Raw genomic sequence first — 57,671 nt, 5'->3', positions numbered from 1 at the left:
CGCCGCGACGGAAAACCCGACCCTTGTGCAGGCTTTCGGCATCAATGTGCCTGTTCTGTTGACGCTCACCTACGCGCTCGGCGCCGGCCTTGCGGGTTTCACCGGCGTTCTCGCCGCCCCCATCTATCAGGTCTCGCCGCTGATGGGCACAAACCTCATCATCGTCGTCTTTGCGGTGGTGGTCGTTGGCGGCATGGGCTCGATCATGGGCGCCATCGTCACCGGCTACATGCTCGGTATCGCCGAGGGCCTCACCAAGGTGTTCTACCCTGAGGCCTCCAATATCGTCATCTTCGTCATCATGGCCTTTGTGCTGCTCATCCGCCCCGCCGGACTTTTCGGAAAGGACGCCTGATATGTCCAAAGCCACCCATAGCCCGACAGCCGGCGCAATGCCGCGGACGGAAGTATCGACGACGGCAGCAACCATCAAGACGGTGCTCATTCTGGCCGGGCTTGCCATTCTCATCGCCGCGCCGATGTTCGTTTATCCGATCTTCCTGATGAAGCTTCTCTGCTTTGCGCTCTTTGCCTGCGCCTTCAATCTGCTGATCGGTTATACCGGGCTGCTTTCCTTCGGCCATGCGGCGTTCTTTGGCGGCGCCGCCTATTTCACCGCCTATTCCGTGAAGGAATGGGGTGTCACACCGGAAATTGGTCTGGTCATCGGCATGGCCGGTGCCGCTCTCCTCGGCCTTGTCATCGGCTTTTTCGCCATTCGCCGACAGGGCATCTATTTCGCCATGATCACGCTCGCCTTGTCGCAGATGTTCTATTTCTTCTGCCTGCAAGCACCGTTCACTCGTGGAGAGGACGGCCTGCAGGGCGTGCCGCGCGGCCATCTCTTCGGTATTCTCGATCTCAATGGTCCGCTCAATATCTATTACACGGTGCTTGCCGCCTTCGTGTTGGCGCTGCTGGTCATCTGGCGTTTCGTCAATTCGCCGTTCGGCATGATCCTGAAGTCGATCCGTGAAAACGAGCAACGCGCCATTTCACTCGGCTATAGCGTGCAGCGCTACAAGCTCGGCGCCTTCGTCATGTCGGCGGCGCTCGCCGGGCTTGCTGGCGGGCTGAAGGCGCTGGTATTCCAGTTCGCGACGCTGACCGACGTCACATGGCAGATGTCCGGTGAGGTGATCCTGATGACGCTGCTCGGCGGCATCGGCACCATGATCGGCCCGATTTTCGGCGCGGGCCTTGTCGTGACCCTGCAGAACTATCTCGCGACCTCGGACTTCCCGGTCACCATCATCACCGGCCTCGTCTTCATGGCCTGCGTTCTGGTGTTCCGTCGCGGTCTGATCGGTGAATTTTATGCTTCCCGGCTGGGGCGGAAACTCGGCTTTCAGCACCGCAGCTAGCCAATTTTGAAAACACCTGAAAAGCCTCCCCGCGTTCGAGACGACGCGGCAAGGATGGCGTGTGGAGAAGAGAATGGGCGAATATGACTATATCGTCATCGGAGCGGGGAGCGCCGGATGCGTTCTCGCCAACCGCCTTTCGAAAGACCCGAACAACCGCGTGCTGCTTCTGGAAGCGGGCGGCAACGATAACTACCACTGGATCCATATTCCGGTCGGTTATCTCTATTGCATCAACAATCCACGCACGGACTGGTGTTTCAAGACGGCGGAAGAGCCTGGCCTGAATGGACGCGCGCTGATCTATCCGCGCGGCAAGGTGCTGGGCGGCTGCTCCTCCATCAACGGCATGATCTATATGCGCGGGCAGGCGCGGGACTATGACGTCTGGCGGCAGCTTGGCTGCGAAGGCTGGGGCTGGAACGACATCCTGCCCTATTTCCTGAAGTCTGAAGATTTTTATCGCGGCAAGAGTGACCTGCATTCCAGCGGGGGCGAGTGGCGTGTGGAAAAGGCCCGCGTGCGCTGGGATGTGCTTGATGCCTTCCAGAAGGCGGCAGGAGAAGCGGGTATTCCCGCGACTGACGATTTCAACCGCGGAGACAATGAAGGGGCCGGTTATTTCGATGTCAACCAGCGGGCGGGCTGGCGCTGGAACACGGCGAAAGCATTCCTGAAACCGGTGCTTGGCCGCAAGAACCTCACCGTTTTGACCAAGGCCCATGTCAAAAGGCTCATCATCGAAGAAGACCGGGTGACGGGTGTCGAATTCCATCATGACGGCGTCCTGAAAAAAATGCGGGCGCGGCGCGAAACCGTGCTGTCCGCCGGCGCAATCGGCTCGCCGCATGTTCTGGAGCTTTCCGGGGTCGGCCGTGGGGATGTGTTGCAGGCTGCGGGTATCGATACGGTGGCGGAGGTTCAGGGTGTGGGCGAGAACCTGCAGGACCATCTGCAACTGCGCATGGTCTACAAGGTCTCCGGTGTTCTGACGCTCAATGAGCGGGCCTCGACGCTCTTCGGCAAGGCGCGGATCGGCCTGGAATATGCGCTGACGCGCTCCGGGCCGATGTCCATGGCGCCGAGCCAGCTCGGTGTCTTCACCCGCTCTTCGCCGGAAAAGGAAACCGCTGATCTGGAATATCATGTGCAGCCGGTTTCGCTCGACAAGTTCGGGGATCCGGTTCACACTTTTCCCGCCATAACGGCAAGCGTCTGCAATCTGCGGCCGGAAAGCCGTGGCTCAGTGCATGTGAAAGGACCGGATTTCGCCATGCAACCGGAAATCCGCCCGAACTATCTTTCCACCGAAGGCGACCGGAAGGTGGCCATAGATGCCATGCGGCTGACGCGCCGCATCGTCGCCCAGCCGGCCTTTTCCCGCTTCAGGCCGGAGGAATACCGGCCCGGCCCCTCCTTCGAAAACGACAATGATCTTGCCAAGGCGGCAGGTGATATCGGCACCACCATCTTCCACCCTGTCGGCACGCTGCGCATGGGGTCGGATATGGAAAGTGTCGTTGATGCGCGCCTGAAGTTCCGCCGCCTCGCCGGGCTGCGCGTCGCCGATGCCTCGGTGATGCCGCGCATTACATCCGGAAATACCAATTCGCCGACGATCATGATTGCCGAAAAGGCCGCCGACATGATCCTTGCGGATAATCGCTGAAAGGAACCTACCGATGAAGACCATCGCTTTTCTGGGGCTGGGACATATGGGCCTGCCGATGGCCGCCAATCTCGTCAAGGCGGGATATGCCGTCAGGGGATACGATCTTGCCGAAGCCTGCCGTGCAGCGGCAAAGGAGGCGGGCATTCCGGTTGCCGCGAATTCTGCCGAAGCAGTCAACGCGGCTGATGTGGTCATCACCATGCTGCCCAAGGGCGAACATGTCGTTTCGGCCTATGGCGATCTGATTGGTAAAATCTCTGCCGGAACGCTCCTTATCGACTGCTCGACCGTGGATATGGCAAGCGCATTGAAGGCGCATGAACTGGCCGCTTCCGCCGGCTGCCCTTCGGTCGACGCCCCCGTTTCCGGCGGCACGGGCGGTGCGGCCGCCGGCACCCTGACCTTCATGTGCGGTGGTGAGGCGGAGGCTTTTTCGGCGGCGAAGCCGCTGCTGGAAGCCATGGGCAAAAAGATCGTGCATTGCGGCAAGGGCGGCAACGGGCAGGCGGCCAAGATCTGCAACAACATGATCCTCGGCATTTCCATGATCGCGGTTTCCGAGGCTTTTGTGCTCGGCGAAAAACTCGGGCTTTCGCACCAGGCGCTGTTCGATGTCGCCTCCACCTCTTCCGGGCAATGCTGGTCGCTCACCACCTATTGCCCGGTGCCGGGTCCGGTGCCGACATCACCCGCCAACAAGGATTACCAGCCCGGATTCGCCGCAGCCTTGATGCTCAAGGACCTGAAGCTTTCTCAGGAGGCGGCCAATGGTGCTGACGCCTCCACGCCGCTCGGTGCTGCTGCGGCAGCGCTTTATGAGAGCTTCGTCGACGACGGGCAGGGCGGGCGTGATTTTTCCGCCATCGTTGAGATGCTGCGCGGGAGCAGAGCATGACAGCCGCCGCGCCATCTGACATTCTGTGGGTGCCGCCGGAAGAGAGGGTGAAGCGCTCGGCGCTTTTCGCCTTCGCGACAAGAACCGCAAAGATACACGGGCAGGCCGCCGATGATTATGCCGGCCTGCTGCGCTGGTCCATCGACGCGCCGGAAGAGTTTTACGATGCGCTGTGGGACGAGCTCGGCATTATCGGCACGCGCGGCGACGTTGCGTTCAAGCCGGGCGCGACGATCCGGGAGGCTGAGTTCTATCCGGGCGCGAGGTTGAATTACGCCGAAAACCTTCTGCGCGATGCCGATGAGCGGTTGGCCATCATCGCTCATCGTGACGATGGTACAAGGCGCGAGATAAGCCGCAAGGGGCTTTACAACGCAGTGTCCCGCATGGTGCAGGCGCTCGTGCATGCCGGGGTGCAGGAAGGTGATCGCGTCGGGGCGATCGTCACCCATGATATAGAGGCGATCGTGGGATATCTGGCCGTGAGCGCCATCGGTGCCATCTGGTCGTCCTGCTCTCCGGATTTCGGCCCGGCAGGCGCCTCTGACCGCCTGTCTCAGATCGGCCCGAAAATCATCATCGCCGTGCCGGAATATGGTTATGCCGGTAAACGGATCGACGTCGGCCCGACCATCCGCGCCGTGGCGGAAAGTGCGGCCCCTGAAAAGATCGTTCTGATCGGTGAAACCGTTCCCGAAAGCCTTACTGATCTCGGCTGCGTCACGCTTGCGGCTTTCGTTGCGCCTTATGCGGCGGGCGAGATTGTCTTCAACCGTCTGCCCGTCAAGGCGCCGCTGGTGATCCTTTATTCCTCCGGCACGACAGGCAAGCCGAAATGCATCACCCATTCCGGCGGCGGCCTGCTTCTTCAGCACATGAAGGAGCTGAAACTGCAATGCGATATCAAGGAGGGTGAGCGCTTTTTCTATTTCACCACCTGCGGCTGGATGATGTGGAACTGGCAGGTCTCCGGTCTCGCGCTCGGTACCACCCTCGTCACCTATGATGGCAATCCCGGCTATCCGACGCCCGGCCGGCTGATCGATCTCATCAACGCCGAAGGGATCGCCACGTTCGGCACGTCTGCGAAATTTATCGATGCATGCCTGAAGGCGGGACTGAAACCGCGGGAAAGCCATGATCTTTCATCGCTGCGAACAATTCTCTCCACTGGTTCACCGCTCATCCCGCAATCCTTCGATTATATCTATCGCGACTGGAAGGCGGATGTGCATCTCGCCTCCATTTCCGGCGGCACCGACATCTGCGCCTGTTTCCTCGGCGGCAATCCCCTACAGCCGGTTCATCGCGGTGAATTGCAGGGCGCGATGCTCGGCATGGATATCGATACGCTTGACGATGAGGGCCGTTCCGTTCGCGGCGTCCCCGGTGAACTCGTCTGCCGGAATGCGCATCTGTCCATGCCGGTGAAATTCTGGGGCGATGAGGATGGTTCGCGCTATCAGGCCGCCTACTTCGATCGTTTCCCCGGCATCTGGGCGCATGGCGATTTCGCCGAACTGCGGCCCTCCGGCGGTTATGTGATCCATGGACGCTCGGACACGACGCTTAATCCAGGTGGGGTGCGCATCGGGACTGCGGAAATCTACCGGCAGGTGGAAACCGTGCCCGAAGTAGAGGAGGCCATTGCCGTTGGGCAGGATATCGACGGGGACCAGCGGGTCATCCTCTTCCTGCGCATGAAGGGTGGTGCTGCCTTGACGGAAGAGCTGGAAAAGACCATCCGCAGCCGCATCCGTTCGGGGGCGACGCCGCGGCATGTGCCGGCAAGGATCATTGCTGTCAGCGCTATCCCACGCACACGCTCCGGCAAGATTTCCGAAATCGCGGTGCGCGACACCATCCATGGTCGGCCGGTGAAGAATGCCGATGCGCTCGCCAATCCCGAAGCGCTCGAACTTTTCCGCAACCTGCCGCAGCTGAAGGACTAGGCCCATGGAGGATCAACCGAAAACCGTGCTTGTCACCGGTTCCACCAGCGGCATCGGACTTGCCATCGCCAGGCGTTTCGCCGAGGCGGGCTATCTGGTCGCTGTGCATGGCATAGAAACGGTGGAGGAGGCGACGCAGGCGCTGGAGGCTGTAGGGAAAGTGGCGCGGCAAAGACCGGCCTATTTCTCCGCCAACCTCGCGAACTATGAAGAAAGCGCGCATCTGCCTGAAAAGGTCATTGCGGAATTCGGCCATGTCGATGTCCTCGTCAACAATGCCGGCATTCAGAAGGTCGCGCCGATCGATGAGTTCGACTTCGCGGATTTTTCCCGCATCGTTGCCATTTCTCTCGACAGCGCCTTTCACACCATCCGCGCTGCTTTGCCGGGCATGAAGGAAAGAGGCTGGGGCCGCATCGTCAACATCGCTTCCGCGCATGGTTTGCGCGCGTCTCCCTTCAAGGCGCCCTATGTGGCAACCAAACATGCGGTGGTGGGACTGACGAAAAGCGTTGCGCTGGAGGTTGCCGAACTCGGCATCACCTGTAACGCCATCTGCCCCGGCTATGTCTGGACCCCGCTTGTGGCCGCGCAGGTCGCGGATCAGGCGAGGGTACACGGCATGAGTGAGGAAGATGTGGTGAAAAAGGTGATGCTTGCGCCGCAGCCGACAAGACGCTTCATCCAGCCGGAGGAAATCGCCGAAATGGCACTTTATCTCGCTGGCGATATGGCCCGTTCCATCACCGGCACCACCATTTCCATCGATGGCGGCTGGACCGCGAAATAACCGAGAGGCCCGGACGCCCTCTTCCGGTAAGAGCCAGATTGCGCCATGTCGAATGCGCCGGCCCCTCGCGGGAACAAAACCTCTCCCTGTGGATTAGATTGACAGAGTTTAGGGAGTGAAAGACATGGCCAGAGAAAATACCAGCTATCTCGACGGTCGGGATGCTCCGAAAAAGGAGACGGCCACACGGGCACGGCAAGGATCGACAGGACGTCCGGTTCTTGTCATTCTGATCGTCAGCGTGTTGTTAGCGCTGGTGGTCTGGGCTGTTGTGGAATACGCGGTTTTCGAACCGGACGAGAACCTGCCGCAAAATCCGCAGACGGAGAACGCTCCCGTCCCGCAGCAGCCGTCGGGCTCTGAAAGCTTCGACAACAATCCCGCAAACGGCCGTGCTTCGCCGCCGGCTTCAACGGAGCGAAACCCTTCCCCGCAGGACTCCACGGGGGCGCCACAGAACCCGTGACGCAGATGCCATGAATTTTCGTGGCGTTTGAATGGAACCATATTGCTCCCGATTTCATTTCACACAAAGTGACAGGAATCGGGGGTTTCATTCATGGCAGTCACCGTCACTGCAGTTTTTCTCACGCTCATCGGCCTCGCGCTGTTCGGTTTCGGCTCCCAGCTTGTGATGCTTGGGGGCAGTTTTTATTATGTGCTTTCCGGACTGGCCTTTCTGTTGACGGCCGTTCTGCTCTTCAAGCGCAATCGCGCAGCACTTCACGTCTATGCCGTCTTCATTGTCGCAACACTTGCGTGGGCCGTCTGGGAAGTCGGTTTTGACTGGTGGCAGCTTGGCCCGCGCGGCGGTTTTATCATTGTGATAGGCCTCTGGCTCCTGGTGCCCTGGGTGAGGAAGCCACTCGGTTTTGCAAGCCCGACGGGGCTGAGCTATGGGCCGAATGCCTGGCCGCTGGCGCTTTCCGTTCTCGCTTCCATCGCGGTTGCCGGATATTCGATGGCACAGGACCCGCATGATCAGCCAGGGTCCTTGCCGCAGGAAACGGCATCCGCGACGCCCGCCTATGGCGGCAATGTGCCTGACGGTGACTGGCATCAATATGGCCGCACGCCCTATGGGCAGCGTTATTCCCCACTGACCCAGGTCAATGTCGACAATGTTTCGCAATTGAAGGAAGCGTGGCGTTACCAGACCGGCGACGTGAAGCTGCCGGACGATGTGGGCGAAACCACCTATCAGGTGACGCCGCTCAAGATCGGCAATACGCTTTTCATCTGCACGCCGCATAATTGGGCCATCGCCATCGATGCCGCGACAGGCAAGGAAAAATGGAAATACGATCCGAATGTCGGCCTCAATCCGGATCGCCAGCACCAGACGTGCCGCGGCGTGTCCTATTATGCCGAACCGGGTGCCGCGCCGGGAACGGCCTGCGCCGAGCGGGTCTATCTGCCCACGTCGGATGCACGGTTGATCGCGCTCGATGCCGCCACCGGCCAGGTTTGCACCTCCTTTGCCGATCAGGGTGTGCTGCATCTCGAGCAGGGCATGAAATATAATCCCGCCGGCTATTATTATTCGACATCGCCGCCCGTGATTGCTGCGGGCAAGATCATCATCGGCGGCGCGGTGAATGACAATTACTCCACGCAGGAACAGTCCGGCGTGATCCGCGCTTTCGATGTGAACAGCGGTGCGCTCATCTGGAACTGGGATTCCGGGAACCCGCAAAAGACCGAGCCGATTGCGGCCGGTGAGACCTACACGACCAACTCGCCGAACAGCTGGTCCGTCTTCAGTTATGACGAAGGCCTCGGGCTCGTTTATGTCCCGCTCGGTAATCAGGTCCCGGACCAGCTCGGCATGGGCCGCAGCGAGAATGTGGAGAAATATTCTTCCTCCATCGTCGCGCTCGATATCAATACGGGCAAGGATCGCTGGGTGCGCCAGACGGTTCATCACGATCTCTGGGACATGGATGTGCCGGCCCAGCCGGTGTTGCTCGACATAACCAAGGATGGTCAGACCGTTCCTGCGCTCGTCGGGCCAACGAAGCAGGGGGATATCTACGTTCTCGACCGGCGCACCGGCGAGCCGCTTCTGCCGATCACGGAGGAGCCAGCCCCGGGCGGTGCGATCCCCGAGGACTTTACCTCGCCGACGCAGCCGACAACGGCCCTCTCGTTCAAGCCGGAGCCATTGCAGGAAAAGGACATGTGGGGCGTCTCCATGTTCGACCAGCTCGCCTGCCGCATCCGCTTCCATCAGCTGAACTACAAGGGCCGCTACACCCCGCCGTCACTGACCGGCTCGATCATCTATCCCGGCAATTTCGGCACTTTCAACTGGGGCAGTGTGGCTGTGGATCCTGAAAGGCAGGTCATGTTCGGTATGCCGACCTATCTCGCCTTCACCTCCCAGCTCGTCCCGCGCGATCAGATTCCGCCGAAGGGTCAGGACGAAAAGGGCAGCGAGCAGGGTCTGAACCGTAATGACGGTGCGCCCTATGGCGTTTTCATGGGACCGTTCCTCGGCCCGCTGCAGATTCCCTGCCAGGCGCCGCCGTGGGGTTATGTCGCCGGCGCGGACCTGCGCACCGGGGATGTGGCCTACAAGCACAAGAACGGTACGGTCTATGACATGACCCCGCTGCCGCTCCCCTTCAAGGTGGGCGTGCCGGGAATTGGCGGACCGATGATCACCAAGGGCGGCGTAGCCTTCCTGGGTGCCGCAGTGGATAATTATCTGCGGGCTTATGACCTCACCACCGGCAAGCAGCTCTGGGAAGCGCGCCTGCCCGCCGGCGGTCAGGCAACGCCGATGACCTATGCACTGGAAGACGGCAAGCAATATGTGGTGATGGTTGCGGGCGGTCACGGTTCCGTCGGGACCAAACCGGGCGACTACGTCATCGCCTACACCCTGCCGTAACCTTCAGGCTACGACGACAATAAAAAACCGGAATGGCTGACCATTCCGGTTTTTCTTTGAGCCGATGCGGATGGCGTCAGGCGGCCTTCTTCTCGGCCGCGGCGTTCACCGAAGTCTTGGCAAGCGCGGTCAGCGCGTCGTCTGTCTTCGACTCTTCCTTAAGAGTGGCATCGAGCAGCGACACCGCCTTGGTATGGCCGAGCTTTTCCGCCCAGGCCTTCAGCGTGCCGTAGCGGGCGATTTCATAGTGTTCGACCGCCTGGGCGGATGAGACGAGACCGGCGTCGAGGGCGGCGGTGCCCTTGAAATCCTCCATGATTTCCTCGCCCTCGGCGATGATGCCCTGGATGGCTTCGCAGGTCTTGCCCTGGGCGCGCTTGCCAATGATCTCGAATACTTCCTGCAGGCGCTCTACGTGGCCCTGCGTTTCTTCCTTGTGCTTTTCGAAAGCCTGCTTCAGCTTCGGGTCGGTCGCCGCCCGCGCCATTTTCGGCAGGGCTTTCAGGATCTGCCTTTCGGCGTAGTAGATGTCCTTCAGCGTGTCGTAAAACAGGTCGTCGAGTTTCTTCTCGGCCATTGGTCCTTCTCCCATGAAGTGGAAATGCACGATGTGCGCTCATGCGCACGGGAAACAAACTTTCAGCTGCTCCTATGGTTCCGGTTCGGTTGTACGCAACGTTTATATTGCTGTGCGGAACCATCGCGCCTTTTCGAACTTAGTGTGGAGAAATTTCCGGGAGGAGACGCGACAGTGCCCCAAAGCCTTGCAGAAGAATTTTCCATGAATATTTCCATTCCGTTCGAGGTGCTGCTGGTGCGCGTGTTCGGCGCGGTCATCCTGTGCGGCCTGATCGGTCTGGAGCGCGAATTTCACAAAAACACCGCTGGTCTGCGCACCAATATGCTCATCGGCCTTGCCGCCGTCACTTTCTGCGTCATCACCATCCATATGATGGAAACGATGGCGGAAGGGCATGAGGCAGCGCGGCTCGATCCCATCCGACTGGTGGAAGCCGTAACCGCCGGTATCGCCTTTCTCGCCGCAGGTGTGGTCGTTTACACCAAGGGCGACGTCAAGGGGCTGACGACGGGCGCAAGCATGTGGCTTTCGGCGGCGATCGGCCTCTCGGCCGGTCTTGGCATGTGGCCGCTCGCTCTGCTCGCCGCAGCAATGGGCATCGTCGTATTATGGACGCTTCGCCGTATCCAGGTGGTAACCGGTATCAAGGATGAATGACCGGCATCAGCGGAAGTGAAAAAGATCGGCGTCGGGGTCGGTACCGCCATTGATGGTGGCGGCCACGATTTCGGCGGCGATCTGGCTGAAAGTGATGCCGTTGCCGCCGAACCCCATCACCGCATAGACATTCTTCATGCCCGGAACGAGGCCGATCAGCGGCAGGCCCGTGGTGGTCGTACCAAAGGCTCCCGCCCAGCGATAATCGGGTTCGCCGATATCCACGCCCAGCAGTTTTTCAATCTTGCGGCGGATCGTTCGCGTCTTGCCTGCCAGCTTGCTCTTCGACTGATAGGAGACAGGATTTTCCTCGTCCTCGCCGCCGGCAATCACTCGTCCCTCACGGTCGGTTCGCAGATAGAGATAGGGGTCTGCCGCCTCCCATACGATGTGGCTTTGCAGCCAGTCCGGCAGATCCAGCCCTTTCCTGCTGGCCAGCGCCCAGGTGGAAATGATCCGGTGTGTCGGGCTTTCAAGCGCTTTCAAGAACTCATACCCGGTGCAAAATACGATGTTGCCGGCGGAGAGGATTTTCCCGTTGGCAGTGGCGACGATTACTTCGTCGCCAACGTTTCTGAGATCGGTGATTTCCAGAGAAGCGACGATTTCCGCTCCAGCGCTCGCGGTATGGCGCAGCAGACCCGCTGTCAACTGGGCGGGATTGGCGGAGGCCGATATGTCGCTGACGATGGCGGCGGTCCGCTCCAAGCCATAATGCTCTCTCAGTTGCGCGGCACCGAGAAACTCAGCCTCGATGCCGGCTTCTGCGCGGGCATCCGCCTCTGCCTTCAGAGCGCGCGAACCCATATCGTCACCGGCGAGGTACAGTGCCTGTTTTCGCCTCATGCCGCAGGAAATATTGAGCGAGGTGACGATTTCCTCCAGACGAAGAACCGCGCGCGCCGAGCGCTGCCAAGCCCTGTCTGCGGCCTTCCTGCCGATCATCGTCCGGAGTTTCGTCAGCGGCGTGTCGATCTCGTGCTGTATCATTGCGGTGCTCGCCATGCTGCTTCCTTTGACGGGTTCGCGTCGGTCAACGATCAGCATGGATCGTCCCGGGCGATGCAGCGAGTGGGCTACCAGCGCGCCGCTGATGCCGGTCCCGACAACGATTGTGTCGTAGTGGTTGTCTTTCGGCGTCTTGCCGCTTCTGACACTGATCCGCGGCGTATCGGCCCAGAGCGGGGTTGACTCCCTGAGGTCGCGTTCCTTCGTCAGGTCTGATGCGGTCATGAAATGGTCCTGAAAACTGTCACGGTTCGGTATAGCCGGCGACGTTGATGATAAGCCTCCCGCCTGCGGGATCGTTGCGGAAGAAAAGCGTTCCGCTGTCGCGCGATTCCGAGGCAACGTAATCGAATGTCACGTCCGCGCTTTCCTGCGTGCCGCCGTCCTGCTGCAGATCTCCGCGCACCTGCACCTGCGCCGCCGTCGTCATGGAGAGATTGCGGATATCGAATTTCACCCGATATTGCCCCGGCTCACCGTTAACGTCTGTCACGGCGATCTCGAAGCGGGCGTCGTCCGGTTCGTAGCGATAGATGTCGTAGAGGATCCAGCCGAGCATGGCGGCGACGAGCAGGGTGCAGATGGCGCCCGTGACCCATTCGATCCAGTGCGGATCGGAACTTTCCGTGTGTTTTCCATCCTTGGAGATTGTCATCATGTCCTCACAGGATCAACCGGGCCGAGGCGGCGCCGATCGAGGCGGGAACGCCGAGAATGACGGCGGCATTCAATATCTGCGACAGGGAGGTGTGGTCGAGGCGTTCGAAAGTCCAGAGCGTGTAGATGCTGATGCCGATGGCGATGACGTAGCCCGGCAGGGTGAAGCGGATGAAGGATTGCCACCATTTCTGTCCCTCGTGGAGCCGATGCGAGCCCTTGAAATGAAGCGCGTAGACGAAACCATGCATGATGGCGATCGACAGCAGGCACAGGGCGAGAATGTGATAGGGGGTCACCTTATAGGCGATGAGGATCATTTCTTCCGTCGGCGCGACGTTGAGGTTCAGAAAGAGCGCACCCACCACCATCATGAAAAGCTCGTGCAGATATCCGGTCTCGCCCGAATATTCGCCTTTCTCTTCATCCTGCTCATCGGAATGCTGTCCAAGCTGGCTGCGGCCAAGCAGGGCGCCTATGCTCGCGGGAACGGATTGTAACGCAACCTTTGTGACGATGTTGGAGGCGGTGATCTGGTCGTTGAGGACACCGAACAGCAGAAGTGCGGCCGCGCTCACCGCGACGCCCAGCCCGTAGGCGGTTATTGCGTCTCGCGCCGCCTGGCTCCAGGAGTGAATATTCTCGAACCCGATCCGACGGGCGAGAAGTAGGAGGAGCGGCAGGTTGAGGACGCAAAGCAGCAGGAGCCGCCATGGGCTGATGTAAAGGCCCAGAAACCACATCTCCATGGTCATCAGCATGGGCAGGGCAAACAGCAATGCGCCCGCCGTTCCTCGCGCCAGACCTGTCAGAAACTGTCTGACCTCGTCGTCGCCTTCACCGTCCCCATCGATTGTCGCCGCCATGCCATCCCCCGTGTGAAGAGATAACGCAATGGCGTTTTTCCGGTTCCGCGGGATTATTTCGCGGGGTCGATGAGGGCTATGCCGAAGTCACTGATATAGCTGCGTCGCAGTTCTGCGGGTGTTTCGCGGATAACCACCTCCAGTGTCGGTCGTACCACGCCTTTCAGAAAGTGCCCGCCCCTGGTCGAGCCATCGGCAAAGCCCAGAACGACATGCAGGTGCGGGTTCGGCGTATCGTTTTCGTCAAGGGTAATATCGCCGAGCAGGCTCAGGACCTCGCTCTGTTCCGTCACGGGTATTTCTTTGTATTCTCGCGATGAAAGGTCGAAAAACGCAAGCGTCGCGGTGGAGAAGGCACCGATCGCCGTCACCGACGCCGCGTTGATGTTTTCGGTCCGCGCAAAGCGGCGGATCGCGTCGAATGCCTCTTCTTCCGGCTCGATCACGAGAATGAAGGTACGTTCGGCGGCGCTCGCCAGCAATCTGCTTTTCATGACTTCCTCCCAAAAAAAGTGCCGCCGTAAGCCGGCGGCACAAAGGAATTGCGGAGTGTATCAGGCGGCACGGCGCTCGTGGCGACCTTCCTCCACCTCTTCGACGATCTTGGCCACAAAGGCATCAAGGTCATCGGGGCTGCGGGAGGTTATGATCCCCTTGTCGGTAACCACCTTTTCATCCTTCCAGTTGGCGCCGGCGTTTTTCAGGTCGGTCTTGATCGACCAATAGGATGTGGCGTCACGGCCGCGAAGGTCGTCGGCTTCGACCAGAAGCCAGGGCGCGTGGCAGATGGCCGCTACCACCTTGCCGGATTTCAGAAAATCGCGGACCACCCGCATGGCGTCTTCGTCATGGCGCAGCACGTCCGGATTGATCTGGCCGCCGGGAAGCACCAGCGCATCGAAATCATCCGGGCGAACGCTTTTCGCGAGGAGATCGACGGCAATACTGTCGCCCCAGTCCTTTTCATCCCAGCTTTTGATCTCTCCTTCCTTGATAGAGGCGATCTTTACATCCGCGCCTTTGGCCTTGAGCTGATCGTAGGGCACCCTGAGCTCCGAGCGTTCATAGCCGTCGGTTGCCAGGATAAGAATTTTTGCGGCGTTAATAGCAGTCATATCTGTCTCCTTTAGGTTCAATCTTCCTTGTCGGAATTCACGGAGGGGAGGAAAAATTCCACGTCCTTGCGGCGTTCCGCGTCGAGCGGTTCGATGTGCGTCTGCCAGAATGTCTCGGCTGCAGCTGGTTCGTGCTCCCATTGGCGCACAAATGTCTTGTTGTCGTCGATCATCACCTGACGCGTGCCGCCGAGCCGCAGATATTCTTCCGCAAGTTTGCGCGTTTCGGTTTTTTCCATGTCGCGGCTCCTAGTGTGTGGAATCGGGAACGGAGGGACGCCGGATGGGTAAGAAGCTCGACTGCCGTTTCGTTGGCCACCGGGAGAAAACGGAAAAACCCCGATGTTCTTCAGCGCCATCATGTCCGTTTGACACGGCGGCCCTCCTGCCAGAACAACGTGAGCTTTCCGGTATGGTTCCGCAGTTTTTTGACGGCGCATGCGTGCTGCGGCCCAATAAATCGCGCGCAATTTTTGCCGGAACAAACGGGCCGCTTGTGCTGTTTTACCCCTGATGCAGGGGAGGCAGCATGGTAGCCAGACACAGCGACGGCAAGGATGAAAATACGGGCTTCTGGACGATCGGGTTTGGCAATTCGCCGGTTATCGGCACGGCCATCCATGACGGTCACCGCATACGGCCAGATGTAGCCGGGCTGATGGCCCTTTCGGGCGAACAACGCCTGAGAGAGGAAGATCCGTTCACCGGCGACATGATTGCGGGATTGACCAACCGCGTCATTGTGCACCACTCACGTTTCGAAATCGACCTCAACCGCGCCGCCGATCAAGCCATCTATCTGAAGCCGGAACAATCCTGGGGGCTTGAGGTATGGAAACAGGAGCCTGCGCCGGCAGCGGTCCGGCAATCTCTGGATTTCCACGCGGATTATTACGCGATGCTGGAAAATACGCTGGCCGCGCTCGAACGGCGGCACGGCGCTTTTGTCGTGCTAGACGTGCACACCTACAACCATCGCCGGCAGGGTCCGGCTGCGCCGCCGACCACGCCTGCGGAAGCACCCGATATCAATATCGGCACCTTTTCCATGGACCGCAGCCGCTGGAACGATATCGTCAGCGCCGTCGGTCATCATTTCGCGTCAGCGACCATTGCCGGACGCCGTCTTGATGTCCGCGAGAACGTGGCGTTTCAGGGCAAGGGGGAACAGACCCGTTTCATTCACGAGCGTTTCGCGGAAAACGGCTGTGCCATCGCCATCGAGTTCAAGAAATTCTTTATGGACGAATGGACAGGAAAGCCGGACAGGCGCGTAGTGTCGGAAATACGGGACATGATCACGGCACTTCAGCCCGTTGTCGAGGAATGTCTGAGGTCGCGGCGATGAATGTTTCTGCCGCCCGTGATGTCCCTTCTCCCACTGCCGAGCTGGTGGATGACGTGACATCCTGCCTCCAGGCAGGCAAGGCAATACGTCGCGATATCGGCAAAGACGGCCGGCTTCATATCGACCGGCCACTACCTTTCCTGTGCCTGCATCTGACCGGCGGCACGAAAGATCTTGCCGCGCGCGACATTGCCGCCGCTCACGCTTCCTATCTCATTGCTTCGACCGTTCAGGAGGCCGCGCCGTTGATCGAGGCCGTGGGTACGGCCATGCGGGAGCGTTTCGGCGCCTTCATCGTGCTCGATATCGGTGAGTTGGAGCACGACATCCTGCTTGCCGACGATTCACCCTTCTTACCGCATTATGAGGTCTCCGTTTCGGCAACAGCCGAACCGGAAACACAAAAGGCCCGTCGGGTATTCATCAAGGCTGTGTGTGACGCCGAGGTACGGTTTCGTACACCGCGCATCACCCGGCCCGAGCCGGAAGGCGACCCGATCCTCCGGTTTCAGAATGCAGGACTGGACTTTCCCTGTATCAGTGTCCGTTTCGCGCCGATCTATAGACAGCCGGAATCCGGTGCCGATTATCCGGGCCTGCGCGAGACGATGATCGCCGATCTTTTCGACGCGGGCCTGCAAGCCTTCTCGTCATTCTCTGCAGGGATGGACGCGCTCAAGGTGACCAGCCACAGGGCGCTCGGCCGCAAGGCCTTCGTCGATGCGGTCAGGCGCGCAGACAGGTCCATCGACGATATCGTATCGTCCTTCGATTTCCTTCTCTCCGTCACGCCAATCAATGCCCGCCGGGCCTTCGAGGAATTTCGGGACGGCAGCTTCCAGTTCGCGCCGCGTCTTCTCTACCGGCCGTTGGGCGTCGATGTCGAGGAGCAGAAGCGAAAGCTCTATTCGGTGGTTTTCGATCATCTGGAAGATCCGGTGCTTTACCATCTCTATCGGGAGAAACAGCAGGAGATCGATCTGCAACTGACGATGCTGGCCAATCTGCACCGGCGCACTTTCACGGATTTTTCCCGCGCCCTCTATGGCGCCGTCGAACCTGCGCTGCTGACGCTGGCGCTGCGGGTGCTGGAGGATTGTCCTCGCCGGGAGGAGGGCGGCGAAATCGCGATGGTAGATTGTTACGCCGTCGCACGGAAGTCGCGTGAGATGGTCGAGTCCTACTTGGCCGAGGAGCCGGGCTTCAAGGCACGGGTGGAAATCCGCGACGACCTGCCGCCGGGTCTGATGGTGACGGGCGAGAAACTTCTGATTTCCCGGCACACCGTTATGGAACAGCGCCGTGTCGAAGCGCTCCTGTCGCATGAGATCGGTGTGCATCTCCTCACCTATTTCAATGGGTCGTTTCAGGGGCTCAGGCTCTTTCGCACCGGCCTCTCCGGCTATGAGGGCGTGCAGGAAGGGCTGGCGGTGCTCGCGGAGCATCTGGCTGGCGGAATGACGCGCGAGCGCCTGCGGCTGATTGCGGCCCGCGTCGTCGGCTGTGCCGCCATGCTGGATGGCGCCAGCTTTGTGGAGACGTTCCGGCTCATGACCCGCGACCATGGTTTTGATGAGGCTGGCGCCTTCAACATGACGTTGCGCATCTATCGCGGCGGCGGCCTCTCGAAGGACGCGATCTATCTGCGCGGGCTGGCCGAGGTGCTGGACCATCTGCGCAAGGGCGGTGCGCTCGATCCGTTCTGGATGGGCAAGATAGCCGCCCAGCATTTCCCGGTCATGCAGGAGCTTGCCCTGCGCGGCCTTTTGCGCCCGCCAGGCGTCAGGCCCGCATTCCTGCTGCCGGCGAGGGCCAACGAGCGTCTGGAAAAAATCCGGGCGGGAATATCCATTGCCGAACTCGCGACATTATAGGAGGGGCTTCATGCGTATCGCATTTTTCGTCAATTCGATTGAAACCGAGGGGCCGAATTTTGCAACCGGCCTGCTGGCCATGGCGGCGCTCAATCGCGGCCATGAGGTTATCTATCTGACGCCGGGTGACTTTACCCTGCGTTCGGATGACAGCCTGACGATCCATGCCACGGTGCTGCCGAAGGCGAAATACAAGAAATCCGAAGCGTTTCATGCTGCTCTTCAGGACAAGACGCTGGAACGGCGGACCATGGATGTCGAGGAGGTCGATGCTCTGATGCTGCGCAACGATCCCTCGCTCGACCAGACCACACGGCCCTGGGCGGTCCATGCCGGCATCCTGTTCGGTCGGCTCGCCGAACAGCGCGGTGTCGTCGTACTGAACGATCCCGAAGGTCTGGCGCTGGCGCAGAACAAGCTCTATTTCCAGAGCTTTCCCGAAATCGTCCGGCCGACCACGATTATTTCGCGCAATGTGGATGAAATCCGAGCCTTCGCCGATGCCCATCCAAAAGGCGTCATCGTCAAGCCGCTGCAGGGCTCCGGCGGCAAGAACGTCTTCAAGATCGGCTCCAGCAAGGAAACCAATCTCAACCAGATTTTCGAAGCCGTCAGCCTCGAGGGTTATCTGATCGCGCAGGCCTATCTGCCGGCTGCTAAGGACGGCGATATCCGCTTCTTCATGATGAATGGCCGGCCGCTGATGCGCGACGGCAAATATGCCGCCCTTCGCCGTGTGCCTGCAAAAGGCGATCTGCGTTCCAACATCCACGCCCGCGGTACGGCGGAGGCCGTGAAGGTGACAGACGACATCGTGGCGCTTGCCGAAATGGTGCGGCCGAAGCTGGTGGAGGACGGCATGTTCCTTGTCGGACTTGATATCGTCGGTGACAAGATACTGGAGGTGAACGTGTTTTCGCCGGGCGGACTTTCCAATATCCGCGACCTCACGGATATGGATTTCAGCGACACGATCATAGAGGCAGTGGAAACCAAGATCGCCATGCAGAGCGCGTCCGGCGGCACCATCTCCAATCGCCTGCTGGCAACGCTGTAGTTATTCCTGCAGCGAGGAGGATTGCATCTGCCGATACCAGGCGACGAGGGCTTTGATGCCCTCTTCGACCGACGTCTGCGGCACGTAGCCGGTAAGGGCTCTCAAAAGATCGGGCGAGGCGAAAGTGCGGGGAACGTCACCCTGCTGCATCGGCAGCATGTTGCGGACCGCCGGTTTCCCAACCGCTTTTTCGACCGTCTCGACGAAATGCATCAATTCCACCGGCTGGCCGCCGCCAATATTGACCACGCGGAACGGTGCATGGTGGGAGAGCGTGTCGGTGACGCCTTCTTGTGTGACGCGGTTTTCCTCGGAAGGGATGACCGCGCTCAGTCGGACGATGCCCTCCACCAGGTCGTCGATATAGGTGAAGTCGCGGCTCATTTTGCCTTGACCGTAGATATCGATCGGGCGGCCGTTCGAGATGGCGTCGACGAATTTGATCGGCGCCATGTCCGGCCGCCCCCAAGGACCGTAGACTGTAAAGAAACGAAAGGCGGTGGTGGGCAGCTTATGCAGATGGGCATAACTGTGCGCCATCAGTTCCATCGACTTCTTGGTGGCGGCGTAAAGCGTCATCGGCTCATCGGCCTTGTCGCTTTCCGCAAACGGGATTTTCTCATTGGCGCCGTAGATGGAGGAGGTCGATGCCAGCATCAGGTGCTTGACATCAAGGCTTCTGGCAAGCTCCAGCATGTTGAACGAGCCAAGGAGATTGGAATCGACATAGGCGCGGGGATTTTCAAGGCTGTAACGCACACCCGCCTGGGCGGCGAGATGAATGATGATTTCAGGCTCGGCGGCGTCGGCCGCGCGATTCAGCGCATCCTTATCCTCGAGCATGCCGATCTCCGCCCGGAAGCCGTTGGAGCGGGAAAGAATGGCGTGACGCTTTTCCTTGAGGCTGACATCGTAATATTTCGTCATGCCGTCGAAGCCGGTGACGAAATGACCAGCATCGAGCAGACGCTTGGCGACGTAAAAGCCGATAAAGCCTGCTGTGCCGGTGACCAGATAACGCATGATGATTTCCCGAATCCATTGGTGCGTCTGCGGTTAAACCGAAACGCAGAAAACCTTTTGATGAAACTGCGATGGCGGCGCCTTCAAGCGTCGTTATCCGACCCGCCTTCCTGCGGGCGACCGACGGCGGCATAGATGAAGCCATGGGCGGCGACTTCGTCGGTGCGGTAAATATTGCGTAAATCCACCAGCACCGGGCTTTTCATGATCGCCTTGAGGCGCGGCAGGTCGAGGGCGCGGAACTGGTTCCACTCCGTCACGATGACCACCGCGTCAGCGCCTTCCGCAGCCTCATAAGGCCCGGTTGCGTAATCGATGTCCTCGATCAGATGGCGGGCATTCGCCATGCCTTCCGGGTCGTAACCCACCACCTTCGCGCCCCCGTCCTGCAGGGTCTGGATGATGGCGATCGCCGGGCTGTCGCGCATGTCGTCGGTATTCGGCTTGAAGGTGAGGCCTAGCACGGCGATCTTCTTGCCGCGCACGTCGCCGCCCACCGCGTTGATGACCTTGCGGCCCATGGCGCGCTTGCGGTTGTCGTTGATGGCGATGGTGGTTTCGATCAGCCGCACCGGCGCATCATAGTCCTGCGCGGTCTTGGCGAGCGCCAGCGTATCCTTCGGAAAACAGGAGCCGCCATAACCGGGGCCGGCATGCAGGAATTTCGGGCCGATACGGCCATCGAGGCCAATACCGCGCGAGACATCCTGCACATTGGCGCCAACCTTTTCGCACAGATCGGCCATTTCGTTGATGAAGGTGATCTTCATCGCCAGAAAGGCGTTGGCGGCGTATTTGATGAGTTCGGAAGCACGTCTGGTGGTGAAGAGCAGCGGCGACTGGTTGAGATAAAGCGGGCGGTAAACCTCGGTCATGACCGGCCGGGCACGTTCATCCGACAGGCCGACGACGATACGGTCCGGCCGCTTGAAATCCTCTATCGCCGCACCTTCGCGCAGAAATTCCGGGTTGGAAACCACGGCGAAATCGGCCGAGGGGTTTTCCTCATGGATAATTCGTTCCACTTCGTCGCCGGTGCCGACGGGAACGGTGGATTTGGTGACGATTACGGTAAAACCATCCAGCGCATGGGCAATTTCCTTTGCCGCTGCATAGACATAACCGAGATCGGCATGGCCGTCCCCGCGCCGCGAAGGCGTGCCGACCGCGATGAAGACCACGTCGGCCTTGGCAACGGCGGCGGAGAGATCGGTGGTGAAGCTCAACCGCCCGGCTTTGGCATTGTTGGCGACGATGGTCTCCAGACCCGGCTCGAAGATCGGGATATGGCCATTTTTCAAGGCTTCGATCTTTTCCGGCATCTTGTCGACGCAAACCACGTCATGGCCGAAATCTGCAAAACACGCGCCGGACACAAGGCCGACATAACCCGAACCGATCATCACAATCCGCATTCTTTTTCCTTTCGGTTAGCGAGGCCATGGTAACGCAGCAATATCAGCCGGGGAAATCATCGGGTGAAAATCGCAGGATAATATTTAGCCGCCTTCATGCCCGTCGCCAAGCGCCGCGATCAACACCGGCTAACGTCTTTCCATGACGGGGATGTGATGGCGGTGACGGGACAAATTTGCCGCACCTTGCAGCCATTTGCACCGGTCGCGTTCAATCGGACCATTTTACGATTTTTCCGGCTTGCACTCATAGGTAGCCGGGTCTAGCCATAGGGAGAGGATCAAAATCTGCCAGACTGTCTGTCCCCCGGAGTGGGGGCGTCCGGGTCGCGTTCCACGCGGCTGGGAGAAGTTTTGCGTTGCGGTCGATTTTCGGGGACGTTTAAATGCAAAAGGGTTTTCTGCTCGGTCTGTTCGCCTACGCGACCTTTTCCATGGGCGATGCCACCATCAAGTCGCTTGGATCGCAGATCAGCGTTTTCGAAATCGGCTTTTTCAGCATCCTGTTCTCCGGCATCTTCATCTTCTTCAGCAAACCGCGCGAGGAAAGGTGGCGTGAGTTCTGGCGCATGAGCCGGCCGTTCGCGGTGCACGGTCGCGCCATTTCCGGCCTGTTCGCGGGTATTTTCGGTATTTATGCCTTCACCACCATTCCGCTGGCGGAAGCCTATGCGCTGATCTTCCTGTCACCGCTCTTCGTAACCGTCCTTTCCGCCGTCGTGCTGAAGGAGAATATCGGCCCATGGCGCTGGGCTGCGGTTCTGGCGGGCATCGTGGGCGTTATCCTTGTCGTGCGGCCAGGTTTCAAGACGCTGGAACTTGGGCATATCGCCGCAATCGGCGTCGCCTTCCTGGCGGCCATGACCATCGTGCTTTTGCGCTCGCTTGCGGGCAAGGAAAAGCGCACCTCGATCATGGGTGTGCTGCTGGTCTACGGCCTCACCTTCAACGGCATTGCCTCCATTCCCGATTTTGTCATGCCCAACCTGCACCAGCTGCTGGCCTTTGCCTTTATCGGGCTTTGCACGGCGACGGGGCAGATCACGCTTCTGGTGGCAACCCGCATTGCACCGGCAAGCCAGATCGCCCCTTCGCATTATTCGCAAATCCTCTGGGCAGTCGCGATGGGCATGGCCTTCTTCCACGAATATCCTGACGCCATTGCGGTACTCGGGCTCGCCGTCATCGCCGCATCCGGGCTGCTGACAATGATCCGCGAAAAGGTCAGGCTCGGCACGGTGCGCTGGAACCCGTTTTTCCGCAATCGCCTCTAATGCGCACAGCTATAACGGCTTGCCGACCTGATCCAGCAGCCAGGCCTGAAAGGCACGGGCGAGCGCGTTGTCCTGCCGCCCTTCCGGCAGGGCGACATAATAGCTCTTGTCGGTCTGCAACGGCATATCGAAAACGATTTCGAGGCGGCCGGAGGAAAGTTCGGCCTCGATGAGGTATTTCGGCAGAAGGGCGAAACCGATACCGCTCGCGGCGGCTTCGATGATCATGGAGAACTGGTCGAAACGGCTGCCCTGATAGGCATTTTCGGCCATCACCCCGTTCATTTCCAGCCACTCCGTCCACAGTTTCGGGCGCGTGGTGACGTGCAGCAATGGCTGCCGCGTCAGGTCTTCAGGCCGCGTCACCGCCGCATGGCGCAGCAGGGCAGGGCTGGCGACGGGTACGATCACCTCATCGCACAGGAATGTGCAGGTGCCATGTGCCCAGACCGGCTGGCCGTAGTGAATGGCCAGATCGAAGCCCTCCTCGTCGAAATCGAAGGGATGCGAGCGCGAGCCGATTGTGATCGTCATATCCGGGTTGGCGTCGATGAAGCGGTGCAGGCGCGGCATCAGCCAGCGGCTGCCGAAGGTCGGCAGCGTCGCGACGGATAGCGATGCATGCGATGTTCCCGCCGAAACCGCACGCACCATCAGCTGCTCGGATTGCTGCAACAGGCGCCGCACATCGGGCAGGAATTTGCGCCCCGCCTCTGAAAGGACCACCCGTCTGCGGATACGCTCGAAAAGCTGCATCCCCGTCTGCGCTTCGAGTTCGCCGATCTGTCGGCTGACAGCGCTCTGCGTGAGGTTGAGTTCTTCGGCAGCGCGGGTAAAATTGCCATGCCGTGCGGCGCATTCGAACGCCTGCAGGGTGACGATGTCAGGGACCAGTCTTCTACGCGGATCCATTCCATTCTCGCATCAACTTACCCGATTTCCTCATTGGAAAAGGGTCATAATGCCCATATATGATTACGGGAAAGAATGGAACGGGGTTTTGCCGAGTTCGACGGAGCGAGTTCCCAGAACATATAACGAATTCCGGGGAAAGAAGAGCGACGGGAGTTGAAAGCGCCGTATCAAGGCGGCCTTCCTCCCTCTCAGCCAAAAGGACAATTGATATGGATGCAACCACGAAGCTCGACGTGAAACAGGAAGCCGCCGCCCTGCTCGAGAGGATGGGCGTTGCCCGCGATCTCTACACTGGTGGCGACATGGCCTCTTTCAGCCCGGTGACAGGCGAGCGGATTGCAAGTCTGAAGACCGTTTCGGTCGAGGGCGTAGCGGCCGTGATCGACAGGGCGGACGCTGCCTTCAAGGCATGGCGTAATGTTCCCGCGCCGCGCCGTGGTGAGCTGATCCGGCTGCTTGGCGAAGAACTGCGCGCTTTCAAGGCCGATCTCGGCCGTCTCGTATCGCTGGAAGCGGGCAAAATCCCGTCCGAAGGTCTCGGCGAAGTGCAGGAGATGATCGATATCTGCGATTTCGCGGTCGGTCTTTCCCGCCAGCTTTATGGCCTCACCATCGCCACCGAACGCCCCGGCCACCGGATGATGGAAACCTGGCATCCGCTCGGCGTCGTCGGCGTCATCTCCGCCTTCAACTTCCCCGTCGCCGTCTGGTCGTGGAATGCCGCACTTGCCCTCGTCTGCGGTAATTCGGTCGTCTGGAAGCCGTCCGAAAAGACGCCGCTGACGGCGCTTGCCGTTCAGGGCATTTTCGAACGCGCTGCCGCCCGCTTCGGCGACGCGCCGGAAGGTCTGTCCCAACTGCTGATCGGCGATCGCGCGGTCGGCGAGGCATTGGTGGATAATCCCAAGGTGCCGCTGGTTTCGGCCACCGGCTCCACCCGCATGGGCCGTGATGTCGGGCCGCGTCTGGCGAAACGCTTCGCCCGTGCCATTCTTGAACTCGGTGGCAACAATGCCGGCATCGTCTGCCCCTCCGCCGATCTCGATATGGCGTTGCGCGCCATCGCCTTCGGTGCGATGGGCACGGCCGGCCAGCGCTGCACCACGCTTCGCCGCCTTTTCGTGCATGACAGCGTTTATGACGAGCTCGTGCCACGCCTGAAAAAGGCCTATGCTTCCGTCTCCGTCGGCAACCCGCTGGAAACCTCCGCACTCGTAGGCCCGCTGGTCGACAAGGCGGCATTCGAGGCCATGCAGAAAGCCCTCGAAGCGGCCAAGGCGGCTGGCGGCGTGGTGAATGGGGGCGGGCGCGTGGATACGGGTGCGGCAGATGCCTATTATGTGAAACCGGCGCTGGTCGAAATGCCGAAGCAGGTTGGCCCCGTTCTGGAAGAGACTTTCGCCCCGATCCTGTACGTCATGAAGTACAGCGATCTCGATCAGGCGATTGAAGCGCACAACGCCGTTGCCGCCGGTCTTTCGTCGTCCATTTTCACCCGCGACATACAGGAATCGGAACGTTTCCTGTCGTCGGAAGGCTCCGATTGCGGTATCGCCAACGTCAATATCGGCACGTCGGGTGCGGAAATCGGCGGTGCCTTCGGCGGTGAGAAGGAAACTGGCGGCGGCCGTGAATCCGGTTCGGATGCGTGGAAGGCGTATATGCGCCGCGCCACCAACACGATCAACTACTCCAAGGCGCTACCGCTGGCGCAGGGGGTTTCCTTCGATATCGAGTAATCGACTTTTCGATCGCGTTGTCGGAAGAGAAATTGATCCATCATGCCGGTGCGGCTTCCTCCGCACCGGCATTTCTATTCGATGGGTCCGACAAGGGCCTCCGCGATGATTTGCGGAAAACATGTGGTTGCGCGAAATTTTATTCCCGCAACATTGCCGATATTGAATTATCGTCTCTCTATCGTTTTAATGGAAAACCATAGCATTGCTCCATATCGTGATCCGGCCAGAGGGGCTGGTGATAAGGAGATGAAATGCCAGCCATCACCCGACGCGCGCTTTCCGCCAGCCTTTTTGCCGCCGCCGCATTCTCCGTCCTGCCGCTGCAGGCAGGGGCGGCGGAAGAGTTGAAGATCGGTTATCAGAAAACCGGCCTGCCTGTTATCGCCCGCCAGCAGGGCGTCATCGAAAAGGCGCTCGAAGCCAAGGGCGTGAAGGTTTCATGGGTCGAATTCACCGCAGGCCCGCCGCTGGTGGAAGCCCTGAATGTCGGCTCCATCAATGTCGGCTGGACGGGTGATGCGCCGCCGATCTTCGGCCAGGCAGCGGGTTCGGCCATCGTTTATGTGGCGGCGCTTCCCTCGAACGGTAAGGGCGAGGCGATCTTCACCAAACCCGAAAGCGGCATCAAGTCGGTTGCCGATCTGAAGGGCAAGAAGGTTGGCGTCGGCAAAGGCACCAGTGCACATAACCTGCTCGTCGCGGCTCTGGAAAAGAATGGCCTGAAATTCAGCGATATCGAGGTGACCTATCTCAGTCCTGCCGATGCCGCGGCAGCCTTCGCCAGCGACAAGATCGACGCCTGGGCCGTCTGGGATCCTTTCTATGCGATTGCCGAAACCCGATACAAGCCGGTGACGCTGGCCCGCACCAGCGATGTGCTTGCTGTCAGCACCTATTTCCTCGCCAATCGCGACTACGCCAAATCGCATGGCGATACCATCAACACGACGATCGATGCGCTCGGTGAGGCTGCGAAGTGGTCCGCCGCCAATCGCGACAAGGTCGCTGCGGCGCTGCATGAGGTGACGGGCGTGCCGCTGGAGGCGCAGACGCTTGCCGCGAACCGTTCGGAATTCGGCATTACCAGGATCGATGACAAGATCATCGCCAGCCAGCAGGAAACGGCGGATCGCTTTTATCGTCTCGGCCTGATCCCGAAACAGATCAGCATCAAGGATGCCGTCTGGTCGGGCGCCACCAACTGAGCTGGAGGGACATGCCGTGAGCAGCAGTAAGCGCATCGAGTTCGGCGGCATCATCGGCTGGCTGCTTCCCGCACTCATCCTTGCAGGATGGGAGGTGGCAGCGCGCGCGGGGGTGATTTCCGCCAATGTGCTGCCCGCCCCCTCCGCAGTCGCCGAAGCCTTCTGGCGGCTTCTGCTCTCGGGGGAACTCCTCGCCAATATCGGTGTCAGTTCCGCCCGTGCACTCGCCGGTTTCGCCATCGGCGGCTCCATCGGCTTCATCTTCGGGCTGGCGAACGGTCTGTCGAAGTTCTCCCGCAGTTTCACCGATACAACGCTGCAGATGATCCGCAACATTCCGCATCTGGCGCTCATTCCGCTCGTCATCCTGTGGTTCGGCATCGATGAGGAAGCGAAGCTCTTTCTGGTCGCGCTCGGCGTATTTTTCCCGATCTACATCAACACGCTGCTCGGCATCCAGGGCGTCGATCCGCAACTGGTGGAAATGGGCCGTACCTACGGCATGTCGCCCTTCACGCTGTTCCGGCGGGTGATCCTGCCCGGCGCGCTGCCCTCGATTTTCACCGGCCTGCGTTATGCGCTCGGTATTATGTGGCTGACGCTGATTGTGGCGGAAACCATCTCTTCCTCTTCCGGCCTTGGCTATATGGCCATGCAGGCCCGCGAGTTCTTGCTGATCGACGTCGTGGTTCTTTCGATCCTTATCTATGCGCTTCTCGGCAAGCTGGCCGACAGTTTTGCCCGCTTCCTCGAAAGCATCTTCCTGCAATGGCATCCAGCCTTCAAGAAAGTCTGAGGTAACCCATGTCGACCGGTAATGTGACGACGTTGAGACGCCCTGATGCCCAGCCATCCCCGCCGGCAGGAGCGGAGGCAAAGATCGAACCCGGCCCGAAATCGACCGAAGGCAAGGTTGCCTTCAGCTTCCGCAACATCACGAAGAGCTTCGGCGACAAGCCGGTTCTGCGCGGCATCGATCTCGATGTGCGGGAAGGCGAGTTTCTGGCCATTATCGGCAAGAGCGGTTGTGGCAAAAGCACGCTTTTGCGCATTCTCGCCGGTCTCGACACGCCGACCACCGGAACCGTCTCTAAGGATGCGTCAAGCCGCACCCGCATGATGTTTCAGGAGCCGCGTCTTCTGCCGTGGGAGCGTATCGCGAATAACGTTTCAGTGGGATTGACCGGCATCGCCAGGGGCGAGGCGGCGCAGGAACAGGCGCTTGCCATCCTCGATGAGGTGGGCCTGAGGGACCGGGCGGGTGAGTGGCCCTATGTGCTTTCCGGCGGCCAGAAGCAGCGTGTTGCGCTGGCGCGGGCGCTTGTCGCCCATCCGCAGATCTTGGCGCTGGATGAGCCGCTCGGCGCGCTCGACGCGCTCACCCGCATCGAAATGCAGCTTTTGCTGGAGCGCATCTGGCGCAAGCAGAAATTCACCGCCGTGCTCGTCACGCATGATGTTTCCGAGGCTGTGGCGCTCGCCGATCGCATTGTCGTCATCGATGAGGGCCGCATCGCACTCGACCTCGATGTGAAGCTGCCGCGTCCGCGCCGCCATGGCACGGCGGAGTTTGCGAGACTGGAAGAGCAGGTTCTGAACCAGCTCTTCGGCCGGGGAGAGGTTACAGGGTAATAATGGGTGTCGCGGCAGGGCCAAGACCCTGCCGCCCCATGTTTTAGCCAATGCTCATCAGGCTGGCATTGCCGCCAGCGGCGGTGGTGTTGACGCTGACGGAGACCTCTTCCACCAGCCAGTCCAGCGCATAGGGCTGGCTTTCCCCGGAAAGCGCTTCCGTGGTAGCGGCCTGAACGAGAACCAGCGGACCGGAAAGAGCCGAGATTTTCCTGTTGATCTCAACCACACGCTCCGCATCGCCTTCAACCAGCGCACCGGCAAAGGGGCCTGACTTTGCCCAGTCATCCGCCCAGACGATGCGCGAGGTGACGGTTGCCGGCAAGCCATAGATCGACTTTTCAAGCCCCGACGCGTTGTCGATGACAACCGCATTTCCAGTCGCAAGCGCTGCCGCGAGCTGGCGGTAAAGCCCCTGTTCGGTTGCCGGGACCAGCAAAACCTTTCCGCGCGGATGCAGCGCATAGACATTTCTCTCACCGACAGGGCCTGCCAGTTCTGTCTCGAAGCCAAGGCCGGAAAGCGCCGCGGCCTGCCTTGCGGCTTCCGCCGCGACCGTCTCGCCGTTTTCGTCAAGCCAGCGGGCGAGATCGACGGCGGCCTGATCCTGCTGGCTGGCGATGCGGTCGATCTTCGGTGCCTTTTGCGTCATGCGCCCGAGATAGAGCGGGCCGCCGGCCTTGGGGCCCGTGCCGGAAAGACCGCGTCCGCCAAACGGCTGTACGCCGACGACTGCGCCGATGATGTTGCGGTTCACATAAAGATTGCCGGCCGCGACACGGGAGAGCACGTGCTGGATGGTATCGTCGAGACGTGTGTGCAGACCGAAGGTCAGGCCGTAACCGGTGGCGTTGATCTCATCGATCAGCCGGTCGAGATTGTCGCGCTTGAAGCGGATGACATGCAGCACCGGACCGAAAACTTCGCGTTTCAGATCCGCAAGGGACTTCATCTCGATGATGGTCGGCGGCACGAACGTGCCCTTGCCGGGTTCTCCCGCAAGTGTGATCTGCTCGATGCGGTGACCGAGCGAACGCATGTCCTCGATGTGTTTTTCGATGATGCCCTTGGCCTCGGCGGTGATGACCGGGCCGACATCAACCGAGAGTCGATCGGTGCGGCCGATGCGCAACTCATGCAGCGCGCCTTTCAGCATGGTCAGTGTGCGGTCCGCAACATCTTCCTGCAGGCAGAGAATGCGCAGCGCCGAGCAGCGCTGACCGGCACTGTCAAAGGCGGAAGCAATGACGTCGGCGACGACCTGTTCGGCAAGAGCCGAGGAATCGACGATCATGGCGTTCTGGCCGCCGGTTTCGGCAATCAGCGGTACCGGCTGGCCATTCGCCAGAACCCGGCCGGCAAGCTGCCCCTGAATGAGCCGCGCCACTTCCGTGGAGCCGGTGAACATGACGCCTGCCGTCAGCGGCGAGCCGACGAGTGCTGCACCCGTCTTGCCGTTGCCCGGCAGAAGCTGCACAGCGTCTTGCGGAACGCCGGCCTCATGCAACAGGCGCACGCCCTGCGCCGCGATCAGCGGCGTTTCTTCGGCGGGCTTTGCCAGAACCGGATTGCCGGCAACCAGCGCCGCCGTCACCTGACCGATGAAGATGGCGAGCGGGAAGTTCCACGGGCTGATGCAGACGACCGGGCCGAGTGGCTTCTCGCCGGCCGTGAAATTCCTGCGCGCTTCCGCTGCGTAATAACGCAGGAAGTCGATGGCCTCGCGCACCTCGGCAATGGCGTTCGGCATGGATTTTCCCGCCTCGCGCATGACAAGGCCGAGCAGATCGGGCATTTCGGCCTGCATGGCGTCGGCGGCGCGCTCCAGGCAGGCGGCGCGCTCTTCCACAGGGGTGGACGGCCAGTTCGAGGACGCCGCGCGCTGCATGGCCGCTTCCACATCAGCTTCAGTCGGTTCGGTGACGTATCCGACGATATCATTGTGGTCGCCCGGGTTGAGAACCGGCCGCGTTGCGCCGCCCGCTTGCGGCGCGGCCGCTTTCCACTCGGCCGATGCCCCGGCCTTCAGGACCTTGTCGAGAGCAGCGAGTGTCGTTTCGCTGGAGAGATCGAGGCCGGCGGAATTTTTACGTTGCGGCCCGAACAGGTCGGCAGGGGCGGCGATGCGGTCGTGACGTGCGCCGGGAACGTTATGGGCCTTGACGATGGCGACCGGGTCTTCCAGCAGGGAATCCACCGGCGCCGCGGGGTCGGCAATGCGGTTGACGAAAGAGGAGTTGGCACCGTTCTCCAGCAAGCGGCGGACGAGGTAGGCCAGCAACGTTTCATGGGTGCCGACCGGGGCGTAGAAGCGGCACGGCCGGTCGAGTTTCCTCTTGCCGACGACCTCGCTGTAAAGCGGTTCGCCCATGCCATGCAGGCACTGGAACTCGTAGTCGCCAAGTTTGAAGTCTGGACCGGCAAGATGATAGATCGTCGCCATGGACTGCGCATTATGGGTCGCAAATTGCGGAAATATCACATCGCGCGCGACGAGCAGCTTGCGGGCGCAGGCAATGTAGGAGACATCGGTGTGCACCTTGCGGGTAAAGACCGGGAAGTCTTCCAGCCCCTCCACCTGCGCGCGCTTGATTTCGGCGTCCCAGTAGGCGCCCTTGACAAGACGCACCATGATGCGGCGGTTCGAACGGCGGGCAAGGTCGATAATGTAATCCAGAACGAACGGGCAGCGGCGGCCATAGGCCTGCACCACGAAACCGAGGCCGTTCCATCCGGCAAGGTCCTTGTCCAGCGCCAGTTCTTCCAGAAGATCAAGCGACAATTCCAGCCGGTCCGCTTCTTCAGCGTCGATATTCAGGCCGATATCGTATTTTTTGCTAAGCAGCATCAGTGATCTCACGCGGGGCAGAAGCTCCGCCATGACGCGTTCGGCCTGCGCGCGCGCATAACGTGGGTGCAGCGCTGAAAGCTTGATGGAAATGCCCGGACCGCCATAGATACCGCGCCCGGCAGAGGCCTTGCCGATGGCGTGGATGGCGTTTTCATAATCCTTGTAATAACGCTCCGCATCCTTTGCAGTGGTCGCGGCTTCACCCAGCATGTCGTAGGAGTACTGAAAGCCCTGTTCTTCCAGCGGCCTGGAACGCTTGATCGCTTCCCCAATCGTCTCGCCGGTCACGAACTGCTCGCCCATCATGCGCATCGCCATATCGACGCCGCGGCGGATGACGGGTTCGCCAGCCCGGGCGATCAACTTGGTCAGCGCCGCCGAAAGGCCGCTATCGTTCACCGTCGAGGTGAGCTTGCCGGTGATGACGAGACCCCAGGTGGCCGCATTGACGAAGAGCGAGCGGCCGCCGCCAATATGGGATTTCCAGTCGCCGCGAGCGATCTTGTCGCGGATCAGCGCATCGCGGGTGGCAGTGTCGGGGATGCGCAGCAGGGCCTCGGCGAGGCACATCAAGGCAACACCCTCGTGGCTGGAGAGCGAATATTCCTGGACCAGCCCTTCGACGCCGGTGCCCTTGGTCTTGGCCCGCAATGCTTCGATCAGTTTGCGAGCGGTCTCGCGAATGGCTTTCGCCTGTTCTGCCGTCACCGTCGCCGCCTCGATCAACGGCGCCATGCATTCTTCTTCGGTACGGCGATAGGCGGCAGTGATCGCCTTGCGCAGCAGGGTCTGCTCACGCACCGGCGGCGCAAAATTCTGGAAAATACCACTCGTCACTACACCGGCGTTGCTTGCACCATCGGCCATTCTGAAAATCCTGAAAACGCTGTTGAAGACAGACTGCCGGCGGCAGCGTGTCCTCAGCCCGCCGCTCGTCATCCCTACGCTCACAATATCATTGCCGCGAAAATTGCTACGGCATTATTTTTAGCATAAAACAGGCAATACGAACTTTTATTGTCCCAATTTGGCGTGAAAATGAATGGCAAATAGTCAGAAAACAGACGGTTTGGATGACTTCGACCTCAAGATTCTCGAGGCGCTCAGTGAGGATGGGCGCATGTCCGTGCTGCAGCTGTCGAAAAAGGTAGGTCTTTCCAAGACACCCTGCCAGACGCGGCTGAAGCGACTGGTGGATGAGGGCTATATTCTCGGCTTCCGCGCCATGCTCAATCCGCAGAAACTCGGCGTCGACCATATCGCCTTTGCCGAGGTCAAGCTGTCCGATACTCGGGAAAAGGCACTGGAGGAGTTCAACACTGCGGTACGCAAGATCAAGGAAGTAGAAGAATGCCACATGATCGCCGGCGCCTTCGATTATCTCCTGAAGGTCCGCACCAGCGACATACGCAAATACAGAAGAGTATTGGGCGAAAAAATCTCGAGCCTGCCGTCTGTCGCTAACACGTCGACCTTTGTGGTCATGCAGTCCGTCAAGGAAACCGGCATCTAAAAAGAAGACGAAAAACGGGCAGACTCGCGTCTGCCCGTTCGTTACCTTCTGCGTCCAGTCCTCTCAGCGCGCCGTTGCAGCGGCGGTGACGGCTGTCATCTGCGCGTCGGGACCGAACTCGTTTTCATTCTCGATGCCCAGCAGTTCCTGCAGGCGCAACCTTGCACGGCTGACGCGGCTTTTGATCGTCCCCACAGGGCATCCGCAGATTTCCGCCGCCTCTTCATAGGCGAAGCCGGAAGCGCCGATCAGCAGTATGGCTTCACGCTGGTCGTCGGGCAATTTCGCGAGCGCTGCGCGGAAATCCTGAAGGTCCACCGAGCCATGCTGTTCCGGCGGGACCGACATGCGGGACGTATAGACACCATCCGTGTCCTGCACCTCGCGGCCGGATTTGCGGATCTGGCTATAAAACTCGTTGCGCAGGATCGTTACCAGCCAGGCGCGCATATTGGTGCCGGGTTGATAACTGTCCTGTTTCGCCCAGGCTTTCATGATCGTGTCCTGCACGAGGTCGTCGGCCCGGTCCCTCGAACGGATCAGCGAAATTGCGAAGGCGCGAAGGTTGGGCAGTGCTGCCAGCATCTCGCGCTTGAAGTTGTATTCTGTCTGCTCCGGCTCTTTCGCCATCATTCCTCCAAAGCCTTGATTTTGGCTCTGCTTTCCGCTTCATCGAGTTTTTCGAGAAGGTCGAGGAATTTGTCAGGGATGCCTTCGTCCTGAACGGCATCATAAAGCTCCCTGAGCTTACGGGAAATCACCGCCCGCCCTGAGTGCGGGACCTGGGGGGCGGCCGGATTATCCGGCTGATCTTGGTCCGATTGAAATATGCTCATAACGTCCGGTATTCCTTTTTTGTCGTGGCAAAGAATGCACGGCGAAAAAAATAGTTCCGGTGGTTCGGAACTTTTTTTGCGATGTGCACGTTGCTATCTTGGGTTTGCGTTGCAGACCGCATGAAAGGGGAGAATTCCATGTCAGTTTCTACACGCATCGCACCGCACCTGCCATATCTGCGCAGGTTCGCGCGTGCCGTTTGCGGCTCACAATCAACGGGCGATGCCTATGTTGCGGCTACACTCGAAGCGCTGATCGCCGATATCAGCATCTTTCCGCAGACAAGCAGCGATCGTGTTTCGCTCTATCAATTGTTCGTATCGATCTTTAGTTCCGTCACGATCAATATTAAGGCCGACGAAAACCTGTCTGGATGGGAAAAACGCGCTTCCGCCAATTTGTCCGCCGTGCCGCCACTTGCCCGCCAGGCCTTCCTCCTGACAACCGTCGAGGAGTTCTCGCCGTCGGAGACGGCTGAGGTTCTGCGGGTATCCGAAGACCAGGTCGGTAAGCTCATCGACGAGGCAGCGTCTGAAATCGCCCGGCAGGTGGCGACCGATATCATGATCATCGAGGATGAACCGCTGATCGCCATGGATATCGAACAGATGGTCACCGATCTCGGCCATCGTGTGACGGGCATCGCCCGCACGCACACGGAAGCGCTCGATCTCTTCCATCGTACACAGCCGAAGATGATCCTGGCCGACATCCAGCTCGCCGACGGCAGCTCCGGCCTCGATGCGATGAAGGACATCCTTCAGATGACCACCCTCCCGGTAATCTTCATCACTGCTTTCCCGGAGCGTCTTTTGACGGGTGAACGTCCCGAGCCGACATTCCTCGTAACGAAGCCCTTCAACCCGGACATGGTGAAAGCGCTCATCAGCCAGGCCCTGTTTTTCAACGAAAGCTCGCGCGTCGCGGCGTGAGATTTTGCCGAAACCGCACGCTGACCGGGAACCTCTCTGGTGCCCGGGCGTTGGCGGTTACGGTCGTGGGGCTGCCCCGCGACTTTCTGCAAGGAGATGAATTTGCATCGGCTGGCGTGGCATAACGCGGAGAGGGACGAAAGCGAACTTCACGATTCGCTCGTCCTTGCCTTGCTCGATTCGGGTGAGACAGTCATGCTCCAGGACCGCAACCGTGACTACATATTCGTGGCCAATCTTCCGGATGTCTGGAAGCTGCCGGCTGAATCCCCTCCAACTGATGAAAATCTGTTCGGAAAGGATTTGTCCGGGCGGTTGGCCGAGCTCAAGAAAGACATGGGCGCGGCTGGCAGTCGCGGCATGCTGGAAGTGGGCGCGGGCAATGATCGAGTCTTCCAGTTCCACGTGCACTCGACTTTGAATCAGATGAACCAGATGGTGATGAAAACCACCATCCGGGAAGTGACGGCGGAACGGCGACGCGAGCAACTTCTGCGTTCGTTGCTGCGGGAAGTCAGTCACCGTTCCAAGAATTTGCTGGCGATCATCCAGAGCCTTGCGGGCCAGACGGCCCGTTTCAGTCTCACCAAGGATGATTTCCTGCGCAAATTCCGGGGGCGCCTGCATGCGCTTGCCCAAAGCCAGGATCTCATCACCGATTCCGATTGGCGGGGGGCACGTATATTCGAGCTGCTGCGACAGCAATTCGATCTCTATGTGCCTGAATATCCGAACCTCATCCATATGGAGGGCGAGAACCTGCTGCTCAATCCGAACGGCGCGCTCTATATCGGGCTCGCCTTTCACGAACTTGTTGTCAACACTGTCAGCCACAGCGGCAATCTCGCCTATCACCCGCCAATATCCCTGCAATGCCGGCAGGAGGGGGAGTTCTATATAGTCGAATGGAACGAGCCGATGACGCCGTCGAAGGAACCGGTGGAGGCAAGGCGCGGCAGTTTTGGCAGCGTCGTGCTGGAAAAGGTGGTTCCCTCCGCTCTGGGAGGAAGTACCGAATATGAGCTTACTCCGGAGCGCATTGTTTATCGGCTGAAATTCCCCTCGGGCGACGTCGCAGATATGTAAGCGACGCACGCGGCCGGCCGGACGTCTCGGCCGCCTTTCACTACAGAAGACATTAAAAAAGCACGGCTCAGAGAGAGCCGTGCTATTTCAATGACGGGTTTTCAGGGGCGAAACCCGTTTATACTAGGCCAAGCTTCAGGCGGGGACGGGGGAATTGCTTGGCCTGCATTAAAAACACACCTGGCGAGATTCGGTTCCAGCAAAATGTATATTTTTTGCGGCTCACGAATTATCGTCACTTTTGCGGGTCCGATTAGTTAGTGGGAGCCCGCCTGATCGGATCGTTTGGGCGTGAAGTAACGCATCGGCGCCTCCAGCGCCCATTCGAAACCGCTTTCACGATATTCCGTTGTCACATTCCCTCCGAAAGCGCCTTCCGCATGCCTCTTGATGACCGTAGTCCCGAAACCCTTGCGGCTGGGCTCCTGCGCCGGGGGGCCACCCGTTTCGGTCCATACAAGATGAAGCATCTGCCGCCCGTCTTTTTCAACCGGTTCCCAACGGACAGTAATTTTGCCTGAGGGCGCGGACAGAGCGCCGTATTTTATGGAATTTGTGGTAAGCTCATGCACGACGAGGCCAAAATTCTGCGCGGCCTCGGGCGAGAGCATGAAATCGTCTCCCGCCAGAACAAAACGCTCTGCCACCGTGCCAAAAACATCGAGGTGGGTCTCGATCAGTTTCCGGATTGGCAAGCCCTGCCACTGAACTTCCGCCAGGGCCCGGATCGACATGCCGAGGCCGCGCAGGCGATGGTCCACCTCTTTCTGGAATTCCGGAATGCTTTTATTCTCGCGGCCCAGTTGCCGTATCATCGCCTGAACAAGCGTGAGAATGTTCTTGGAGCGGTGCACCAGCTCATGCAGCAGCAATTGCAGCCTTTCTTCTGACTGGCTTCTGTCGAAGGAGGCGTTTGAAAGCGCGATGGCCACCTGATTGGCCTCTTTTATCTTGGTATCCACCGGCGCGACGATCTCACCTTCACCAATGCGCTCGGCCATGAGGGTCAGGTCGCGGATCGAGCTGCGCAATTGCCGCCCCACCAGATAGGCGCCTCCTATAGCAATCAAAACGAGTACCAGGCTGCCGATCATCATCTGCCGCCAGGTATCGACCAGCGCAGCTTGACTGGCGGCAAGCGGCCCCCACATGACGGTTTTCCACTGCCAGCCCGGCAATTGCGCATAGGCGTAAAGATTGCCCTTGCCGTCGAAAAAATTGCCGCTGAAGGCCTGCATTTCGGAGAGTATGGCCGGGGTGACGAACGGTTTGCCAATCGCCGCCTCGTCAGGAGCGGTGGATACAACGACACGATTGGTGCCGTCGATGATAGCGACCGCCCAGTTTCGCGGCAGGTTCTCGGTGGAGATGAGCCGGCTCAGGTCACTGGCATTCTGCGTCAGGATGAGGGCGTCTCCGGCAGACCCGAGTTCCGGATCGAGCGGCATGGTAACGTTGAACACCCATTCCTTGCTGGTTGAGCCGAAAAAAATGTTCGATACCGTTATACGGCGGGATTCTATCGCTTTGGCGAGATCGGCCTCGACCGGCACCTTGCCGAGAGGCTTGCCGAAGGGCACACGGGTGTTGAGATGCTGCTGGCCATCCTTGGTGGCAAGAATGGCATAAAGACCCTCCCGTTTCAGGCTGTCTGCTACGCGTCCCTGAAAGGCGGCGAGATTGCCGCTTTCGAGTTCGGGAAATTGCGACAGCAGATTAAGCGAGGTGGCGATTTCCTGCAGACGGCGATCGATGTTGCGGCTGACGACCCGTACATCCTCGATCGTCTCGCGCTGCAGGTCGTCGCGTTTTTCCGCTTCCAGGCGGAGCATCAAGTAGCCGACGAAAAGGATCAGCGGCAAAGTGATGACGGTCGCCATCACCACCAGATAGGTGCCGATGGAGGCGGTCGGGAAAAAATTCGCGCTACGCCGACGCAAAGCCGAGATCATGTTCATCAGTCTGTTGCCGGGTCGAGGCATATAAAAACTCCGGCATTTATCCCTTTGTTACGACATGGATAATACCGCGCCATACCCCATTGGCAATGGCTGATTTCTTACCTTTGGTTGTTGTGGTTCACGACATCTCCCAAAGCCGTGATTGAAAAAATCGGAACTATTTGGACAACCATGCCGTTTGCCAGTCGAACCGGTCGAAGAGCGGAAAAATGTTTCCGCCGGCCAGTTGAGAACGATGAAAGGAAGGTACGAAATGGCAAAGAAACTTACGATCCTCGTCACCGCCGCCCTCATGGGCACGACGGCTTTCGCGCCGCTTGCCATCGCTCAGGGCACGACGCAGCCCGCGCCGGCAAATCCCAGCGCACAGACTGAACCGGCGACGCCGCCAGCGACGCCCATGGCTCCTGCAGCACCCTCGGCCAATGACAGCGCAGCCACGACCACCGGCGGAGCCTATCTGACGGAGCAGGGCGAAACGCAAATCAGCGCCAATGACTATATCGGCAAGTCTGTCTACACAGCGGCCGATGAGAGCATCGGCAATGTGACGAACCTCATCATGGAACAGGATGGCGGTCTGGTTGCAGCGGTGATCGGTGTTGGCGGCTTCCTGGGTATCGGCGCCAAGGACGTGGCCGTTCCCATGGACAAGGTGACGATGACGCGCAACGCGCAGGACGGCACCATTCGCCTGACGACGACCGAAACCGCGGAAACGCTGAAGGCAGCGCCGGAATTCAAGACGCTGGAGCAGAAGACCAGCGAGCAGAACGCGGCAACCCCGGCGGCACCCGACAGCACCACCACCTCGGCGACAAAGCCGTAAATCCCATACCTGGGAGGCAGGAGCGGGAACAGGCGCCATCCGCCGTCCCGCGGGAGACACCGGCCGTCGGCCGGTGTCTTTTTATCAACTGACTGGTTTATTCACCCGCGTTCCGCGACGAATGCCATGCCCAGGCGGATTTGATGATATCGGAAAGAGAATAGCGCGGTTCCCAGCCCAGAACCTCTTTCGCCTTTTCGTTATTTGCCACCAGTGTTGTCGAATCGCCATCCCGACGCCCGGCATATTCGACGGGGAAGGGCCGACCGGAGACTTCCGAAATCGCTGCCAGCAATTCTTTGACCGTGGTGCCCGTGCCGGTGCCGAGGTTGAGTTCCACGGTTTCCCCGCCCGCCAGCAGATAATCCACTGCACGCACATGGGCGTCGGCGAGATCGAGAATATGGATGTAGTCGCGCACGCAGGTTCCATCGCGCGTGTCGTAATCGGTGCCAAATACCTTGAAACCCTGACGCCGGCCGAGTGCGGCCTCGATGGCCAGCGGGATCGCATGGGTTTCCGGTTTGTGCCATTCGCCGATGCGGCCTTCGAAATCAGCGCCTGCGGCATTGAAGTAGCGCAGCATTACCGAGCGCAGCCCCTTATAGGCGCTGTAATCCTTCAGCGCCTGCTCGACCACCCATTTGGTGCGGCCATAGGGGTTGATCGGCGCCTGCCGGTGCGTTTCGTCGATCGGGACCTGTTCCGGCAGACCATAGGTGGCGCAGGTGGAGGAGAATACGAAGGCATTGACACCGGCATCGATGGCGGACGAAAGCAGGTTGAGCGAGCCGATGACGTTGTTGTCATAGAAAGCCACGGGCTGCTTGACCGATTCACCGACCTCGATCAGTGCCGCGAAATGCAGAACCGCCTCCGGCCGGTGTTTGGCGAAGACTTCGTCCAGCCGCGCCCGGTCGCGAATATCGCCCTGTTCGAAAGGCCCCCAGCGGACGAATTCCTCATGCCCGTTGGAGAGATTGTCAAAAACGACCGGTTCATACCCTCTTTCAGAGAGGAGAAGGCACGTGTGCGAACCGATATAGCCGGCACCACCGACGACAAGGACTTTCTTCTTCATCAATTGCCTTTCAAAAAATTACGGATGCGCCGAGACTGTATGTTACTTTGTTTAAATAAGGGCGGCGTGGCGCAGTGCGCCATCAACCAATCTATCCTTCGCGGGTAACATAAAAAAAAACCGCGCATCCATGGGCCGGATGCGCGGTTGGTGTCGCTGGCGAGCCAAGAAGTTACTTGGTCTTTTTTGTACCTGCCCTCGTGGCGAGAAACCCGGCTGCGACGGCGACGGCAAGTGTCGCATAGGGGCGCGCCTGTATCGCGAGTGAAAGCAACGACTGAAGAGCAAGCGGCGCCGCCGTGAGCGGCGCTGCGGCAGCGAGCCGCGTGACCGGCCTTGTTGCATAGACCCTTGGACGCTTCAGGATGGCGAGTGCCACAAGCATGATGACTCCAAGCAGAAACGCGGATCCGGCGACGACCAGCGCTGCAGGGCCTGCGCCGACGTGCCGGGCGAGGTAAATCGATCCGGCTACAACCGCCGCCACGAAGGCTATCAGGAAAAATATTCCCGCCAGCACCGATAATATGATGACAGAGCGCAGTCGTCTCGTGACGACACGCCCTTCACGCTGGGTCTCCCCCAGATAGACCAGCAATGCCTCAAGCATGAGCTTATCGACGTGTCAGGAGGGCAAGAACGAAACCGACGCCGACCGCAATGCCGAGCGACTGGAGCGGGTTTCGCTGGACCTGGTCCGTCAGATTGTCATTCAGCGTTGAAATCTCGTTGCGCACGGTATCCGCCATGTCGCTCGATGCGGAGATGGCATCGTCCGCAACACGCGCGGCCTGAGCTTTCAGCTCATGCGAAGCACCGACGCCAAGCGCCTTCACGCTCTTGGCAAGATTTGCCAGATCTTCGCGAAGCTGGGCGAGCTGCGCGGCCACATCGGCTGCATCACCGCTTTCGAGGGATTGCTGGATCTTGTCATTAACGCTGCTACGCACGCTTGCCATGAGTGAAGTCCTTCTTGAACATCGTTGATGGAGATGGCGACATGTCCATGACTGACGCCGCTTGACTTTCATTACGGCGGCAGAAACTACCCGCCTGTCCGTGATTGAAACGCAGCGACACCGACTTGGTTCCGCAACGTCATGTCTTTTCTTCGTCCCGCTCGATGCGCCTCATTTTTAAGGAATTAGTCCCCGGACATTTGTTTTCCTGTAACAAGCATCATATAAGGCCCATCATCCAAGACCGACCTTGACTTCAATCAATATGTGAAACGAGATGCTGCAGACGCCATATTACCTCATCGACAAGACAAAACTTCTTCGCAACATGGAGAAGATTGCCTATGTGCGGGAAAAATCCGGTGCCAAGGCGCTGTTGGCGTTGAAATGCTTCGCCACCTGGTCGGTGTTCGACTTCATGTCGCAATATATGGATGGCACCACTTCCTCCTCGCTTTATGAAGTCCGTCTTGGCCGCGAGAAATTCGGCGGTGAAACCCATGCCTACTCCGTTGCCTATGCCGATTACGAGATCGACGAGGTGATTGCGAATGCCGACAAGATTATCTTCAATTCCATCGGCCAGCTGGAGCGCTTTGCCGACAAGGCGTCCGGCATCACGCGCGGTCTGCGCCTCAATCCGCAGGTCAGTTCCTCGAGCTTCGATCTCGCCGATCCCGCACGTCCGTTCAGCCGCCTTGGCGAATGGGATGTCGCCAAGGTCGACAAGGTCATGGATCGCATTTCCGGTTTCATGATCCACAATAACTGCGAAAACAGCGATTTTGCCCTGTTCGACCGCATGCTGACGCAGATCGAGGAAAAATTCGGATCGCTGCTGTCGCGTGCCGAATGGGTGAGCCTCGGCGGCGGCATTCATTTCACCGGCGACGATTATCCGCTCGACCAGTTCTGCGACCGTCTGCGTGCCTTCTCAGAAAAATACGGTGTGCAGGTGTATCTCGAGCCGGGCGAAGCCTCGATCACGAAGAGCACGACGCTCGAAGTGACGGTTCTCGACACGCTGTTCAACGGGAAGAACCTCGCTATCGTCGACAGCTCCATCGAAGCGCACATGCTCGATCTTCTGATCTATCGTGAGAGCGCCAAGGTATCGCCGAACGAGGGCGAACATCCCTATATGGTTTGCGGCAAGTCCTGCCTCGCCGGCGATATTTTCGGCGATTTCCGCTTCGACAAGGAGCTGAAAGTGGGTGACCGCATCTCCTTCCAGGACGCAGCCGGTTACACCATGGTCAAGAAAAACTGGTTCAACGGCGTGAAGATGCCGACGATCGCCATCAAGGAACTCGACGGCTCGGTTCGCGCCGTCCGTGAATTCGACTTTGCCGATTTCGAGCAAAGCCTGTCTTAAACCCTGTTTCAACATCCAACGAAGCTCATCCCTGCGGGGAAAAGGAGGCATCACCTGAAATGAAGAAGAACGTTCTGATCATCGGCGCCGGTGGCGTAGCACAGGTCGTGGCGCATAAATGCGCCCAGAACAGCGATGTATTGGGAGACATTCATATTGCGTCACGGACTTTGGAAAAGTGCCGCAAGATTGTCGAGTCCGTACGCGAAAAGAAGAGCCTCAAGACAGATGTGAAACTTGAGGCCCATGCGCTTGACGCGATGGATATCGAGGCGACGAAAGCCTTGATCAACAAGACCGGCGTACAGATCGTCATCAACGTCGGTTCGGCTTTCGTCAACATGTCCGTTCTTCGTGCCTGCATGGACACGGGTGTTGCCTATATGGATACGGCGATCCACGAGGATCCCACCAAGATTTGCGAGACGCCGCCGTGGTATGGAAACTACGAGTGGAAGCGTGCTGAAGAATGCAAGGAGAAGGGCATTACTGCCATTCTCGGTGTCGGTTTTGACCCGGGCGTCGTCAACGCCTATGCGCGTCTTGCCAAGGATGAGTATTTCGACAGGGTCACCTCGGTCGATATCGTCGACATCAATGCCGGCAGCCATGGCCGCTGGTTCTCCACCAACTTCGATCCGGAAATCAACTTCCGTGAGTTCACCGGGGTCGTTTATTCCTGGCAGAACGGCCAGTGGCAGACCAACCAGATGTTCGAAGTCGGCCAGGAATTCGATCTGCCTGTCGTCGGCAAGCAGAAGGCCTATATGACCGGCCATGACGAAGTGCATTCGCTGTCCAAGAACATGGACGGCGCCGATGTCCGCTTCTGGATGGGGTTCGGCGATCACTATATCAATGTCTTCACCGTGCTGAAGAACCTCGGGCTGCTGTCCGAAAAGCCGGTCAAGACGGCTGAAGGTCTGGAAGTCGTGCCGCTGAAGGTGGTCAAGGCCGTGCTGCCCGATCCGTCTTCGCTGGCGCCCGATTATGTCGGCAAGACCTGCATTGGTGATATCGTCAAGGGTATCAAGGACGGCAAGGAACGCGAAGTCTTCATCTACAACGTGGCTGACCATAAGGAAGCCTATGAAGAAGTCGGCTCGCAGGGCATTTCCTACACAGCTGGCGTTCCGCCGGTTGCTGCCGCCATGTTGATAGCGACGGGCGAATGGGATGTGAAGCAGATGGCAAACGTTGAAGAATTGCCACCGAAGCCGTTCCTGAACCTTCTGAACAAGATCGGTCTTCCGAACCGCATCAAGGACGAAAACGGCGACCGCGCGCTGGAGTTCTGATTGCCGGTGTTGTGATTGCGTTAAATAGAAAGCCCCGCGAAAGCGGGGCTTTTTGCTGAATCTGTCGACCTGAATCGATTGCAAAGTTTTCGCATCCCCACTCCGTCACCCCGGACTTGATCCGGGGTCTAGCGCGATCAAGTCTTTGATCGCAAAAGGGTCTTCTCACGACGCAGACGCGTCGTGGCTGGATGCCGGATCAGGTCCGGCATGACGGAGGAGGTCGTCAACCGGCTTGGGTCCCACAAAAAGGGACCCATTTTCTTGCAAGAGCTAAAAACGAAGGGCGTCCTCAGCCCTTTGTCGGCTTTGGCCCACGCTTTTCGAATGGCTTGTCCTTCTTGCCCTCATATTTCGGCTTGTCGCCAAAGGGCTTTTTCTTTTTCCAGGGCTTGTCTTCGCCCTTGCGATCATCGCGGGGGGCGCTCGCGTAGTCGGACTTGCTGAACTTCCGCTGGGCCTTGGCCGGCCGCGTGTCTTCGCGGAAGCCGCCGGTCATCTCGGGTTTGCCCTCAAGCGCCTTCAGGCGAATGCCCTTTTCGAGCGTCATGTCCTTGCCGATGGCGGAGGTGAAGCGGTCGACGGCGTCGGCTGCCAGTTCCACGAAGGTTTCGGTCTGTTGCATGCGGATCGCCCCGATATCCTGGCGGGTGATCTTGCCGAAACGGCAGAGCATCGGAATAAGCCAGCGCGGTTCTGCACTCTGCTTGCGACCGACAGACAGGGAGAACCAGGCACTGTCGGAGAAATCGGACCTGTCGCGGCGCGGAGCGTTGTTTTCGACCGTTTCGAAACTGTCGCGGCGCGGCTTGCGGGTGTTATCAAGCGCGACTTCAAAAATGTCTTCCGGTGCCGAACGTCCCGCATGATAAAGGCGCACGAAGGCCGCCGCGACTTTTTCCGCGCCATGCTGTTCCAGCAGCTTGGTCACGAAATCGCGTTCGTCATCCGCCACTGCTTCGCTCAGCGTAGGATCGGCCAGAAGCCGGGCGCCGTCGCGCTCGACGATCTCTTCAACGGAGGGTGGGTGTACCCATGCGGCGCTGACCTTGGCGCCTTCGAGCAGGCGCTCGGCCTTGCGGCGCTGGCTGACCGGCACCACGATGGCGCTGACGCCCTTCTGACCGGCGCGGCCGGTGCGGCCCGAGCGGTGCAGAAGCGTTTCGGAATTGGTCGGCAGGTCGGCATGGATGACGAGTTCGAGGCCGGGCAGGTCGATGCCGCGGGCGGCAACGTCTGTCGCCACGCAAACGCGGGCGCGGCCGTCACGCATGGCCTGCAGGGCATGTGTACGCTCGTTCTGCGTCAGTTCGCCGGAGAGAGCCACGACGGAGAAGCCACGATTGTTCAGGCGGGCCGTCAGGTGGTTCACCGCGGCGCGGGTGGAGCAGAACACGATGGCGTTGCGGGCTTCGTAAAAGCGCAGCGCATTGATGATGGCGTTCTCGCGATCGGAAGGCGAAACCAGAAGCGCGCGATATTCGATATCCACATGCTGCTTCTGTTCGGAAGCGGTGGCGATGCGCACGGCGTTCTTCTGGTAGCTTTCGGCCAGCTTGGCGATGCTGCGCGGCACGGTGGCCGAGAACATCAGCGTGCGGCGATCTTCGGGCGATTCCTCCAGAATGAATTCCAGATCTTCACGGAAGCCGAGGTCAAGCATTTCGTCGGCTTCGTCGAGCACGACAGCGCGGATCGATGAGAGATCGAGTGCATTGCGCTTGATGTGGTCGCAGAGACGGCCGGGCGTGCCGACGACGATATGCGCGCCGCGCTCCAGCGCCCGGCGCTCATTGCGGATATCCATGCCGCCGACGCAGGAGGCGATGGAGACACCGGCAAATTCGTAAAGCCATTCCAGCTCGCGCTTGACCTGCATGGCCAGTTCGCGTGTGGGGGCGATGGCAAGCGCCAGAGGGGCAGCGGCTTGGCCGAAACGGGTGTTGTCACGCAGCAGCGTGGTCGCAAGCGCGATGCCGAAGGCAACGGTCTTGCCGGAACCGGTCTGCGCGGAAACCAGCGCGTCCTTGTCGGCAAGTTCCGGCGCAAGCATGGCCTGCTGCACGGGGGTCAAATCTTTATAGCCGCGTTTTTCCAACGCCTGCGCGATCGCCGGGGCGATACCCTGGGTGTCTGTCATCTACCGTCTTTCGGATATGAAGCTGCCCGCATCCGCCCGAAACCAATAGATCCTAAAGTCTCCGGGGCAGCCGATACAGGCCATTTCGGCCATCTGGCCGGTTGCATTGCCGCGCTCATACTGCGAATGGGCCGATTTGTACAGTGCACCGCGGTACGCTCTTTTGCGGGTGCTTTATCCCGCCGGCGCGTCAGTGCGCCATTGTTGCATGTTCAGGCTCCCGAAAAAGGCGTACCGCATGGTTCATAAACGGCATTGCGTGGCCCCCGCCTTTTCGCTAAGAGACCCGCAACTTGAGGCTCTTTGTCAGGAAGAGCCGACTGGGTTTGTTCTTGTCCGTCCGTCTTGTGAAAGAGCCGGCGGGAAAATGGGATGGTACTGGTCAAGGCTATGGCTCGCATTGTCATGAAATTCGGCGGCACGTCCGTCGCGAACCTCGAACGCATTCACAATGTCGCCCGGCATGTGAAACGCGAAGTGGATGCCGGCCATGAAGTGGCCGTGGTCGTTTCCGCTATGTCCGGTAAAACCAACGAATTGGTTGACTGGGTGCAGAACGCAGCAAAGATTACGGGGAGCAATGCCGCCTCCTTTTATGATGCACGCGAATATGACGCGGTTGTTGCATCCGGCGAGCAGGTGACGTCAGGTCTTCTGGCGATCACGCTGCAATCCATGGGCATCAATGCGCGCTCCTGGCAGGGCTGGCAGATCCCGATTCGCACCGATAATGCGCATGGCGCCGCCCGCATTCTCGAGATTGACGGCTCGGATATCGTGAAACGCATGGGCGAGGGCCAGGTTGCCGTTGTTGCCGGCTTCCAGGGCATCGGTCCCGATAACCGCATTGCAACGCTTGGCCGCGGCGGCTCCGACACCTCGGCCGTTGCCATTGCCGCTGCCGTGAAGGCGGATCGTTGCGACATCTATACGGATGTCGATGGCGTCTACACGACCGATCCGCGCATCGAGCCCAAGGCTCGCCGCATGAAAAAGATCGCCTTCGAGGAAATGCTCGAAATGGCGTCGCTCGGTGCCAAGGTCCTGCAGGTCCGCTCGGTCGAGCTTGCCATGGTACACAAGGTGCGCACCTTCGTTCGCTCCAGTTTCGAGGATCCCGATGCGCCGGGCATGGGCGACCTCATCAACCCGCCCGGTACTTTGATTTGTGACGAGGATGAAATCGTGGAACAGGAAGTCGTAACCGGCATCGCCTATGCCAAGGATGAAGCACAGATCTCGCTGCGCCGCGTGGCCGACCGTCCGGGCGTCTCCGCCGCGATCTTCGGGCCTCTGGCGGAAGCACACATCAATGTCGACATGATCGTGCAGAACATTTCCGAAGACGGTTCGCGCACCGACATGACCTTTACCGTTCCTTCGGGCGACGTTGCCAAGGCGCTTAAGGTTCTCGATGACAACAAGGCCCAGATCGGCTTCGACGTTGCACAGAACGAAACCGGCCTCGCCAAGGTTTCGGTTATCGGCATTGGCATGCGCAGCCACGCGGGCGTTGCCGCCAGCGCATTCAAGGCACTGGCCGAGAAGAACATCAACATCAAGGCGATCACCACGTCGGAAATCAAGATTTCGATCCTGATCGATGGCGCCTATGCCGAACTTGCAGTTCGCACTTTGCATTCTGCTTACGGCCTCGATAAGAGCTAAGCCGAGACATCGGTTCCCGATGCTCCGATTCTTCGGAGTTGCGTTCTTCCGATGTGGCGTTTCATGAAAGCGTGTCCCTTGCGGGACGCGCTTCTCGCGCTATAAATTTTTAAATGACGTTTTGATTCCCGAATATTATGACATTCGGATCGGAAGCGTCGGGGAGCAAACGCGATGAGAGACCTTTCCGCAGGTCCGCGCGTCCTGCTCAAGCGGCTGCGCGAAATGATGGCGGAGCACCTTGAACCGCAGGACCGCCTTGACCAGATCGTCCGTCAGATCGCCGGCAACATGGTGGCGGAGGTTTGCTCGGTCTATGTGCTGCGTTCCGACAGCGTGCTTGAGCTTTATGCGACGGAAGGTCTCAACAAGGATGCCGTGCATCTTGCGCAGCTGAAAATGGGGCAGGGTCTTGTCGGCACCATTGCCGCTTCCGCCCAACCGCTCAATCTTTCCGATGCGCAGGCGCATCCCGCATTCCGCTATCTTCCTGAAACCGGTGAGGAAATTTATCATTCCTTCCTCGGCGTGCCAATTTTGCGCTCCGGTCGCACTCTTGGCGTTCTTGTGGTCCAGAACAAGGCCAGCCGAACGTACCGGGAGGATGAAATTGAAGCGCTCGAGACAACCGCGATGCTTATCGCTGAAATAGTGGCGAGCGGCGAGTTGAAGAAGATCACACGCCCCGGTGTCGAGCTGGACCTGACGCGTGCCGTCTCCATCGACGGCGACGCCTATGGCGAAGGCATCGGTCTTGGCCATGTGGTGCTGCACGATCCGCGCATTGTCGTTACCAACCTGCTGAACGAAGATGCGGATACGGAAATCCGTCGCCTTGCCGATGCTATAGGCTCGCTGCGGCTCTCCATCGATGACATGCTGCAGCGCCGTGACGTACCGACCGAAGGCGAGCACCGCGAGGTTCTCGAGACCTACCGCATGTTCGCCCACGATCAGGGCTGGGTGCGACGCATGGAAGAAGCGATCCGCAACGGCCTGACGGCGGAAGCGGCGGTCGAGAAAGTACAGAGCGATACCAAGGCGCGCATGATGCGTCTCACCGATCCTTATCTGCGCGAACGCATGCATGATTTCGACGATCTCGCCAACCGGCTGCTTCGGCAGCTCATCGGTTTTGGCGGTCGTGGTCCGGAACAGGATTTCCCGCTTGATGCCATCGTGCTGGCCCGCGCCATGGGGGCGGCCGAACTCCTGGATTATCCGCGCGAAAAACTGCGTGGTCTGGTGCTGGAAGATGGCGCGGTGACCAGCCATGTCGTCATCGTGGCCCGCGCCATGGGCATTCCGGTTATCGGGCAGGCGACGGGCATTGTCGCGCTTGCCGAAAACAACGATCCCATCATCATCGATGGCGATGACGGCCAGGTGCATTTGCGTCCGATGTCGGATCTGCAACGCGCCTATGAGGAAAAAGTGCGTCTGCGTGCCCGCCGGCAGGAGCAGTTCCGCGCACTTCGCAATGTCGAACCGATCACCAAGGATGGCCAGAAGGTCAACCTCAAGATGAATGCTGGTCTTTTGGTGGATCTGCCGCAGCTGGATGAATCGGGTGCCGATGGCATTGGACTGTTCCGTACCGAGCTGCAATTCATGATCGCTTCCAACATGCCGAAGGGTGAGGAACAGGAGGCCTTCTACCGCTCCGTCCTGCGGCAGGCGAAGGGCAAGAGCGTTACCTTCCGCACGCTGGATATTGGCGGCGACAAGGTCGTTTCATACATGCGCGGCCAGGAGGAGGAAAATCCGGCGCTCGGCTGGCGGGCGATCCGCCTGTCGCTCGACCGGCCGGGGCTGATGCGCACGCAGATGCGCGCGCTTCTGCGTGCCGCTTCCGGTGCAGAACTGCGCATGATGTTGCCGATGGTGACGGAGGTATCCGAAATCCGCGCTGCACGCGACCTGCTGCAGAAGGAAGTACAGCATCTTTCCAAATTCAGCCATGCGCTGCCGAAAAAGCTGCAGTTCGGCGCCATGCTGGAGGTGCCGGCGCTGATGTGGCAGCTCGATGAGCTGATGCAGGAGGTGGATTTCGTCTCCGTGGGTTCGAATGATCTCTTCCAGTTCTCGATGGCTGTGGATCGCGGCAACGCCCGTGTTTCGGATCGCTTCGACAATCTCGGCAAGCCGTTCCTGCGCATGCTTCGCGATATCGTGCGGGCGGGCGAAAGGCATCAGACTTCGGTTACGCTGTGCGGTGAAATGGCGAGCAAGCCACTTTCGGCAATGGCTCTTATCGGGCTTGGATTCCGTTCGATTTCCATGTCGCCGACGGCGATCGGCCCCGTGAAGGCCATGCTGCTCGGGCTCGATGCCGCAAGTCTTGCCGAAGAGTTGAACGCGGCGCTGGATGATCATAATTCGCTGGAAAGCGCGCGCGAGGTGTTGTTACGCTTTGCGGCGACGCATTCCATTCCCGTTTAAAAAGAACTGTTTCATAATTGGAGTGACTGGTGGCGAAGCTTCCCGTCGAAAAAATGCGCGAGTTGGAAAGACGTTTCGGCGAGATCGAAGCGCGTATGTCTGCCGGGCCTGCTGCGGATGTCTATGTGAAGCTGGCTTCGGAATATTCCGAGCTCGAGCCGGTGGTGAAGAAAATTCGCGAATACGAGAAGGCGATCTCTGAGGCCGCCGATCTCGAAGCGCTGCTTGCCGACAAGTCGACCGACAAGGATATGCGCGAACTGGCGGAAATGGAGCTGCCGGAGATCGAGAGCCGTATCGAAGAGCTCGAAAAGGACATGCAGGTCCTGCTTCTGCCGAAGGATGCTGCGGACGAAAAAAGTGCGATCCTCGAAATACGCGCCGGGACCGGCGGTTCCGAGGCGGCACTATTTGCCGGCGATCTGTTCCGCATGTATGAGCGCTTTGCTGCTTCCAAGGGCTGGAAGGTGGAAGTGCTCTCCGCAAGCGAGGGTGAAGCCGGCGGTTACAAGGAAATCATCGCCACCATCAGTGGGCGAGGGGTGTTCTCCAAGCTGAAATTCGAGTCCGGCGTTCACCGGGTGCAGCGCGTGCCGGAAACGGAAGCAAGCGGCCGCATCCACACGTCTGCGGCCACCGTCGCGGTGCTGCCGGAAGCGGAAGAAATCGATATCGAAATCCGCCCGGAAGACATCCGCATCGATACGATGCGTGCGTCGGGCGCCGGCGGCCAGCACGTCAACACCACCGATTCCGCCGTTCGCATCACCCATTTGCCGACAGGGCTGATCGTGACGAGCTCGGAGAAATCGCAGCATCAGAACCGCGCCAAGGCCATGCAGGTTCTTCGTTCACGGCTTTACGATATCGAGCGCCAGAAGGTGGACAGTGAACGTTCGGCCGACCGCAAGAGTCAGGTGGGCTCCGGCGACCGCTCCGAGCGCATCCGCACCTATAATTTCCCTCAGGGCCGTGTCACCGATCACCGTATCAATCTCACGCTCTACAAGCTGGACCGGATGATCGAAGGCGAGATTGATGAGCTCGTGGATGCGCTGATCGCCGATTATCAGGCGGGGCAGCTGGCGCAACTCGGCGAGCAGCATTGAGCGCGCCGGCCGGGGCCACTGTCGCAAGTGAACTTGCCGCGGCCCGCAAGCGGCTGCAGGCGGCAGGGATCGCCGATCCACTTCTCGATGCGCGTCTCCTGATTGCCGAAGTCGTCGGTTTTTCGTTGACCGACTTCGTGATGAAGCCGGACCGGTCGCTCACGACCGAGGAGCAAGCCCGAATTGATGCGATGGTTGAAAGACGCGCCGCCGGCGAGCCTGTTCACCGCATCCTGGGCCATCGGGAGTTTCATGGCCTGGATCTTCTTTTGTCGAGGGAAACGCTCGAGCCGCGCCCTGATACGGAGGTTCTGGTAGACACGCTGCTGCCTGCCTTGAAGGCTGCCGTTTCAGCCAGGGGCAGCGCGCGTATTCTCGATCTGGGCACAGGCACGGGGGCGATCTGTCTCGCGCTTTTGAAGGAATGCCCGGAGGCGACCGGTGTCGGCAGCGATATCTCCGCCGACGCGCTGGAAACAGCCTCGAGAAACGCATTCCGAAATGATCTCGGCGGTCGTTTCGAACCCGTTCAAAGCGACTGGTTCGAAAAAATCTCTGGCCGCTTTGACATAATTGTGTCGAATCCGCCTTATATAAGAAGCGATATCGTCGCAACGCTTGACCGAGAGGTTCGTCATCATGATCCTCTGGCGGCGCTGGATGGAGGTCAGGACGGCCTTGCACCGTACCGCCTCATCGCTGCCGAAGCAGGCCGCTTTCTTGTGGAAAACGGGATTGTCGGTGTGGAGATCGGTTTCGATCAAAGGCTTGATGTTTCCGCTATATTTTCTTCCCACGGCTTCTCTCTTCTGGACGCCGTGAAGGATTATGGCGGTAATGATAGAGTTTTGACCTTCCGGAGATAGTTGACGGCGATATGTCTGCGGAATTTTTTGCAAGGATATTTTGCACAGCAAAAGAAAAGGCTTGGATTTCCGCGGGAAGCGGGATAGTTTGCGGCCACATGCCGGGTGGCTGAGGACGAACTGAGATTCGTCAGGGTATGGGTCAGTCCCGAAGCGGGTTCTTTAAAGAGCCCTGAAAGGCTGGGCGTTTCCGGCATGTGAATCAGTAAACTTTGTTCGCAGACGGCTCGGTGCAGCATTTGCGCGACCGGTCGTCTTACGCGAGGTCTTGTCCGGAGGTATCTCGGCAGGGCGCGTGATGGAGCAATTTCAGGAAAAATTTCCAGCGGTTTTCCGCCCGGAATTGCATGAAAACAACCAGATTATCAGCAAAACAGAATTCAGGTGAGCAATTGATGAGGCCAGGACAGCAAAACAAGCGCGGCCGGGGGCGTGGAAACAACAACAATAATAATGGTGGCGGTAACAACAACTTCAACCGCAAGGGCGGTAACCCGCTGACCAGGACTTATGACAGTTCCGGCCCCGATGTTAAAATCCGTGGCACAGCCCAGCACATAGCGGAAAAATACGCGGCTCTGGCGCGCGACGCACAGAGTTCCGGCGACCGCGTGATGGCTGAAAACTATCTGCAGCACGCTGAACATTATAACCGCATCATCGCGTCGGCTCAGGCGCAGATGCAGGAACGCTTCCAGCGCGACGACCGCGGCGAGTATAATGCCGCCGATGCCGACGAGATGGATGTGAACGATGGTGACGAAGGCGCCATTGCACCGCAGCATCAGGCCGAACAGGCCGAGCGCGCGCAGCAGCCCGAACGCCAGGAGCGCGCCGAACGGAACGAGCAGCGCCAGGAGCGCCGTGAACGTCCCGACCGCCGTGAGCGGCAGGAGCGTCAGCCACGCCAGCAGGTGAGCGCAGACCAGCAGCCTCCGGTTTATGACGCCAGTCAGGCGCCGCAGCCCGTCATCGAGGGTACGCCGATGGAGGTGGCCGTCGAAGAGGAACAGCAGCAGGCGGAAGCTCCGGCCGAACGCGCACCGAAGACGCGCCGGGCGACTGGTCCGCGCCAGCGCCGTCCACGTCGCACTGCGGCTGCCGAAGGTGCCGAAGGTGAAGATGCAGGAGCCGGTGAAGAGGCCGCTCCCGCCACGCTTGAAAACGCCGCGGAATAACAGCGCAGGCAGACATGCCCCAGACTGAAAAACTCCGGCTCGCCGGAGTTTTTTTATTTTGGCGCGCCAAAGTCTATGACTGCGCGCGCCGGCATGGCTAGCAGGGTGAAGCTGACGCCTGTCAACTTCCTGGGAAAATTTCTCGACGGCCGGATTTCTTCCCCTTTAAACCGATGAAAATGCCTCCCATATTCGAGCAGGATGGAAGGTTGCCGATACTGCTGGCGACCGACCATCGAGAGGCGGCGATCGTGAAATCCTTAAACACGGCTGTCGTAGCGGGGCTTGCCTTTTGAGGGAGCCTCAACCCTAACACCCGGAGCCGTGCCGAAAGCGGGCGGGCCGGTCTATGGAGGTTCGACTATGAATATTGAAAAATACTCCGAGCGCGTTCGCGGTTTTCTGCAATCGGCGCAGACCTTTGCGCTGGCCGAAAACCATCAGCAGTTTTCGCCCGAGCATGTTCTCAAGGTGCTGCTCGATGACGAGCAGGGTATGGCGGCATCGCTGATCGAGCGGGCTGGCGGCGACGCGAAAGAAGCGCGTCTTGCCAATGATGCCGCACTGGCAAAATTACCGAAGGTATCCGGTGGCAATGGCGGCCTTTCGCTGACGGCTCCCCTTGCAAAGGTGTTTTCCACCGCCGAAGACCTGGCCAAAAAGGCTGGCGATAGTTTCGTCACCGTCGAGCGTCTTCTGCAGGCGCTTGCGATTGAAAGCTCTGCTTCCACTTCGGCTTCCCTGAAGAAGGCCGGCGTGACGGCGCAGGCGCTCAATCAGGTCATCAATGATATCCGCAAGGGCCGCACGGCTGACAGCGCCAATGCCGAACAGGGCTTTGACGCGCTGAAGAAGTTCGCGCGCGACCTGACGGAAGAGGCCCGCGAAGGCAAGCTGGACCCTGTTATTGGCCGCGACGATGAAATTCGCCGTACCATTCAGGTGCTGTCTCGCCGTACCAAGAACAATCCCGTGCTGATCGGTGAACCCGGCGTCGGTAAGACGGCGATTGCCGAAGGCCTCGCCCTGCGCATCGTCAATGGCGATGTGCCCGAAAGCCTCAAAGACAAGAAGCTGATGGCGCTCGATATGGGCGCGCTGATCGCAGGTGCGAAATATCGCGGTGAGTTCGAAGAGCGACTGAAGGCTGTCCTCAACGAGGTGCAGTCTGAAAATGGCGGCATCATCCTCTTCATCGATGAAATGCATACGCTGGTCGGCGCCGGTAAGGCGGATGGGGCGATGGATGCCTCCAATCTGCTGAAGCCCGCGCTTGCCCGCGGTGAGCTGCACTGCGTTGGCGCCACCACGCTCGACGAATATCGCAAGCATGTGGAGAAGGATCCGGCCCTTGCCCGCCGTTTCCAGCCCGTGCTGGTGGATGAACCGACCGTTGAGGACACGATCTCGATCCTGCGCGGGTTGAAGGAAAAATACGAACAGCACCACAAGGTCCGTATCTCGGATTCGGCCCTGGTTGCGGCTGCGACGCTTTCCAATCGCTATATCACCGACCGTTTCCTGCCGGATAAGGCAATCGACCTGATGGACGAAGCCGCGTCGCGTCTTCGCATGCAGGTGGATTCCAAGCCGGAAGAACTGGACGAACTGGATCGCCGCATCATCCAGCTCAAGATCGAGCGCGAAGCCCTGAAGCAGGAGACGGACCAGTCTTCTGTCGACCGGCTCAAGAAGCTCGAGGATGAACTGGCGGATACGGAAGAGAAGGCCGATGCGCTGACGGCCCGCTGGCAGGCGGAAAAGCAGAAGCTCGGCCACGCCGCCGATCTCAAGAAACGGCTGGACGAAGCCCGCAACGAACTGGCGATCGCGCAGCGCAACGGTCAGTTCCAGCGCGCCGGTGAATTGACCTACGGCATCATTCCGGGGATCGAAAAGGAACTGGCTGCAGCGGAAGCGCGGGACAGCAGCGGTGCCGGCTCGATGGTTCAGGAAGTGGTGACGGCGGACAATATCGCGCATGTCGTTTCCCGCTGGACAGGTATTCCGGTTGACAAGATGCTCGAAGGCCAGCGCGAAAAGCTGTTGCGCATGGAAGACGAACTTGCCAAGTCCGTTGTCGGGCAAGGTGAGGCCGTTCAGGCCGTGTCCAAGGCGGTTCGCCGTTCGCGTGCCGGCCTGCAGGATCCCAACCGGCCGATCGGTTCGTTCATCTTCCTCGGCCCGACGGGCGTGGGCAAAACCGAGCTGACCAAGTCGCTGGCCCGCTTCCTGTTCGACGACGAAACCGCAATGGTCCGCCTCGACATGTCGGAATATATGGAGAAACACTCCGTTGCCCGGCTCATCGGTGCGCCTCCCGGCTATGTCGGTTACGAGGAGGGCGGCGCTCTGACGGAAGCGGTTCGCCGCCGGCCTTATCAGGTCGTGCTGTTCGACGAGATCGAAAAAGCGCATCCGGATGTCTTCAACGTCCTGCTGCAGGTGCTGGATGATGGCCGCCTGACGGATGGCCAGGGCCGCACCGTCGATTTCAAGAACACCATCATCATCATGACCTCGAACCTCGGTTCGGAATTCATGACGCAGATGGGTGACAATGACGACGTGGATTCGGTTCGCGAACTGGTGATGGAGCGTGTCCGGTCGCATTTCCGGCCGGAGTTCCTCAATCGTATCGATGATATCATCCTCTTCCATCGCCTGCGGCGGGACGAGATGGGTGCCATCGTGGAAATCCAGTTGAAGCGGCTCGTTTCGCTGCTGGGAGATCGCAAGATTTCGCTCGAACTGGATGAGGATGCCCGTAACTGGCTTGCCAACAAAGGCTACGATCCCGCCTATGGCGCGCGTCCGCTGAAGCGGGTGATCCAGAAGGCGGTTCAGGACAGGCTTGCGGAAATGATCCTTGGCGGGGAAATCCCCGATGGTTCGCGGGTCAAGGTGACCTCTGGAACCGACCGGCTGCTGTTCAAGGTCAAGCCGCCAAAAGCCGAGGCCGACACTGAGGCCGCCGACGCTGCATAAAAAAAGGGCTCCGGAAACGGGGCCCTTTTCCTATAAGCGGACTCTGTTGATCTGAAATCCCCTGCCGATCAGCGGCTTGCCACCTGATTGGACTTTTCTTCGATATTCAGCAGATTGTCGATGCGTTTTCTCTCGTCGGAGAAACGCGCCAGCGCTTCGCCGGAAAGCGACTTGCCGCCCGGCAGACGCACCTTCATTGCGTCCACCTTGGTGCCGTTGACGATCAGCTCGTAGTGCAGATGCGCGCCGGTCGAAAGACCGGTCGACCCCACATAGCCGATGACCTGACCCTGCCGGACCTTTGCCCCCTCGGTGACCCCCTTGGCGATCGCGCTTTGGTGGTTATAGGACGAGACATAGCCATTGGCATGGCGGATCAGGGTCTGGTTGCCGTAACCGGAGGCCCATCCGGCCTTCTCGACAGTGCCGTTACCCGTAGCGATAATCGGCGTGCCCCGGGCGGCGGCCCAGTCTGTTCCCGTATGCATGCGGCTGAATTTCAGCACGGGATGGCGGCGCATCCCGAAACCGGAGGTCATGCGGCCGTTTGGAACCGGGTTGCGCAACAGGAACTGCCGGATGCTTTTGCCGTTTTCATCGAAATAATCGATGCTGTTGTCTTCCGGATTCTGGAACCGGTAAAAGCGTGTCTCGTTGTCGCCGAACTTGGCATTGACATAGAGCAGCTCCGACTTGTCCGTCGCCTTGCCATCCGCATCTTCCACGGAGAAGAAGGCTTCGAGCGTATCCGCCGGCTTGAGCTGCGCCTGGAAATCGACGCTGCTGGCCAGAAGCTTGATCAACTGCGAGACCATGCCCTGGTTCATGCCGTAAGCAAGCGCGGCGCGGTACACCCCGTCATAGACGCTTGGCAGATCGCGCCCCGCCGCAGGTGCCGGTGTGCTGTCAAAGGCGGTCGCCACCGCGTCCAGTTTCGGTGGTTCGCTGGCCTTGATGAAGCGCTTGCGGTCATCGACGGCCATGGTGACCATGTGGCGGCCCTTGCGGTAAAGGCTCACGCGCACGATATCGCTTTTCTCGTCTTCCTGAAGGATGCCGACGCGCAGCACATCGCCGCTTTCCACATTGTTCGACTGGATTTGCGGTGCCAGCAGGCCGGCAATCTCCGAAGACTGTGCCTTCGAATAACCTGCGCCGAAAAGCGCGGCCTCGATGGTTTCAGTCTGGCGGGCAGGGATCACGTCATCGGCATATTCCTTGACGGGAACGGAGGCCGATTGTGGTGTCGAGACCGACATGTTCTGTTCGACGACGCGGGCGGCCAGGCCGGCGGTGATGTCGACGTCGCCTTCGTCATTATCGAAACGGCGTGGATCGATGTAATAAAGCGCGGCAAGCTGTTCGTTGCCGTCCGTCAGGATCGAGCCGTTGGAACGCACGGCTTCCTCCACCTCATCGAAGCTCAGCGAGCCGGCGAAGGGGAATTTGGAATGCTGCACGGGAAAGGCAACGGTCTTCAGGCTGACTTCGGATTCGACCTCGGAACCGTAAATCGTTCCCGTCCTGCTCGGTGCAGGTGCCGATGCGTCCTTGTCGTCATTGCTGGCGAAGATATTAAGGGGATCGAAGGCTGGATAGTCGTCCTGCTTGGCGTAATTTGCCGCAAGCGGAATTTTCACGTGGGAGAATGGCACCTTTCGGACCACTTCCTTGTCGCCTTCGTTGATGACCGTCGAGACTTCCATGATCGAGCGGTCGGACGGTCGCGCGGCAATATTCGGTGCCACGAGGCGCGTGCCGCGACGGGCTGCCTCCGTCACGTTGTTGCCCATATCCGCCTTGGCGAAGGCTTCGGCGGGGATGGCAAGCTGCTGACGTCCGTCGAGAGCGGCGAACAGGGCCACACCCATCAATATGGAAGAGGTAATACCAGTGAGGAACGTGCCGGAAAGCCATCGAAGCGAAATTTCGCGGCGATCGGGTGCACGTCGCCCTTCCGCCAGAATTGGCGGTTCCGTGCCTAGCGACCGGATCACGTTGCGATCCGCAGTCATACTGGGTGTGCCCCGTCGGTCATGCGCTCTCCAGAAACTTCAGGCGAAGATGTGCAACTTTCAAAGCCGCGAGTCAAATCCATCGACAGCATGGCTAAAGGTTTGCAGCGCGCTTTATAGGATATGCGCAGGCATGCCCCATGTTAACGCTTCGTTGACAAACCAATTAGTGAGGAACCGGGCCAAAAGAAGGCACGCCCCGCTTCTTGCGGGCCTTCGGGATCTTCTCCTTTGCAAAATCGCCGCGTTTAACAGGGGCCCGCCGGCCGGCATTTCCAGGAAACCGAAATAACATATTAAATTCAGACCCTTGTCGAATTTTCTGAGTTTTTCGAATTTGGCCTGTTGACTTGTTCGGTGGGGTTCTCTTATAAGTCCGCTCACTGAACGAGGGCGGCGGCGCTGCTGGCGACGAAGTCTTTCGTTCTAAATAAATCAAGGAATGAGCTGGTTGCTTGTTTGGTTTCGAGGCCTTTTGGTTTCGGGGATTTGATTTTTTGACTGCTTTTGGTGGTCTGTTTTTTGACAATTAAATATGAGAAGAAAGAGAAACGTGGGCGGCGAAGCTTGCGGGGTCTGAATGTAATTTGGATCTCAGGAATAGAC

50 protein-coding genes (1 of these 50 running past the window's edge) are annotated in these 57,671 nt (G+C 59.4%); 30 read left to right on the top strand and 20 right to left on the bottom strand.

The features are described 5' to 3' along the window. The 8 genes from DOU54_RS01895 to DOU54_RS01860 all read left to right on the top strand — a co-directional run. Positions 1–355 carry the 3' end of a branched-chain amino acid ABC transporter permease gene (locus DOU54_RS01895; protein ID WP_113730361.1) on the top strand. Its footprint begins 533 nt before the window's first position, so 355 of the gene's 888 nt are visible here — the last part of the coding sequence; its start codon lies beyond the left edge, outside the window; its stop codon occupies positions 353–355. Between the two features lies 1 nt (position 356). Then, entirely contained in the window at positions 357–1,364 is a 1,008-nt protein-coding gene (locus tag DOU54_RS01890; RefSeq protein ID WP_037090644.1) for a branched-chain amino acid ABC transporter permease, read from the top strand. Between the two features lie 73 nt (positions 1,365–1,437). Further along, entirely contained in the window at positions 1,438–3,033 is a 1,596-nt protein-coding gene (locus DOU54_RS01885; protein WP_006698061.1) for a GMC family oxidoreductase, read from the top strand. Between the two features lie 13 nt (positions 3,034–3,046). Beyond that, positions 3,047–3,931 (top strand): 3-hydroxyisobutyrate dehydrogenase, encoded by an 885-nt coding sequence (mmsB, locus tag DOU54_RS01880; RefSeq protein ID WP_037090645.1) that lies wholly within the window; start codon positions 3,047–3,049, stop codon positions 3,929–3,931. Then, entirely contained in the window at positions 3,928–5,883 is a 1,956-nt protein-coding gene (locus DOU54_RS01875; RefSeq protein ID WP_037090646.1) for an acetoacetate--CoA ligase, read from the top strand. Before mmsB ends, DOU54_RS01875 begins: the two co-directional genes overlap by 4 nt. Positions 5,884–5,887: 4 nt before the next feature. Then, positions 5,888–6,673 carry a 3-hydroxybutyrate dehydrogenase gene (locus tag DOU54_RS01870; protein ID WP_004437889.1) on the top strand — a complete coding sequence of 262 codons (786 nt, stop codon included), beginning with the start codon at positions 5,888–5,890 and terminating at the stop codon, positions 6,671–6,673. A gap of 124 nt (positions 6,674–6,797) precedes the next feature. Further along, positions 6,798–7,139, top strand: coding sequence for a hypothetical protein (locus tag DOU54_RS01865; protein WP_022563475.1), 342 nt, complete (start codon positions 6,798–6,800; stop codon positions 7,137–7,139). Between the two features lie 93 nt (positions 7,140–7,232). Continuing rightward, positions 7,233–9,569 (top strand): glucose/quinate/shikimate family membrane-bound PQQ-dependent dehydrogenase, encoded by a 2,337-nt coding sequence (locus DOU54_RS01860; protein ID WP_006698058.1) that lies wholly within the window; start codon positions 7,233–7,235, stop codon positions 9,567–9,569. 76 nt (positions 9,570–9,645) lie between these two features. Here DOU54_RS01860 and DOU54_RS01855 read toward each other — a convergent pair whose 3' ends face one another. After that, positions 9,646–10,146, bottom strand: a complete 501-nt coding sequence (locus tag DOU54_RS01855) for a YciE/YciF ferroxidase family protein (protein WP_004437899.1) — start codon at positions 10,144–10,146, stop codon at positions 9,646–9,648. A gap of 174 nt (positions 10,147–10,320) precedes the next feature. Here DOU54_RS01855 and DOU54_RS01850 point away from each other — a divergent pair, with 174 nt between their 5' ends. After that, a complete protein-coding gene (locus tag DOU54_RS01850; RefSeq protein WP_004437902.1) occupies positions 10,321–10,806 on the top strand; it encodes an MgtC/SapB family protein in 486 nt (161 codons plus the stop codon). Positions 10,807–10,812: 6 nt separating this feature from the next. On the opposite strand, the gene DOU54_RS01845 is transcribed toward DOU54_RS01850, so the two are convergent. The 6 genes from DOU54_RS01845 to DOU54_RS01820 are packed head-to-tail and all read right to left on the bottom strand — an operon-like array spanning position 10,813 to position 14,691. Beyond that, positions 10,813–12,039: an NAD(P)/FAD-dependent oxidoreductase gene (locus DOU54_RS01845; RefSeq protein ID WP_037090647.1), complete on the bottom strand. Its 1,227-nt coding sequence runs from the start codon at positions 12,037–12,039 to the stop codon at positions 10,813–10,815. A gap of 19 nt (positions 12,040–12,058) precedes the next feature. Continuing rightward, entirely contained in the window at positions 12,059–12,469 is a 411-nt protein-coding gene (locus tag DOU54_RS01840) for a TIGR02588 family protein (RefSeq protein ID WP_004437907.1), read from the bottom strand. Between the two features lie 7 nt (positions 12,470–12,476). Next, the gene (locus DOU54_RS01835) at positions 12,477–13,337 is read right to left on the bottom strand and encodes a TIGR02587 family membrane protein (protein ID WP_108081678.1); all 861 of its coding nucleotides are present in this window, start codon (positions 13,335–13,337) and stop codon (positions 12,477–12,479) included. Between the two features lie 53 nt (positions 13,338–13,390). Then, entirely contained in the window at positions 13,391–13,831 is a 441-nt protein-coding gene (locus DOU54_RS01830) for a PPC domain-containing DNA-binding protein (protein WP_037090650.1), read from the bottom strand. A 60-nt stretch (positions 13,832–13,891) separates the two neighbouring features. Further along, a complete protein-coding gene (locus DOU54_RS01825; protein ID WP_113730359.1) occupies positions 13,892–14,452 on the bottom strand; it encodes a type 1 glutamine amidotransferase domain-containing protein in 561 nt (186 codons plus the stop codon). A gap of 17 nt (positions 14,453–14,469) precedes the next feature. Continuing rightward, the gene (locus DOU54_RS01820) at positions 14,470–14,691 is read right to left on the bottom strand and encodes a hypothetical protein (protein ID WP_004437916.1); all 222 of its coding nucleotides are present in this window, start codon (positions 14,689–14,691) and stop codon (positions 14,470–14,472) included. 44 nt (positions 14,692–14,735) lie between these two features. Between DOU54_RS01820 and DOU54_RS27315 the strand changes: the two genes are divergently transcribed. The 4 genes from DOU54_RS27315 to DOU54_RS01800 are packed head-to-tail and all read left to right on the top strand — an operon-like array spanning position 14,736 to position 18,731. Further along, positions 14,736–14,966, top strand: a complete 231-nt coding sequence (locus DOU54_RS27315; RefSeq protein ID WP_004437918.1) for a hypothetical protein — start codon at positions 14,736–14,738, stop codon at positions 14,964–14,966. Positions 14,967–14,981: 15 nt separating this feature from the next. Further along, positions 14,982–15,800 (top strand): N-formylglutamate amidohydrolase, encoded by an 819-nt coding sequence (locus DOU54_RS01810; protein WP_113730357.1) that lies wholly within the window; start codon positions 14,982–14,984, stop codon positions 15,798–15,800. Next, positions 15,797–17,674, top strand: coding sequence for a flavohemoglobin expression-modulating QEGLA motif protein (locus DOU54_RS01805; RefSeq protein ID WP_072495045.1), 1,878 nt, complete (start codon positions 15,797–15,799; stop codon positions 17,672–17,674). The genes DOU54_RS01810 and DOU54_RS01805 overlap by 4 nt, the downstream gene beginning before the upstream one ends. A 10-nt stretch (positions 17,675–17,684) precedes the next feature. After that, positions 17,685–18,731, top strand: coding sequence for a glutathione synthase (locus tag DOU54_RS01800; RefSeq protein WP_004437928.1), 1,047 nt, complete (start codon positions 17,685–17,687; stop codon positions 18,729–18,731). Here DOU54_RS01800 and DOU54_RS01795 read toward each other — a convergent pair whose 3' ends face one another. Together DOU54_RS01795 and DOU54_RS01790 are read right to left on the bottom strand one after the other, a co-directional pair. Beyond that, positions 18,732–19,754 carry an NAD-dependent epimerase gene (locus tag DOU54_RS01795; protein WP_108081674.1) on the bottom strand — a complete coding sequence of 341 codons (1,023 nt, stop codon included), beginning with the start codon at positions 19,752–19,754 and terminating at the stop codon, positions 18,732–18,734. 83 nt (positions 19,755–19,837) lie between these two features. Then, positions 19,838–21,169 (bottom strand): UDP-glucose dehydrogenase family protein, encoded by a 1,332-nt coding sequence (locus DOU54_RS01790; RefSeq protein WP_004437935.1) that lies wholly within the window; start codon positions 21,167–21,169, stop codon positions 19,838–19,840. A 386-nt stretch (positions 21,170–21,555) separates the two neighbouring features. Here DOU54_RS01790 and DOU54_RS01785 point away from each other — a divergent pair, with 386 nt between their 5' ends. Further along, the gene (locus tag DOU54_RS01785; protein WP_004437937.1) at positions 21,556–22,443 is read left to right on the top strand and encodes a DMT family transporter; all 888 of its coding nucleotides are present in this window, start codon (positions 21,556–21,558) and stop codon (positions 22,441–22,443) included. A gap of 9 nt (positions 22,444–22,452) precedes the next feature. Here the strand turns inward: DOU54_RS01785 and DOU54_RS01780 are convergent, their stop codons facing one another. Further along, a complete protein-coding gene (locus tag DOU54_RS01780) occupies positions 22,453–23,355 on the bottom strand; it encodes a LysR family transcriptional regulator (RefSeq protein WP_006698048.1) in 903 nt (300 codons plus the stop codon). A 212-nt stretch (positions 23,356–23,567) separates the two neighbouring features. Here DOU54_RS01780 and amaB point away from each other — a divergent pair, with 212 nt between their 5' ends. The 4 genes from amaB to DOU54_RS01760 all read left to right on the top strand — a co-directional run bounded on the left by amaB (position 23,568) and on the right by DOU54_RS01760 (position 27,937). Further along, positions 23,568–25,097, top strand: a complete 1,530-nt coding sequence (amaB, locus tag DOU54_RS01775; protein WP_112765935.1) for an L-piperidine-6-carboxylate dehydrogenase — start codon at positions 23,568–23,570, stop codon at positions 25,095–25,097. 254 nt (positions 25,098–25,351) lie between these two features. Next, a complete protein-coding gene (locus tag DOU54_RS01770; protein WP_113730355.1) occupies positions 25,352–26,305 on the top strand; it encodes an aliphatic sulfonate ABC transporter substrate-binding protein in 954 nt (317 codons plus the stop codon). 16 nt (positions 26,306–26,321) lie between these two features. After that, entirely contained in the window at positions 26,322–27,101 is a 780-nt protein-coding gene (locus DOU54_RS01765) for an ABC transporter permease subunit (RefSeq protein ID WP_004437949.1), read from the top strand. A gap of 8 nt (positions 27,102–27,109) precedes the next feature. Beyond that, positions 27,110–27,937, top strand: a complete 828-nt coding sequence (locus DOU54_RS01760; RefSeq protein WP_113730353.1) for an ABC transporter ATP-binding protein — start codon at positions 27,110–27,112, stop codon at positions 27,935–27,937. Between the two features lie 43 nt (positions 27,938–27,980). Here the strand turns inward: DOU54_RS01760 and putA are convergent, their stop codons facing one another. After that, positions 27,981–31,655 carry a trifunctional transcriptional regulator/proline dehydrogenase/L-glutamate gamma-semialdehyde dehydrogenase gene (gene putA, locus DOU54_RS01755; RefSeq protein ID WP_113730351.1) on the bottom strand — a complete coding sequence of 1,225 codons (3,675 nt, stop codon included), beginning with the start codon at positions 31,653–31,655 and terminating at the stop codon, positions 27,981–27,983. A 175-nt stretch (positions 31,656–31,830) separates the two neighbouring features. Between putA and DOU54_RS01750 the strand changes: the two genes are divergently transcribed. Next, positions 31,831–32,301, top strand: a complete 471-nt coding sequence (locus tag DOU54_RS01750; RefSeq protein WP_004437958.1) for an Lrp/AsnC family transcriptional regulator — start codon at positions 31,831–31,833, stop codon at positions 32,299–32,301. 63 nt (positions 32,302–32,364) lie between these two features. On the opposite strand, the gene DOU54_RS01745 is transcribed toward DOU54_RS01750, so the two are convergent. Both DOU54_RS01745 and DOU54_RS01740 read right to left on the bottom strand, forming a co-directional pair. Continuing rightward, positions 32,365–32,931, bottom strand: a complete 567-nt coding sequence (locus DOU54_RS01745) for a sigma-70 family RNA polymerase sigma factor (RefSeq protein WP_004437960.1) — start codon at positions 32,929–32,931, stop codon at positions 32,365–32,367. Then, positions 32,931–33,137, bottom strand: a complete 207-nt coding sequence (locus DOU54_RS01740) for a NepR family anti-sigma factor (protein ID WP_004437962.1) — start codon at positions 33,135–33,137, stop codon at positions 32,931–32,933. The genes DOU54_RS01745 and DOU54_RS01740 overlap by 1 nt, the downstream gene beginning before the upstream one ends. A gap of 138 nt (positions 33,138–33,275) precedes the next feature. Between DOU54_RS01740 and DOU54_RS01735 the strand changes: the two genes are divergently transcribed. Both DOU54_RS01735 and DOU54_RS01730 read left to right on the top strand, forming a co-directional pair. After that, positions 33,276–34,070: a response regulator gene (locus DOU54_RS01735; protein ID WP_004437964.1), complete on the top strand. Its 795-nt coding sequence runs from the start codon at positions 33,276–33,278 to the stop codon at positions 34,068–34,070. A gap of 96 nt (positions 34,071–34,166) precedes the next feature. Continuing rightward, on the top strand, positions 34,167–35,156 hold the full coding sequence (locus DOU54_RS01730) for a sensor histidine kinase (RefSeq protein WP_113730349.1): 990 nt from the start codon (positions 34,167–34,169) through the stop codon (positions 35,154–35,156). A gap of 257 nt (positions 35,157–35,413) precedes the next feature. On the opposite strand, the gene DOU54_RS01725 is transcribed toward DOU54_RS01730, so the two are convergent. Next, positions 35,414–37,138, bottom strand: coding sequence for a sensor histidine kinase (locus tag DOU54_RS01725; RefSeq protein ID WP_113730347.1), 1,725 nt, complete (start codon positions 37,136–37,138; stop codon positions 35,414–35,416). A gap of 232 nt (positions 37,139–37,370) precedes the next feature. Between DOU54_RS01725 and DOU54_RS01720 the strand changes: the two genes are divergently transcribed. Continuing rightward, positions 37,371–37,946 carry a PRC-barrel domain-containing protein gene (locus tag DOU54_RS01720; RefSeq protein ID WP_004437975.1) on the top strand — a complete coding sequence of 192 codons (576 nt, stop codon included), beginning with the start codon at positions 37,371–37,373 and terminating at the stop codon, positions 37,944–37,946. A gap of 97 nt (positions 37,947–38,043) precedes the next feature. Here DOU54_RS01720 and galE read toward each other — a convergent pair whose 3' ends face one another. From galE to DOU54_RS01705, 3 genes are all read right to left on the bottom strand, one after another. Then, positions 38,044–39,027: a UDP-glucose 4-epimerase GalE gene (galE, locus tag DOU54_RS01715; RefSeq protein ID WP_100911374.1), complete on the bottom strand. Its 984-nt coding sequence runs from the start codon at positions 39,025–39,027 to the stop codon at positions 38,044–38,046. A 172-nt stretch (positions 39,028–39,199) separates the two neighbouring features. Further along, the gene (locus DOU54_RS01710; RefSeq protein WP_113730345.1) at positions 39,200–39,637 is read right to left on the bottom strand and encodes a hypothetical protein; all 438 of its coding nucleotides are present in this window, start codon (positions 39,635–39,637) and stop codon (positions 39,200–39,202) included. Between the two features lie 4 nt (positions 39,638–39,641). Next, on the bottom strand, positions 39,642–39,986 hold the full coding sequence (locus DOU54_RS01705) for an ElaB/YgaM/YqjD family protein (RefSeq protein ID WP_004437983.1): 345 nt from the start codon (positions 39,984–39,986) through the stop codon (positions 39,642–39,644). Positions 39,987–40,263: 277 nt separating this feature from the next. Here DOU54_RS01705 and nspC point away from each other — a divergent pair, with 277 nt between their 5' ends. After that, positions 40,264–41,361, top strand: coding sequence for a carboxynorspermidine decarboxylase (nspC, locus tag DOU54_RS01700; RefSeq protein ID WP_004437985.1), 1,098 nt, complete (start codon positions 40,264–40,266; stop codon positions 41,359–41,361). 59 nt (positions 41,362–41,420) lie between these two features. Continuing rightward, positions 41,421–42,659 (top strand): saccharopine dehydrogenase family protein, encoded by a 1,239-nt coding sequence (locus tag DOU54_RS01695; RefSeq protein ID WP_044459420.1) that lies wholly within the window; start codon positions 41,421–41,423, stop codon positions 42,657–42,659. A gap of 292 nt (positions 42,660–42,951) precedes the next feature. Here DOU54_RS01695 and DOU54_RS01690 read toward each other — a convergent pair whose 3' ends face one another. Continuing rightward, positions 42,952–44,799: a DEAD/DEAH box helicase gene (locus DOU54_RS01690; protein ID WP_113730343.1), complete on the bottom strand. Its 1,848-nt coding sequence runs from the start codon at positions 44,797–44,799 to the stop codon at positions 42,952–42,954. A 390-nt stretch (positions 44,800–45,189) separates the two neighbouring features. Here DOU54_RS01690 and DOU54_RS01680 point away from each other — a divergent pair, with 390 nt between their 5' ends. The 6 genes from DOU54_RS01680 to clpB all read left to right on the top strand — a co-directional run bounded on the left by DOU54_RS01680 (position 45,190) and on the right by clpB (position 55,050). Next, positions 45,190–46,467: an aspartate kinase gene (locus tag DOU54_RS01680; protein WP_006698035.1), complete on the top strand. Its 1,278-nt coding sequence runs from the start codon at positions 45,190–45,192 to the stop codon at positions 46,465–46,467. A 174-nt stretch (positions 46,468–46,641) separates the two neighbouring features. Next, positions 46,642–48,909 (top strand): phosphoenolpyruvate--protein phosphotransferase, encoded by a 2,268-nt coding sequence (gene ptsP, locus DOU54_RS01675; RefSeq protein ID WP_035210705.1) that lies wholly within the window; start codon positions 46,642–46,644, stop codon positions 48,907–48,909. A gap of 29 nt (positions 48,910–48,938) precedes the next feature. Further along, positions 48,939–50,018: a peptide chain release factor 1 gene (gene prfA / locus DOU54_RS01670; RefSeq protein ID WP_035210707.1), complete on the top strand. Its 1,080-nt coding sequence runs from the start codon at positions 48,939–48,941 to the stop codon at positions 50,016–50,018. After that, positions 50,015–50,884, top strand: a complete 870-nt coding sequence (gene prmC / locus DOU54_RS01665; RefSeq protein WP_035210709.1) for a peptide chain release factor N(5)-glutamine methyltransferase — start codon at positions 50,015–50,017, stop codon at positions 50,882–50,884. Before prfA ends, prmC begins: the two co-directional genes overlap by 4 nt. A gap of 395 nt (positions 50,885–51,279) precedes the next feature. Further along, entirely contained in the window at positions 51,280–52,062 is a 783-nt protein-coding gene (locus tag DOU54_RS01660; protein ID WP_004437999.1) for a DUF4167 domain-containing protein, read from the top strand. A 363-nt stretch (positions 52,063–52,425) separates the two neighbouring features. Beyond that, on the top strand, positions 52,426–55,050 hold the full coding sequence (gene clpB, locus DOU54_RS01655) for an ATP-dependent chaperone ClpB (protein WP_006698032.1): 2,625 nt from the start codon (positions 52,426–52,428) through the stop codon (positions 55,048–55,050). 68 nt (positions 55,051–55,118) lie between these two features. Here the strand turns inward: clpB and DOU54_RS01650 are convergent, their stop codons facing one another. Beyond that, complete coding sequence (locus DOU54_RS01650) at positions 55,119–57,065, bottom strand: M23 family metallopeptidase (protein WP_006698031.1); 1,947 nt, start codon at positions 57,063–57,065, stop codon at positions 55,119–55,121. Positions 57,066–57,445: 380 nt separating this feature from the next. Then, positions 57,446–57,671: hypothetical protein (locus DOU54_RS01645; protein ID WP_193603283.1), on the bottom strand; the 226-nt coding region annotated here is incomplete at its 5' end.

Origin of the sequence: Agrobacterium sp. MS2 (assembly GCF_003261015.1) — a bacterium.
GTDB lineage: Bacteria > Pseudomonadota > Alphaproteobacteria > Rhizobiales > Rhizobiaceae > Agrobacterium > Agrobacterium pusense.
Note: the sequence above shows the minus strand (reverse complement) of the source record. Positions and strands in the feature narration are given on the sequence as shown.

Bases quoted from the DNA above. Each gene is read 5' to 3' on its own strand.
- DOU54_RS01890 (WP_037090644.1), top strand. From the start codon at position 357: ATGTCCAAAGCCACCCATAGCCCGACAGCCGGCGCAATGCCGCGGACG.
- DOU54_RS01885 (WP_006698061.1), top strand. From the start codon at position 1,438: ATGGGCGAATATGACTATATCGTCATCGGAGCGGGGAGCGCCGGATGC.
- mmsB (WP_037090645.1), top strand. From the start codon at position 3,047: ATGAAGACCATCGCTTTTCTGGGGCTGGGACATATGGGCCTGCCGATG.
- DOU54_RS01875 (WP_037090646.1), top strand. From the start codon at position 3,928: ATGACAGCCGCCGCGCCATCTGACATTCTGTGGGTGCCGCCGGAAGAG.
- DOU54_RS01870 (WP_004437889.1), top strand. From the start codon at position 5,888: ATGGAGGATCAACCGAAAACCGTGCTTGTCACCGGTTCCACCAGCGGC.
- DOU54_RS01865 (WP_022563475.1), top strand. From the start codon at position 6,798: ATGGCCAGAGAAAATACCAGCTATCTCGACGGTCGGGATGCTCCGAAA.
- DOU54_RS01860 (WP_006698058.1), top strand. From the start codon at position 7,233: ATGGCAGTCACCGTCACTGCAGTTTTTCTCACGCTCATCGGCCTCGCG.
- DOU54_RS01855 (WP_004437899.1), bottom strand. From the start codon at position 10,146: ATGGCCGAGAAGAAACTCGACGACCTGTTTTACGACACGCTGAAGGAC.
- DOU54_RS01845 (WP_037090647.1), bottom strand. From the start codon at position 12,039: ATGACCGCATCAGACCTGACGAAGGAACGCGACCTCAGGGAGTCAACC.
- DOU54_RS01840 (WP_004437907.1), bottom strand. From the start codon at position 12,469: ATGACAATCTCCAAGGATGGAAAACACACGGAAAGTTCCGATCCGCAC.
- DOU54_RS01835 (WP_108081678.1), bottom strand. From the start codon at position 13,337: ATGGCGGCGACAATCGATGGGGACGGTGAAGGCGACGACGAGGTCAGA.
- DOU54_RS01830 (WP_037090650.1), bottom strand. From the start codon at position 13,831: ATGAAAAGCAGATTGCTGGCGAGCGCCGCCGAACGTACCTTCATTCTC.
- DOU54_RS01825 (WP_113730359.1), bottom strand. From the start codon at position 14,452: ATGACTGCTATTAACGCCGCAAAAATTCTTATCCTGGCAACCGACGGC.
- DOU54_RS01820 (WP_004437916.1), bottom strand. From the start codon at position 14,691: ATGGAAAAAACCGAAACGCGCAAACTTGCGGAAGAATATCTGCGGCTC.
- DOU54_RS27315 (WP_004437918.1), top strand. From the start codon at position 14,736: ATGGGTAAGAAGCTCGACTGCCGTTTCGTTGGCCACCGGGAGAAAACG.
- DOU54_RS01810 (WP_113730357.1), top strand. From the start codon at position 14,982: ATGGTAGCCAGACACAGCGACGGCAAGGATGAAAATACGGGCTTCTGG.
- DOU54_RS01805 (WP_072495045.1), top strand. From the start codon at position 15,797: ATGAATGTTTCTGCCGCCCGTGATGTCCCTTCTCCCACTGCCGAGCTG.
- DOU54_RS01800 (WP_004437928.1), top strand. From the start codon at position 17,685: ATGCGTATCGCATTTTTCGTCAATTCGATTGAAACCGAGGGGCCGAAT.
- DOU54_RS01795 (WP_108081674.1), bottom strand. From the start codon at position 19,754: ATGCGTTATCTGGTCACCGGCACAGCAGGCTTTATCGGCTTTTACGTC.
- DOU54_RS01790 (WP_004437935.1), bottom strand. From the start codon at position 21,169: ATGCGGATTGTGATGATCGGTTCGGGTTATGTCGGCCTTGTGTCCGGC.
- DOU54_RS01785 (WP_004437937.1), top strand. From the start codon at position 21,556: ATGCAAAAGGGTTTTCTGCTCGGTCTGTTCGCCTACGCGACCTTTTCC.
- DOU54_RS01780 (WP_006698048.1), bottom strand. From the start codon at position 23,355: ATGGATCCGCGTAGAAGACTGGTCCCTGACATCGTCACCCTGCAGGCG.
- amaB (WP_112765935.1), top strand. From the start codon at position 23,568: ATGGATGCAACCACGAAGCTCGACGTGAAACAGGAAGCCGCCGCCCTG.
- DOU54_RS01770 (WP_113730355.1), top strand. From the start codon at position 25,352: ATGCCAGCCATCACCCGACGCGCGCTTTCCGCCAGCCTTTTTGCCGCC.
- DOU54_RS01760 (WP_113730353.1), top strand. From the start codon at position 27,110: ATGTCGACCGGTAATGTGACGACGTTGAGACGCCCTGATGCCCAGCCA.
- putA (WP_113730351.1), bottom strand. From the start codon at position 31,655: ATGGCCGATGGTGCAAGCAACGCCGGTGTAGTGACGAGTGGTATTTTC.
- DOU54_RS01750 (WP_004437958.1), top strand. From the start codon at position 31,831: ATGGCAAATAGTCAGAAAACAGACGGTTTGGATGACTTCGACCTCAAG.
- DOU54_RS01745 (WP_004437960.1), bottom strand. From the start codon at position 32,931: ATGGCGAAAGAGCCGGAGCAGACAGAATACAACTTCAAGCGCGAGATG.
- DOU54_RS01740 (WP_004437962.1), bottom strand. From the start codon at position 33,137: ATGAGCATATTTCAATCGGACCAAGATCAGCCGGATAATCCGGCCGCC.
- DOU54_RS01735 (WP_004437964.1), top strand. From the start codon at position 33,276: ATGTCAGTTTCTACACGCATCGCACCGCACCTGCCATATCTGCGCAGG.
- DOU54_RS01730 (WP_113730349.1), top strand. From the start codon at position 34,167: ATGAATTTGCATCGGCTGGCGTGGCATAACGCGGAGAGGGACGAAAGC.
- DOU54_RS01725 (WP_113730347.1), bottom strand. From the start codon at position 37,138: ATGCCTCGACCCGGCAACAGACTGATGAACATGATCTCGGCTTTGCGT.
- DOU54_RS01720 (WP_004437975.1), top strand. From the start codon at position 37,371: ATGGCAAAGAAACTTACGATCCTCGTCACCGCCGCCCTCATGGGCACG.
- galE (WP_100911374.1), bottom strand. From the start codon at position 39,027: ATGAAGAAGAAAGTCCTTGTCGTCGGTGGTGCCGGCTATATCGGTTCG.
- DOU54_RS01710 (WP_113730345.1), bottom strand. From the start codon at position 39,637: ATGCTTGAGGCATTGCTGGTCTATCTGGGGGAGACCCAGCGTGAAGGG.
- DOU54_RS01705 (WP_004437983.1), bottom strand. From the start codon at position 39,986: ATGGCAAGCGTGCGTAGCAGCGTTAATGACAAGATCCAGCAATCCCTC.
- nspC (WP_004437985.1), top strand. From the start codon at position 40,264: ATGCTGCAGACGCCATATTACCTCATCGACAAGACAAAACTTCTTCGC.
- DOU54_RS01695 (WP_044459420.1), top strand. From the start codon at position 41,421: ATGAAGAAGAACGTTCTGATCATCGGCGCCGGTGGCGTAGCACAGGTC.
- DOU54_RS01690 (WP_113730343.1), bottom strand. From the start codon at position 44,799: ATGACAGACACCCAGGGTATCGCCCCGGCGATCGCGCAGGCGTTGGAA.
- DOU54_RS01680 (WP_006698035.1), top strand. From the start codon at position 45,190: ATGGCTCGCATTGTCATGAAATTCGGCGGCACGTCCGTCGCGAACCTC.
- ptsP (WP_035210705.1), top strand. From the start codon at position 46,642: ATGAGAGACCTTTCCGCAGGTCCGCGCGTCCTGCTCAAGCGGCTGCGC.
- DOU54_RS01660 (WP_004437999.1), top strand. From the start codon at position 51,280: ATGAGGCCAGGACAGCAAAACAAGCGCGGCCGGGGGCGTGGAAACAAC.
- clpB (WP_006698032.1), top strand. From the start codon at position 52,426: ATGAATATTGAAAAATACTCCGAGCGCGTTCGCGGTTTTCTGCAATCG.
- DOU54_RS01650 (WP_006698031.1), bottom strand. From the start codon at position 57,065: ATGACTGCGGATCGCAACGTGATCCGGTCGCTAGGCACGGAACCGCCA.